Annotated in this window: 43 protein-coding genes and 2 tRNA genes (1 of these 45 running past the window's edge); 23 read left to right on the forward strand and 22 right to left on the reverse strand. The window is 42.1% G+C overall.

Annotated features, from left to right (window positions below; genetic code table 11):
- Positions 1–179: 179 nt before the first annotated feature.
- From EO98_RS09685 to EO98_RS09720, 9 genes are all read right to left on the reverse strand, one after another.
- Positions 180–1,499, reverse strand: coding sequence for an ATP-binding protein (locus tag EO98_RS09685; protein WP_048139691.1), 1,320 nt, complete (start codon positions 1,497–1,499; stop codon positions 180–182).
- A gap of 197 nt (positions 1,500–1,696) precedes the next feature.
- Positions 1,697–1,885, reverse strand: coding sequence for a hypothetical protein (locus tag EO98_RS17890; RefSeq protein ID WP_082098558.1), 189 nt, complete (start codon positions 1,883–1,885; stop codon positions 1,697–1,699).
- Positions 1,886–2,875: 990 nt separating this feature from the next.
- Positions 2,876–3,076, reverse strand: coding sequence for a hypothetical protein (locus EO98_RS09690; RefSeq protein WP_048139693.1), 201 nt, complete (start codon positions 3,074–3,076; stop codon positions 2,876–2,878).
- 3,478 nt (positions 3,077–6,554) lie between these two features.
- Positions 6,555–7,196, reverse strand: a complete 642-nt coding sequence (locus EO98_RS09695) for a 6-hydroxymethylpterin diphosphokinase MptE-like protein (RefSeq protein WP_048139694.1) — start codon at positions 7,194–7,196, stop codon at positions 6,555–6,557.
- Positions 7,197–7,275: 79 nt separating this feature from the next.
- Positions 7,276–10,455, reverse strand: coding sequence for an isoleucine--tRNA ligase (gene ileS, locus EO98_RS09700; protein ID WP_048139696.1), 3,180 nt, complete (start codon positions 10,453–10,455; stop codon positions 7,276–7,278).
- Between the two features lie 877 nt (positions 10,456–11,332).
- Positions 11,333–11,533, reverse strand: coding sequence for an MM0924 family protein (locus EO98_RS09705; protein WP_048139698.1), 201 nt, complete (start codon positions 11,531–11,533; stop codon positions 11,333–11,335).
- A gap of 252 nt (positions 11,534–11,785) precedes the next feature.
- Positions 11,786–12,874 carry a hypothetical protein gene (locus EO98_RS09710; RefSeq protein ID WP_048139699.1) on the reverse strand — a complete coding sequence of 363 codons (1,089 nt, stop codon included), beginning with the start codon at positions 12,872–12,874 and terminating at the stop codon, positions 11,786–11,788.
- A gap of 137 nt (positions 12,875–13,011) precedes the next feature.
- On the reverse strand, positions 13,012–13,464 hold the full coding sequence (locus EO98_RS09715; protein ID WP_048139702.1) for a GNAT family N-acetyltransferase: 453 nt from the start codon (positions 13,462–13,464) through the stop codon (positions 13,012–13,014).
- Between the two features lie 246 nt (positions 13,465–13,710).
- Positions 13,711–13,804 (reverse strand) — tRNA-Arg (locus tag EO98_RS09720).
- 553 nt (positions 13,805–14,357) lie between these two features.
- Here EO98_RS09720 and EO98_RS09725 point away from each other — a divergent pair.
- Entirely contained in the window at positions 14,358–15,080 is a 723-nt protein-coding gene (locus EO98_RS09725; protein WP_048139704.1) for an ATPase domain-containing protein, read from the forward strand.
- Complete coding sequence (locus EO98_RS09730) at positions 15,073–15,927, forward strand: response regulator (protein WP_235283558.1); 855 nt, start codon at positions 15,073–15,075, stop codon at positions 15,925–15,927. Before EO98_RS09725 ends, EO98_RS09730 begins: the two co-directional genes overlap by 8 nt.
- Before the next feature lie 125 nt (positions 15,928–16,052).
- On the opposite strand, the gene EO98_RS09735 is transcribed toward EO98_RS09730, so the two are convergent.
- From EO98_RS09735 to EO98_RS09750, 4 genes are all read right to left on the reverse strand, one after another.
- Positions 16,053–16,775, reverse strand: coding sequence for an RAD55 family ATPase (locus EO98_RS09735; protein WP_048139708.1), 723 nt, complete (start codon positions 16,773–16,775; stop codon positions 16,053–16,055).
- Positions 16,776–17,150: 375 nt separating this feature from the next.
- Positions 17,151–17,894, reverse strand: coding sequence for a TrkA family potassium uptake protein (locus tag EO98_RS09740; RefSeq protein ID WP_235283559.1), 744 nt, complete (start codon positions 17,892–17,894; stop codon positions 17,151–17,153).
- Positions 17,891–18,880: a TrkA family potassium uptake protein gene (locus EO98_RS09745; protein ID WP_235283560.1), complete on the reverse strand. Its 990-nt coding sequence runs from the start codon at positions 18,878–18,880 to the stop codon at positions 17,891–17,893. The genes EO98_RS09740 and EO98_RS09745 overlap by 4 nt, the downstream gene beginning before the upstream one ends.
- A gap of 1,027 nt (positions 18,881–19,907) precedes the next feature.
- Positions 19,908–21,746 carry a site-2 protease family protein gene (locus tag EO98_RS09750; protein WP_048139712.1) on the reverse strand — a complete coding sequence of 613 codons (1,839 nt, stop codon included), beginning with the start codon at positions 21,744–21,746 and terminating at the stop codon, positions 19,908–19,910.
- A gap of 609 nt (positions 21,747–22,355) precedes the next feature.
- Between EO98_RS09750 and cutA the strand changes: the two genes are divergently transcribed.
- The 5 genes from cutA to EO98_RS09770 all read left to right on the forward strand — a co-directional run bounded on the left by cutA (position 22,356) and on the right by EO98_RS09770 (position 27,068).
- Complete coding sequence (gene cutA, locus EO98_RS09755; protein WP_048139714.1) at positions 22,356–22,661, forward strand: divalent-cation tolerance protein CutA; 306 nt, start codon at positions 22,356–22,358, stop codon at positions 22,659–22,661.
- Positions 22,662–22,835: 174 nt separating this feature from the next.
- Positions 22,836–22,921 (forward strand) — tRNA-Leu (locus EO98_RS09760).
- A 632-nt stretch (positions 22,922–23,553) separates the two neighbouring features.
- A complete protein-coding gene (locus tag EO98_RS09765) occupies positions 23,554–26,307 on the forward strand; it encodes a DEAD/DEAH box helicase family protein (RefSeq protein WP_048139716.1) in 2,754 nt (917 codons plus the stop codon).
- A gap of 19 nt (positions 26,308–26,326) precedes the next feature.
- The gene (locus tag EO98_RS18440) at positions 26,327–26,482 is read left to right on the forward strand and encodes a hypothetical protein (protein WP_156161098.1); all 156 of its coding nucleotides are present in this window, start codon (positions 26,327–26,329) and stop codon (positions 26,480–26,482) included.
- A 214-nt stretch (positions 26,483–26,696) separates the two neighbouring features.
- Positions 26,697–27,068, forward strand: a complete 372-nt coding sequence (locus EO98_RS09770; protein ID WP_048139719.1) for a PRC-barrel domain-containing protein — start codon at positions 26,697–26,699, stop codon at positions 27,066–27,068.
- A gap of 826 nt (positions 27,069–27,894) precedes the next feature.
- Here EO98_RS09770 and EO98_RS09775 read toward each other — a convergent pair.
- Entirely contained in the window at positions 27,895–29,319 is a 1,425-nt protein-coding gene (locus tag EO98_RS09775; RefSeq protein WP_156161099.1) for a hypothetical protein, read from the reverse strand.
- A gap of 193 nt (positions 29,320–29,512) precedes the next feature.
- Here EO98_RS09775 and EO98_RS09780 point away from each other — a divergent pair, with 193 nt between their 5' ends.
- Genes EO98_RS09780 through EO98_RS09790 form a run of 3 tightly spaced genes read left to right on the forward strand, consistent with a single transcriptional unit; the run spans position 29,513 to position 34,334 of the window.
- Positions 29,513–30,979 (forward strand): restriction endonuclease subunit S, encoded by a 1,467-nt coding sequence (locus EO98_RS09780; protein WP_156161100.1) that lies wholly within the window; start codon positions 29,513–29,515, stop codon positions 30,977–30,979.
- Entirely contained in the window at positions 30,980–32,830 is a 1,851-nt protein-coding gene (locus EO98_RS09785) for a DUF262 domain-containing protein (RefSeq protein WP_048139722.1), read from the forward strand.
- A 1-nt stretch (position 32,831) separates the two neighbouring features.
- A complete protein-coding gene (locus EO98_RS09790) occupies positions 32,832–34,334 on the forward strand; it encodes a class I SAM-dependent DNA methyltransferase (protein ID WP_048139724.1) in 1,503 nt (500 codons plus the stop codon).
- A gap of 176 nt (positions 34,335–34,510) precedes the next feature.
- Here EO98_RS09790 and EO98_RS09795 read toward each other — a convergent pair whose 3' ends face one another.
- Together EO98_RS09795 and EO98_RS09800 are read right to left on the reverse strand one after the other, a co-directional pair.
- Positions 34,511–35,500 carry a hypothetical protein gene (locus tag EO98_RS09795; RefSeq protein ID WP_048139726.1) on the reverse strand — a complete coding sequence of 330 codons (990 nt, stop codon included), beginning with the start codon at positions 35,498–35,500 and terminating at the stop codon, positions 34,511–34,513.
- Positions 35,501–36,052: 552 nt separating this feature from the next.
- Positions 36,053–37,084 (reverse strand): class I SAM-dependent methyltransferase family protein, encoded by a 1,032-nt coding sequence (locus EO98_RS09800; RefSeq protein ID WP_048139728.1) that lies wholly within the window; start codon positions 37,082–37,084, stop codon positions 36,053–36,055.
- A gap of 190 nt (positions 37,085–37,274) precedes the next feature.
- Between EO98_RS09800 and EO98_RS09805 the strand changes: the two genes are divergently transcribed.
- Positions 37,275–38,858, forward strand: coding sequence for a lamin tail domain-containing protein (locus EO98_RS09805; RefSeq protein ID WP_048139731.1), 1,584 nt, complete (start codon positions 37,275–37,277; stop codon positions 38,856–38,858).
- Positions 38,859–38,860: 2 nt separating this feature from the next.
- Entirely contained in the window at positions 38,861–39,103 is a 243-nt protein-coding gene (locus EO98_RS09810; RefSeq protein ID WP_048139733.1) for a DUF3006 domain-containing protein, read from the forward strand.
- On the opposite strand, the gene EO98_RS09815 is transcribed toward EO98_RS09810, so the two are convergent.
- Complete coding sequence (locus tag EO98_RS09815) at positions 39,069–39,362, reverse strand: hypothetical protein (protein WP_156161101.1); 294 nt, start codon at positions 39,360–39,362, stop codon at positions 39,069–39,071. The genes EO98_RS09810 and EO98_RS09815 overlap by 35 nt on opposite strands.
- Before the next feature lie 63 nt (positions 39,363–39,425).
- Here EO98_RS09815 and EO98_RS09820 point away from each other — a divergent pair, with 63 nt between their 5' ends.
- Together EO98_RS09820 and EO98_RS09825 are read left to right on the forward strand one after the other, a co-directional pair.
- Positions 39,426–40,004, forward strand: a complete 579-nt coding sequence (locus EO98_RS09820) for a TetR/AcrR family transcriptional regulator (RefSeq protein WP_048139736.1) — start codon at positions 39,426–39,428, stop codon at positions 40,002–40,004.
- Positions 40,001–41,491, forward strand: a complete 1,491-nt coding sequence (locus tag EO98_RS09825) for an NAD(P)/FAD-dependent oxidoreductase (RefSeq protein WP_048139738.1) — start codon at positions 40,001–40,003, stop codon at positions 41,489–41,491. The genes EO98_RS09820 and EO98_RS09825 overlap by 4 nt, the downstream gene beginning before the upstream one ends.
- A gap of 1,115 nt (positions 41,492–42,606) precedes the next feature.
- Here the strand turns inward: EO98_RS09825 and EO98_RS19405 are convergent.
- The 5 genes from EO98_RS19405 to EO98_RS09845 all read right to left on the reverse strand — a co-directional run bounded on the left by EO98_RS19405 (position 42,607) and on the right by EO98_RS09845 (position 48,596).
- On the reverse strand, positions 42,607–42,735 hold the full coding sequence (locus EO98_RS19405) for a hypothetical protein (protein ID WP_255350271.1): 129 nt from the start codon (positions 42,733–42,735) through the stop codon (positions 42,607–42,609).
- Between the two features lie 362 nt (positions 42,736–43,097).
- Complete coding sequence (locus tag EO98_RS09830; protein WP_048139740.1) at positions 43,098–44,459, reverse strand: phage tail sheath subtilisin-like domain-containing protein; 1,362 nt, start codon at positions 44,457–44,459, stop codon at positions 43,098–43,100.
- A gap of 26 nt (positions 44,460–44,485) precedes the next feature.
- Positions 44,486–45,106 (reverse strand): phage baseplate assembly protein V, encoded by a 621-nt coding sequence (locus EO98_RS09835; protein WP_200895196.1) that lies wholly within the window; start codon positions 45,104–45,106, stop codon positions 44,486–44,488.
- Positions 45,107–45,357: 251 nt separating this feature from the next.
- On the reverse strand, positions 45,358–46,989 hold the full coding sequence (locus tag EO98_RS09840) for a VWA domain-containing protein (RefSeq protein ID WP_048139742.1): 1,632 nt from the start codon (positions 46,987–46,989) through the stop codon (positions 45,358–45,360).
- A 38-nt stretch (positions 46,990–47,027) separates the two neighbouring features.
- Positions 47,028–48,596 carry an AAA family ATPase gene (locus EO98_RS09845; protein ID WP_369799039.1) on the reverse strand — a complete coding sequence of 523 codons (1,569 nt, stop codon included), beginning with the start codon at positions 48,594–48,596 and terminating at the stop codon, positions 47,028–47,030.
- Between the two features lie 307 nt (positions 48,597–48,903).
- Here EO98_RS09845 and EO98_RS09850 point away from each other — a divergent pair, with 307 nt between their 5' ends.
- From EO98_RS09850 to EO98_RS09890, 9 genes are all read left to right on the forward strand, one after another.
- Positions 48,904–50,415 (forward strand): TrkH family potassium uptake protein, encoded by a 1,512-nt coding sequence (locus tag EO98_RS09850; RefSeq protein ID WP_048139746.1) that lies wholly within the window; start codon positions 48,904–48,906, stop codon positions 50,413–50,415.
- A 135-nt stretch (positions 50,416–50,550) separates the two neighbouring features.
- The gene (locus tag EO98_RS09855) at positions 50,551–51,201 is read left to right on the forward strand and encodes a TrkA family potassium uptake protein (RefSeq protein WP_048139748.1); all 651 of its coding nucleotides are present in this window, start codon (positions 50,551–50,553) and stop codon (positions 51,199–51,201) included.
- Between the two features lie 503 nt (positions 51,202–51,704).
- Entirely contained in the window at positions 51,705–52,172 is a 468-nt protein-coding gene (locus tag EO98_RS09860) for a MarR family winged helix-turn-helix transcriptional regulator (RefSeq protein ID WP_048133684.1), read from the forward strand.
- Between the two features lie 139 nt (positions 52,173–52,311).
- Positions 52,312–52,671, forward strand: a complete 360-nt coding sequence (locus EO98_RS09865; protein WP_048139751.1) for a TrmB family transcriptional regulator — start codon at positions 52,312–52,314, stop codon at positions 52,669–52,671.
- A 188-nt stretch (positions 52,672–52,859) separates the two neighbouring features.
- On the forward strand, positions 52,860–53,912 hold the full coding sequence (locus tag EO98_RS09870) for an AI-2E family transporter (RefSeq protein ID WP_048139753.1): 1,053 nt from the start codon (positions 52,860–52,862) through the stop codon (positions 53,910–53,912).
- Between the two features lie 223 nt (positions 53,913–54,135).
- A complete protein-coding gene (locus EO98_RS09875) occupies positions 54,136–54,900 on the forward strand; it encodes an ABC transporter ATP-binding protein (RefSeq protein ID WP_048139755.1) in 765 nt (254 codons plus the stop codon).
- A 331-nt stretch (positions 54,901–55,231) separates the two neighbouring features.
- A complete protein-coding gene (locus tag EO98_RS09880) occupies positions 55,232–56,605 on the forward strand; it encodes a hypothetical protein (protein ID WP_235284785.1) in 1,374 nt (457 codons plus the stop codon).
- A gap of 287 nt (positions 56,606–56,892) precedes the next feature.
- The gene (locus tag EO98_RS09885) at positions 56,893–57,267 is read left to right on the forward strand and encodes a potassium channel family protein (protein ID WP_235283563.1); all 375 of its coding nucleotides are present in this window, start codon (positions 56,893–56,895) and stop codon (positions 57,265–57,267) included.
- A 184-nt stretch (positions 57,268–57,451) separates the two neighbouring features.
- Positions 57,452–57,671, forward strand: the beginning of a protein-coding gene (locus EO98_RS09890; protein WP_052734491.1) for a hypothetical protein. Its footprint extends 626 nt past the window's final position; 220 of the gene's 846 nt are visible here — the first part of the coding sequence; it begins with the start codon at positions 57,452–57,454; the stop codon falls past the right edge of the window.

The following is a 57,671-nucleotide window of genomic DNA, read 5'->3' on the forward strand; positions in this document are numbered from 1 at the left end:
GGTGGGGGACGAGGAGACATAGATGCACTAATATTTAGATTATTATTATAAAAACACATGCGAGAGTGATTCCCTAACGCTTAACCGATGACCAATGGATTTATATGAGATTTATATGAGAGTAAGGAATGATACCGGAGTAAGGAGTGATAAAATAAGGATGAAAGGAAATTGAATATTTATTCCAGCATCCATTTCCATACAGAATTAATGATTATTGTTTTCTTTTCCCCGTCTTCGCCCGGGATCTCAAGGACTCCTTCATCGTCCATGGTAAGAATAAGTCCCTCTTTGAGCCCGTATGCTTCCATTGCTGTCATAAGCCCGAGAACCTCCCTTTCTCTTACTGCCGGGCTTCCGAAGTAGACTGAGACCTGAACCGCAGCCTTAACAGCCTTTGTATCTTTTTCGGTTATAAGGAAATCACATTCTCTCCTGTCACGGAAGTATGAGACTTGTTTTCCCTGCCTAAGCAGCTCAAGAAAAACAAGGTTTTCAAATCTTAATCCCAGGCTGTCCGGATAATTAGGGTATACCGTCTTGAAGAAACCTGTATCTCCGGCATAAACTTTACATGGGAAATCTTTTTCATTTTCATTTCCGCTTTCTTTTCCGTTTTCAGATGAGTGATTAAACATAGGGGTTCGGTACAGCAAAAAAGCCTCTTCCAGATAGTCAAAGTAGTAGCGGATAATATCCTCACTATCGATACCACTCACTTTTTTCAGGGTTTCGAGTGAGTACTCGGATGCCATGTTCGAGATAAGGAAAACTGCAAGTCTTTTTAGTCCTTCTGCATCCTGAATATTATGCTTTTCAATAACCTCTGCCTGCAGAGTCTCCTCAAAATACTTTCGGGAAAGTGTGGAATTTCCATCTTTTATTACGCCGGGGAAGCCGCCGTTTTCAAAATAATGCAGGAAAAGGCACAGCATTTCATCGCATCTGGAAGGGGTGAGAAAGTTCGGCTTTGGGATCCTGAGGCCTCTCAGAGTAAGGTATTCTTTAAAGGAAAAGGGCAAAAGTGTGAGGACTCTTGTCCTGTCTGCAAAGCGTGACGAAACCTCCGGACTCATGATATTTGCGGAAGAAGATGTTACAAAGACTCCTGCCCCTTCTTTGTTAAGCCTGTCAACCCAGCTTTCCCAGCCGGGGACATTGTGAACGTCATCAAGGAAATAGTAGATCTGCCCTTCATCATTTTCATTCTCTTTTATGTAAACTTCAGCCGCAATTTTTTCAATTTCCTGAAAACTTTCAGGTTCTAATTCTTTAAACCTGCTGTCTTCAAAATTAATATAAACTTTCACACCCTGCAGAAGGCTTGCGACCTGCTTCAGAAAAGACGTCTTGCCTACATGGAGTGGACCATAGATCAAATTGATCTCATGTCCATCCAGGTAGGGGGAAACTGGAATATTGCGCTTGACTATATCAGAGGAGCTTTGGAAAAAGGTTTTATGGTCAAGAACCAGGGGAAGAAGTTCAGGTCTTTGCATATGATCAGGATAATTTGTAAGGTAAGACTATATAGTTTTTCTGGCACAGACCTTCTCCCTGAAAAAAATGAATACACACTGATTCTTAAAAAGAAGAAAATACTGTAGTATTTCTAATTGGACGGATGAAATCATGTGATTTTATTGTAAATATGCCAGAAAATGCGTTTTTGGCTTCAAACCGGTTTACTGAACTTTCAATCCTTTTTAGGTTCATATATCGTTTTCTTTTTCCCACATCTTGTACACACAAAATACTTTTCTTTTACATTTGAAGCATAGATGTTCAAACCTCCACTTCTTTTCCATTTATGAAACCCTATAAAGCACAAAATACTCCTCTGTAGAGGTTTTCCGGAAACTCTGGATGGAGCCCTGTAAGCCAAGTAATCAACCTCCTATTAATGAATTTTTATTACTTGATACTTCAACCCTCTGTATTTGGAATACGTAGTATTCGAAAGTATTTGGTAGTATTTCAGGCTATCAGACAGCATTTGTAATGAATACAATATTGATTTAGGCAACTAAATCGAATTATAGAGGGAATTACATTATATTAGAAGGTTTGATGCACATCGAAGCCACATAATATTATTATTGAAATGTTAATATTATATTAGGAGAATTGTATTTATAGATATATCAATAATATTATTTAGCTGTTAACTTCTACCTTTCCTCTTTCCTGCCCATTTTTCAAGCTACTCAAAACTATGAGAACCATGAATGCATTTTGATTTTTAGATCTGTGTCACCCGGAAGAGTCTGTGAAAACAAGAAATATTTACGTAATAATCCTTTGTTTTTGCTTTAATGTTTTCCTCATATTAAAAATAGTTGAGTTTATATAAATCGATCTGGAAAATTATTTATAACAATAAAAGCCAATCATAATTCGTATTTCTGCGCCGCAGAAATACGTGAAAAGTTCTTCGCTGCCATTACGATCATCACTCCACCCTGGCGTTATATGAGTGAATCGTTTCATAGATGAGCGAAGGACTGCAAGAAAAAAGGGCAATAGATGATTAGAAAGTGGTAGACTAAGGCTAAAAGCCTTATATTAGATGCGGTGGAAAGGCAAGACCGGTTTGATGAAGTCGTATCCAGATTGATGCCTCATCATGTATCGTATGATACGCCTCAACATTATGCGATACCCGGATACATACATCTTGACAGCTGTTTTTAGCCTTTCCACCATTTCTACTGAATTCTGGACTGTTTTTCAGCTTAACAAAAAGAGGATATCGCCTTTTTTATTCCATGCATAAGCACTGTATGGATCAATTTCCAATACTTTTCTCTAAAATATAATGCTTCGCTATCTCTGTCACTTGTGCGGACCCATAACACATATTTACACTTTAGATTCAACTTTCAACTTTTATTCGATTAACTACATCCACATAAAATTCAGCATATCCACAATCTAAACAAACATGCACTTTAAATTCGCGTATGGGACCGGTAAAATAGCATTCGCTATCAGACTCATAACCTATACGTTCTCCAATTATATGGCCTATATCGAGATTTTCGCTCCCGCATTTTGGACATTTTCCCTTTTTCATTTTGCATTACCCCACGTCATCAATGAGATCTGGTTTTGTAGAAATCCTCAAAAGTACTTTTTTACGAAAAAGTAAAAAATCTGATTGTAAAATTTTCCCTCATTTTTTGCCCCCACAAAAAAGAATGAGCATTTCATATTCACATTGAATAATTATATCTGTCACAGAATAATTATATTTGTCTTAAAATAAATATATTCAATTTGTTGAGGTCCCATTCTATTAGCATCTCCATAAGAGTCTAAAAGCTGAAATGCAGCTTTTCTCAACCCTTTTTGTCATTGTTCATTTCTCAAGTCATCTTCTCGACCCTTGAAGAGCTGTTCTTTCCTTTAATGGTTCAGATAGGACAATAAAAGGTTCAAATGAATCTGCAGATTAAAAAAAGCAGAAATAAGATATAAATTGGACTTGAAAACCGCTTTTCAATTCACTCAAAAATACCAACCATGTAAAAGCTCACAATTACCTGCCGTTATATCAAAAAGAAAAAAAGTTTCTGTTCCGGCTTAGTAGAGATAATCCTCTACAATGACCATTTAAAATGTAGCCATTACGATCGTTTCAAAACATGGTCATAATGGCCATTAATGGTTAATTGACATCTCCGGAAGAGATATACTTCATATGAGATCAATGGTAGACCCCAAATTTAGAAGAAACAAGGACGACAGAATCTAGGCATCCAGAACTTAATTTTTATGATTATAAAGTGGGCAAAAAACCAACACATTATAATTCCCCCGTCTTTTAGTTTGTCTTTGTTTATCTTTCCGTTATACATTAGTCATCTGCAGTCAAAGTTATAAACCCCATATTAGCAGCAAAAACTCCACAGAGACTACATAAAGCTGAAAGTATTCCACACTTCCAAACTGAAAAAACCCTTATCAACCCCCAGATAGGTATTTATACTCACGGCAATTATTTTTTTGAAACTATTCTTGATACTGATTTTCATTTGGAGAGGAGTATATTTAATTTTAATTGCCAGTGAATATAAAATAATAATGATAATAATAAGAATAACAACAACGAATTATATAAAAGTAGTGGAATAAATATTTCTAATCATTTAATAGTCTTCGAAAATCTGGGCAAACATACGGCTGAGACTGAAGGGTTTTTTCTATTCTTAATTTAGAAAATATAATTCGGCTAAGGAATGATTCAAATATAATATCAAGGGTTTTTGTTGCCAATAATGATTATTTGGGGAAATGGAACTATAGATCAATTCCCAAACTGAAAATTTGAAGTTATATTTTTATCATTCCTAAACATCAAAACTTCAGCTTTTTTTCTATAAAATCAGAATTTTTTAGAAAAGACAAAACACGGAAAATACGTAAATAAGGGTTCAAATCGCAGTAACTACTCAGATAATCACACTGGAAGCCCCGAAAAGGAACATGTAACTGCCAACTCACAAAAAAGTAAGAACCAATAGCCATCAATTCAAGATAAAATGAATCTAGAGAATTTATCCATTATATTTCAAAAAGATGGCTATCGAGGTTAGTTCTTCTCAAGCTATTTAGGCTAAGAAGAAGAAGAACTGGCTGAAGTTGGAACTAAATAAATTCATTATTATATATATATTGATTACTGGCATTATATTTCCCCCTCATTAATAGTGTATTTTTGTTCATCTTTACTATTCTTTAAAATGGATATCTGTACAACATCACTTAAAGGCCCTCTATCAACCCTCCAATTTATTTGACACTCACGGCAACCAGTTTACAAAATTAATTCAGTTAATGGATATTATATAATATAGATATATCCAAGTTTCAGTTGCGATGAGTATTATAAGATATATCTTTAATTTATATAAATCAAGTAGAATAAATTTTACTTACTTCTTAGTCAAAGACGCAATATTTGCAAGTAATCCTTTGAAGATATTTAAGGAAAGGGAATGTTTTGGTTTGGAGATAGTCAAGATAGTTCGGTTCATTAGTAAATGGGGAAGAGTTTTTTTAAGTGGAACTCATTCGAGCCATTCCACGGATCAGGATTTGGAGATTTATCAATGTCTGTAACCCCCCATTTTTTAATTATGTTTACACTTTAACCTCTAATTATAGTCAAGGACCAAAATACCTTTACCAATCTCAAGTGAAAGATTAACGAAAAACACGGAAAGAAGGAAATTGGAGCACAATCATTCCGTGCTTTCCGGGTCTTCTGTGGACATAAAGTAAATGTAATTATTTACGTTTGGGACATAAATACAGTAATTTTAAGAAGTAAATAATTTCATTGTCTCTTTATTGATTGTCAAAACAATTAGCACGACACCTTAGGATTTTCTTTAGTAAAACTACTAAATAGACTCTCCCAGGACCTACCAGAACAGAAAAGCTTCAAAAGAACGGGACTTAATGATTCAAGTCAGCCTTACAGGAATCTATTGAATCTGTTATTTCTTAACTTTTGTAGATGCAGCTATTACTTAATAGAAAAATTACTTAATAGAAAATAAAGATAACAGTCACCAGTTCAAAACAAAATGAATCCGCGGAATTATTCATCATATCTTGAAAAGGTGACTATTATTTCTCGCTACAATTCAAGTTACAAAACCTTCTTAATAAGTTGTCCTTTAGAAGTTGAAGTACTGATTGAAGTACTGGCAAAGGAAGTTTATGAAGAACTGATCGAACATATTGTTTCCTCCATTTGTTAGTATCTTTGTTATTCGTTTAGTTGTTTGATTATCGTCTTTACCAGAAGTTGAAGTACTGATCGAAGTACTGGCAAAGGAAGTTTATGAAAAATTGATCGAACATATTGTTTCCTCCGTTTGTTAGTATCTTTGTTGTTCGTTTAGTTGTTTGGTTATCGTCTTTACCTATTCTCCAGAGAATAAAATTTTTAACATTGTATGTACACAATCTCTTTACATTCTCTTCCAAGAGCCAATGTGTACCCATTGTTTGATGCTCACTAGCAATTGCTTTTCTAAGTTATTTTAGGAGTAAATCTTAATCTAAAGATTAACATGTCTAAATTTTAATTGTTAGTGAGCATATAAGAATAGACCACGAATTATATAAAAAGGGGGGAATAATTCTTCCTTATCATTAAATAGTTCTCGAAAATCTGGAGAAACCCCTCTGGGACTAAATGGATCGACTTTTTTATTCAATTTATAATTTAATAGTCTCTTAATCTGATCGTAAAAGAAGGTTTTATTATCCTTTTTTCACTAACCAGATGGAAAAAAAGTTATTAAAAAAAAAGTAGGCTCTATTTTCAAAATAAATCCAATTTCAATCCTTAAAAACCCTTAATTTGTTGAAAAAAAACACTATTCCAGTCTAAACAAAAACTGTAAAACTGTCTTATTTTTATTCAAATTAACAGAATCTTTTCTAAAAGGAGAGGGTTTGATTCATTACAAGGATTAGTTTTTGGGTATTTCCTGATCTTATGCACCCCAATCATCCTGAAGAAGAGCCTTCCATATTCAAATCCCTAACATTTCAATTAATTCTTTCGCCCAATTCAGCTTCTTTTTCTTTATCGGATTCACTAAGGGATCTTCAAAATCAAATCCAGCCAGCCTGATGCTTTTAGCCCCGAACTCCCTGGCTACAAAAACGCAGCGGTCCCCATCACTGAACCCACCAAAGCTGTAAACGTTATCCAAAGGCCGGGCCTGGGTAGTTGCAATAAAGCGCCTGAACCGCGGAACGTATTTTTCCAGCTTATCCATGTTATCCCCATGGGCATGGATAAGGACTATTGAGCCCCGTGTGCAGGCGAGAATCTCTTTTTCAATGTCAGCTTCGGAATTACCGTCAAGGTCGGTACAGATGACTTCAGGCACGCGGCCCATATCCATAAGGACAGCGGCGGCTCCGTCGGCTGCAATTATCACAAAAGCAGAAAGGTCGATTTTCGAAAGCTCGTTTCTGAGTCCTGGAGCATTTCCGCAGACCAGGACAGGCTTTCCTGAAACCGTGTCTTTGAGTTCGAAAAGGCTGGCAGTGTTTTTCTCAGTCAGCTTTTGGGAAAGGAATCGGGCTGCCTCTTCATCACCTTTGCGGTCGAACCCGAAGTCTTCAAGAATTCGTTCGTAGATAGGCTCCCAGGCAGCAAAATCCATCTTAATCACTCCTTTCCTGTTTTTCGTTTCTGAACTTAGATTTTTTTATAGAGTTTTGTTCTTAAACTTAATTGCAGAGTTATTTCTTTGCAATTTCCATCTTCATGGCAATGCCTTCGACATCCCAGTCCTTTACAAGGGCTCCGGAAACCTCAATACCGCTGCCTATGTCAAAGAAATCGGCTCTAACCTCTTCTGCAATCAGATCCTTCAGGGTTTCAACAAGCGTTAAGACCCTTTCGTCTTCGATCCGGACAGAGACACGGATGTTTTCGTCTACAACAAGATCGAGTTCCTTCCGCATGTCCTGCAGCCTGCGGATGACTTCCCTTGAGTATCCTTCAGCTTCGAGTTCAGGAGTAAGGTTTGCATCCACATAAACAAGGCCTGCATCAGATTCAGCACTGGCTGTACCTTCGGGCAGGGTTTCTTTGAAGTTTGCCATACCCGGGGTAACTGTTACAGTGGTCCCGTCGGCCAATGGGAGCTCGAATTCCCCGGTTTCGGCAAAGGCTTTCTTTAAAGCAACACCGTCGACTTTTTGCAGGGCAGGAATAACTTTTCCGGCATCTTTCTTGAAGACAGGCCCGATCTTACCCGGGTCAGGGATAACCTCAAGCCCGAGTTCGTCCCAGCTCTTGCCTACACCGGTAAGCACAATGGCTTTGGAATTGGTCTGGTCCATAAGGACTGAACGCAGCCTGTCAACTGCCTTTGCTGCATCCTCGCTTTCAGGGGAGACAACAATTCTGGAGATGGGCCACCTGAGTTTTCTTCCTGCCTTCTGGCGGGCGTTTGAGGCAGCCTCCACAATGGAGCGGGCAGTGCTCATGGCTGCTTCAAGCTCGGGGTCAAGATAGGCTTCGTTAACCTTCGGCCAGTCGCACATGTGCACGGATTCGTGAGCTTTCGGATCCACATTCCGGATCAGGTTCTGGTACATCTCCTCAGCCAGGTAGGGCATGAAGGGGGAGATCAGTTTTGTGATGGTTACATAGACTTCGTAAAGCACACAATAAGCTGCAAGCTTGTCCGGGTCGTCAGCTTCGGTCCAGGTCCTCGGGCGGATAAGCTGGATATACCAGCGCGAGAGGTCTTCCAGAGCAAACTCCAGAATCTCACGAACTGCTTTATGCAGCAGGTACCCGCTCATGGCTTCATCTACAGCTTTTACCACGGACTGGGCTCTTGAGAGAATCCACCTGTCTTCTTCCCGCAGGGCATCTTTTACAGAGTCCAGGCTGACCTGCATCGGGTCAAAGTTGTCAAGCGCCATATACGGAAGCGGGAACCTGAAAACGTTCCAGAGGATGTTAATTGAGCGGTGGACAGTTTCTATCTCCTCCAGGTTGAACTTCAGGTCATCCCAGGGTGCGCTTGAGGAAAGCACGTAGGCACGCAGGGTATCTGCCCCGAACCTGTCGATGATGTCCAGTGGGGAAATTACATTTCCAAGGCTCTTTGACATCTTCTTTCCGCCGGCATCAAGAGTAAAGCCGTGCATGAGCACACTCTTATAAGGCGCCCGTCCAAAGCCGACCATGCTTGCTCCAAGCTGGGAATAGAACCAGCCTCGGGTCTGGTCATGCCCTTCGGTAATAAAGTCAGCAGGCCACCATTCATCAAACTGATCCTGCGTCTGCGGGAACTTCAGGGTTGCCCACGAAGCAACAGCCGAGTCGAACCAGACATCAAAAACGTCTTCAACACGCTTTTTGTCCCCACCGCACTCACAGGGAATGAGCACTTCATCCACGTAGGGGCGGTGCAGTTCGATTTCCCCTCCAGCGTTGCTGGACTTTTCAATGAGTTCTGCCTTTGTCCCTATGACTTCAAGCTTGCCGCATTGCCGGCATTTCCAGACCGGGATCGGAATTCCCCAGTAGCGCTGCCTGGAGACGCACCAGTCCCTTGCGCCTTCCACCCAGGTCCTGAAGCGGGCCGAGCCTGCCCAGTCGGGGTACCAGTCGACTGCATCGATTTCCTCGAGCATTTTTTCCTTTAGATCGGTAATTTTGAGGAACCACTGTTCGGTCGCCAGGTAGATGATCGGGGTCTTGCAGCGCCAGCAGTGCCCGTAACGGTGGGTCACGGTCCCCTCTGCAAGGAGCCTGTCACGCTCCAGGAGGTCCTCGATGATAACAGCGTTTGCTTCCCTTATGTTCATGCCTGCATACTTGCCGGCTTCCCCGGTGTAGGAACCGTTCGGGCCTACGGGACAGAAAATCGGCAGGCCGTTTTTGACTCCGACGTTAAAGTCGTCCATCCCGTGCCCCGGGGCAATGTGCACACAGCCTGTGTTTTCTGCGGTTACGTATTCGGCCTCGTAGACATTGTGCTTGAATTCAGCCTGGCGCGGGATCAGGTCTGCAAGGGGGCTCTCGTATTCCAGGCCTGCAACGTCTTCCCCGAGCATGGTTTCAAGAATTTCGTAGTCCGTGTACCTGCCCTTCCGGAGCACGTTCTCAATAAGGGTTGTGGCTGCGATCAGGATTTCTTCCTTTCCGTCCTGGCGGACTGCCCTGAACTTCGCGTATTCGAAGGACGGATGGACTGCAACGGCGATGTTTGAGGGGATGGTCCAGGGGGTTGTGGTCCAGATTACTATGAAGGTGTTTTCCTCTCCCCTTACCTTGAACTTGACATAGATGGACGGATCGGTCCGGTCCGCATATTCGACTTCGGAGTCGGCAATGGCGGTTTCGCAACGGGGACACCAGTTGACCACACGCTTGCCCACATCAAGCAGGTTCTTTTCCTCGGCCTGTTTGAGGGTCCACCAGGCTGCTTCGATGTACTCATCTTTCAGGGTCATGTAGGGGTCTTCCCACTGCAGCCAGACCCCGAGCTTCTCAAACTGCTCGGTCATTGCCTGCTTCTGGTTTATGGCAAACTCCTTACATTTCTCAATGAAATTCCCTACCCCGAAACTCTCAATGTCCTTCTTGGACTTGAAACCGAGTAAACCTTCGACCTTAACCTCAATAGGCAGACCGTGCATATCCCAGCCGGGGCGCTCCATGATATTGCGGTTGTTCATGGAATAATAGCGGAGAATAGAATCTTTAATGATCTTATTCCAGGCAGTCCCCAGGTGGATATGTCCTGTAGTGTACGGGGGGCCGTCAACAAAAAAAAGCCTTTTTCCGGTTTTACGGTGCTCCCGGGTTTTCCGGTAGGCATCGCTGTCTTCCCAGAACTGCGTTACTTTATTTTCAATTTGTTCTGCATTGTATTTGGCAGTGATTTCTTTTATCATATGGGAGTCTCCCTGATGAAAAATAAACTGAAGTAAAAGTCGTCGATTCAAGCCCTATCCTGCGGCTGACTGACAACTCTTGATAAATTGCTAATCAGTAAGTGGTGACAATACTAATACTGACAAACCGCTGCTGGCACTGATAACCAGTAAGCGCTGATTTCAGGGTAAATTACTGGTCAGCATACTATAACAAACCTCTGACCGGTAAGGTACCGAATCTACAGTAAAGTATATAATGTCCTTTACCAACCGCTTATATACTTTACTTCAGACAAATATCTTACGTACAAAATATCCTTACCCGGGAAAGCAAATCTACACCTTTCCGACGGATAAAAGGATTCACTGCACGCCAATCAGTTTATTCAGTAATTACTGTACTTAATTTAAGCTTTATTGTAACAGCAGAAAAGACAGTCCATTGTTTTCTATTCATATACTTATTCACAGTACTTACCACGATATTTTATCACGATATTTTATCACGATATTTTTACAGAACTATCCGGGTTAGAAAGTAGAGAATAAAAACTCAAAATCTACAGCAGGATTCCGGTTTTCCGGAAGAAAGAGTTTGAAACAGAAAAAATTGGGATAAAATAGTAGAGGCTTCTTTCCCCTCCTCAAAAGCTTGAATGTAAAAGTGAACTACTCCTCTCTGCTGCTTCACATCGAGGAAGGAAACTTCCCGCCTTAAAGTTAAAACTTAGCCGTAGAGGAACTGAAAAGACTTCAGCTACCTCTACTACTGAGTTTAATTCGTATAGTATAAGCAAATTTTGAAGTGTATTATTTTACTGCGCCTGTTGCAATACCATTTTACGATATTGTTTTTAAATATCATTTTACGATATTGTTTTACTTTGACATCTTCTTACCTTTGCTTCAGGGTTCTCCACATTGCAGCAATTTTATCGATATCGATATGGGTATAGCCTTCTTCTTTTATAGTCCATTTAAGGCTAAGGACCCCATCTTTGCATTCGGCAGCAACTCCTCTATATGTAGTGTTCCCTCCAATGTCAATTTCTACTTCTTTACCCAGATAATATTTCTCGATGAACTCCTGCTTCATTATTTTCAACTCCCAAACTTTGATTTCCGAATTAGATCCGGAAAGAATATTCGCAGAATATAGTTAGTTTCAGGAAGTATATTATTATTAAAAAAGCAGAGTTTCTAAACACAGGTTCTTTGTCCTGACATAAAAAAGAGGTCGGCTGTTAAAATGCTGACCTGAATATCCAGAAAACTCAGGGAGACCGACTCTAAAGTCGGTTCAAAACCCTGAATTTTCTTATATTTAACTCAAACATCAAAATTCAACTCAAAAATTAACCTCAGCTTCGCTCAAACCCTTTTCAGGCTCCTGGACAGGAGCATCAAAAAAGGGAATTTCTGCACCGACAAACCAGGTTTCAAGGAAACTCAAGAGATGGTACTTCATGAAAACGGCAAGGGGTACGTTAAGGAAAAGAAGGGCTCCAAAGATCAATGCCAGCTCTATAAGTACAAAGGGAATAAGGAGTATCCAGACAAGGAAATCCGATACAAGGGCTGAAAAAAGGAAGTACAGAATCCCATCGGTAATAAGGAAAATCAGCCCTAAAAACAGCATAGTAATCCCGAAAAGAAGAATTGCAAAAATAGCTATTCCTATGCTGAGTAAGAATCTGACAAACCAGTAAACAATAACTTCCTTCCAGCTTTTCCTGAAGTTTGCAAAGACAAGCCCGAAAGCTGAAAGAATCCCGGTGTTCCGGTAAATTGAAAGAGGAATTGCAAGGCTTAAAAAGGAATTTATTACCACCCCGATCAGAGCCAATATCAGGAGCACAACAATAAACCAGAAAATCCCGCCTATAAGAACAGGCACGGAAACGTCAGAAGGCTCCTCAAGGATGGTGGGAATAAGAGGTAGAAAAGCTATTGCAAAAAACACGAGAAAAACCAGCCCGAGAGCCAGACGCACCAGCAGGAGGTAGAACCCCTTTCCCATAAACTCCCCTAAATAAGCCCAGAACTTAACCTCGTTTTTTACCAGTGACTCCACAAAAACAAACTCCATGATGCTGGAGATGTAGGATATGAGTAGAGCCAGGAGCAGAAGAAAGACTATTACTGCAATAATAACTCCCGCTGGTTCCGGAAAGTACATATGGTAAGGGTCAATTCCATTCATCCCGGAAGGAAATCCGGGGATCTGACCCGGTTCGACATAAGGTAAATTGTTTCCGAAATCTTCGGAGTCCATCCGGTAATTGGTACCCGAGCCTCCATAGTTAGAGGCTGCACCACCCAGTAAAAAGATAATGACTGCGAGTTTTATCCATTTCCAGAAATCAAAAGGTTCAAAGAGAGCTTTTTTTGCCCTTAAAAAAGCCCTGTCTACCGCATCTATTGCATACAAGCTCATAAATATAGGATTTTGCTCAGATAATATATAAGTATCCCGAAAATAAGAATTGAAGCATTATAAGGACTGAGATTTCCTGGATTAACTTCGAACCTCAATTAACTTCGAACCTTAATAGACTTCTATCTGCCTTGAAATCAGATCTTTTTTATCATTGAGATATGCTCTATGCCAGCTTCAAGGAAAGTATCTCCAAAAGCAACAAACCCAAACTTTTCGTAAAAACTTACTGCATGGGTCTGTGCATGAATATTAACCTCTGCTGCTCCAAGTTCAATAGCTTGTTCCAGAAGTTTATCTACAACGAGTTTGCCTACATGTTTTCCCCTGCATTCTTTCAGGACGGAAATCCTGCCTATAAGCCACATTTCCCTCTCTTTTAAAAGTCTGCCTGTAGCCACGGGTCTTGAATTTGCATACACAATAACATGATGGGACCTTAAGTCTGCTTCGTCAAATTCCTCGTCCTCGGGTATGTTTTGTTCTTTTATGAAGACCTCTCTGCGGACATCAAAGGCGTCTTCCAGAGCTTCAGAGTTTTTTGCATTAATCCATTCGATTCTGAATAAAGGTTCATGTTTCTTTTCCATCCGGGGCCTCTTTGTTCAATTTCGGTTGTTTCTTTTCCTGCAGGAAAAAGTCCAGATTATAAATATTTTTTGGCGCACAATGAAAGGATTCTGGTAGGATTTTGGTAGAATTCTGGTATGCCGTGAAAAGAAAATCTTAAAACACAGAGTGAAAAAACATATCAGGAATAAGATTCAGCTGAAGAAAAGACTGTACAGAAGAACACTTATAGCAAAATTGAAGATGCCAGGTAAAGGAATAATTAACGGGCCCGCCGCGATTCGAACACGAGTCAATGGGTATCTTCGTAATAATATTACTTCGAAGCCCATTAGGATATCCTGGCTACCCTACGAGCCCATGGTGCAAGTGTAGTGATAGTAACTACCCATATTAAAGGTTTCTCTCAGAATTAAGAAAAGAGGACAGAAAAAGAGAGCAAATTCAAAAGTTTCCTCAGATGAAAATGTTTGTCAAGTGATACAGTGCAAATAAAATGTAACACATTGAATGAAAAAGGAAATTTATGGCTCAATGTCAGGTCGAAATTAATAGAAACTTTACTGAAATAAAAGAAACACATAGCAAACATAACTTTTATATTACAAAAGTTCTTTTAATATGTAGAAGTAATTTTCGACTTCATACTATTATACACAATTGAAATATAGAAACCAAACATGACCTTATCATAATCAATAAAATTAAATAGAAAGTTCTTTTATTTCAAGCTATTAAGGAATAGTGAATATGTGTTTTAAGTTAGAAAACTACTAAGATTATTTGAATATTTTCTAAAGATTATTTGAATATTTTCTATAACTTACAATACATTGTACAACTAATTCAATGTCACCTGATAGTGCGGGAAGTAAAAGGGGCAAAGTACACAAGAGAATGAGGGTTTACAAAAATGGAGAGGGTTTCAACAGGCATAGAGGAGCTGGACAGGAAATTGATCGGGGGCTATCCTGTGAACAAAGCAACCCTGATTACAGGAGTGGCAGGGAGTGGAAAAACTATCTTTGGAATCCATTTCATTCACAGGAACTGCGTTGAAGGAAGAAAATGCCTGATGATCGCAACTGAAGAAACTCCTGAAGATATCCTCTACCAGGCAGAAATACTGGGGCATGATATTAAGCCTTACTATGAGAGCGGGCAACTTAGCATAGAAAACATATTTGAGAGCCGTTCAGAAAGCATAGGGCAGACAAGGTACGGTTTTAAACCTGAAAGCCTTGATATTGAACTTCCGAACCTTATAGAATTAATACGCGACGGAACAGAATGCCTTGTCATAGACAATCTGGGCACTTTTGCCCTGAGAGTTTCCCAAAAAAGGCTCAGGGACCAGTTTGACGGACTGAACTATCTCGTGAGAAAAAAAGGCTGCACTACTCTTTTAATCATGGACGAGTCAGCACACAATTTAACTCACCAGCTTGCCGAATACTCGGTCTACGGTTCTATTCGCCTGCTGGTAAAAGAGAACGCATATCTCGGAAAAATGGAGCGCTATCTGTGCATACCCAAGATGCGCAGTACTCCTATTTCTCCCGATATGTCAATCTTTGAAATCACATCTAAAGGGATCAAGATTCATGAACCAAAGGGAGGAAGCCTTGTTGAATGAGAAAAACAAACCAAAAGTCCTGATTGTAGATGACATGAAGGAAAATATAGAACTGATGGAAGCCTACCTTGCAGTTGAACCTTATGAAGTTATCTCTGCCTATGGCGGAAATGAAGCACTTCAGAAAGTTAAGGACGAAAAACCGGATATTGTGCTTCTGGATGTTATGATGCCTGAGATCAACGGCTATGAGGTCTGCAAAATTCTCAAGGAAAATCCCGAAACCCAGTTCATTCCTGTCCTGATGCTTACAGCCCTTTCGGAACTTGAAGACCGGATCAGAGGGATTGAGGTCGGAGCTGATGATTTCCTTACAAAACCTATAAACAGGCTTGAACTCAAGACCCGAGTAAAATCTCTGCTAAGAGTCAAGTGCCTTCACGATAGATTGGTTGCCGACCGCGACAGTCTCGAAATAAAAAACAGGGTACAGAGTATCCTTACATCCGTAATTCCGACCCTTCTCCAGTCTGTCTCAAATGAGGAAAAAAAGGTTATAATAAATCAGATGACAGGCATGGTCGAAAAGACACTTTTTGATCTGTACCATTTTGAAGACAGAGAAATGGACCTGGCTTACGCAGGGAATGTCTGCGCCGAGATAATGAACCAGATGGGTGGAACCTTTTCATCGACCATGGGTGAAAATGAAAACCTCTGGGTAGTCAGGGGAACAAAATGCCCCTGGAAAGGAGAAGAAGCCCGCAAAAACCCCATCCTTTGCACACTGACCAGGAAGATTTTTTCAAACATAACTTTGAAAGTAGATTCGGCCTGCAGTCTCGAGGCTCTAAAAACCATCGGAAATAGGAATGATTGCTGTGAATTTATCATAAGAGCAGCATAACCTTTTTTCACATTTTTACCCAGTTTAATTGGTCCTCCTGGGGACAGCGTACTGTTGCACTTGCAGTGCAACTTCCCAAAAAGCTCCGATTTCCTGAGATCCCAAGGCGCAATTCGAGTAGCTGATCATTTGAGGGGTGGTTTCATGCCTGAGATTACTCTAATTCCCTGCGGAGTAACGTCAAACAGGGAATACTTGACTGGAACTGGAGTATTTCTCATTTTTTCAATGTAGAGATACTGCTTCGTTTTTCCAGAACTGAAATTTTCCTGTGTTATGAGTCTCATCAACCCGAAAACCATGTAACCTGTAAGCTTGTGAGTCAGCTCGTAAGAGTCCTCATCCATTACAAAAAGGCCTGTACATCCGTTTTTCAGGAGAATAATGCAGATCGAACTGAACTCATCTGCAAACTCCCTTATCTCGTGATGAATAGCCATTACTCCGATGTTGTCAATGACCACAACATCAACTTCCGAAGACATGGAGCTCAGATATTCGATTATATCCGTATCCACGGCACAGAGCCCTTTTCCGAATTTTGAAACGCTTTTGAGCTTGTTAATCTTGTCTTCGAATATATTCCTGATACTGAGCTGGCCGTTCTCAAGGAAAGGCTCCAGATTAAGATTGAGGCCGCGGGCCTGAGTGAGTATATCTTCAGTAAGTTCTCTGGTAAGAATAAGTATGCATTTTTTGCCTTCCTGGCAACTCCTGTGAAGGAAATGAATTCCGAGGATGGTTTTTCCCGAACCCGGAGGGCCCGTGACCAGAATACTCTTTCCTTTAGGATACCCCCCATCCATCAGCAAATCAAGCCCTTCTACTCCGGTAGACAAATTCTCCATACTATCACATACTCTCCATATTATCACATATTTAAGCGCGATAAGTTTCTATTAAATGCGAATAGTTTCTCATTAATTATAATAAGTTAATCTATCACTTACTATAAAAAGTAAGTTTCAATTTTATTATATTCTGTTTCAACCAATATATTTATTCCTGAAAAAAAGTAAAAAGTTATCCGAAAAGCAGGTATCTGTAAAGATTGCAGGAACAGGTAGTTACAGAAACAAATAGAGTTACAGAAACATGGAATTAGAGGAACATGGAATTAGAGGAACATGGAATTAGAGGAACATGGAATTAGAGGAACATGGAATTAGAGGAACGGATAGAATAGGAACTGAAAGTACAGGAATAGATAAAAAAGAGACTTTTTAGTCAAGATATTTCTCCTTAAACTCCGAGATCTGCTTGCTGCTTCCTACAAATGCAACTATGTCTCCTGCCCGGAGTACCGTCTGTTTATTAATAGTAACAGTAACAAGGCCTCCACGCTCAATGCCTATTACAGTGCACCCGATCTTTTTTTCGAGGTCCAGGTCTTCTATTGATTTTCTGTCAAAAAAAGAGCCTTTCTCAATATGGTACTTTTCAATTTCTATGCCCTCGTAAAGCATTATATCTTCATCGATCCTGCAGACTTTTCCAATACAATTTGCGCTCATTTTGGCCAGCATCTGTCCTGCAACTATGGAAAGAGACCCGACATAGTCCGCTCCTGCCTTATAGATCTTATCGATTGATTTTACGGAGTTCGCTCTTGCCACAATTGTAGCTTCGGGGTTGAGTCCCCTGGAAATAAGGGTTGCGAAAATAACATTGGTATCATCATTCAGGGCTACAAACACAAAAGATGCAGTTTTTACTCCGGCTGCGATCAGGACCTCCTCATCCGCCCCGTTGCCCACAAGATGTTCAAACTCCACATTCTCAAAAACTTTTTCATTGGAGTCCACAACTACAAAACGGAACAGTCCTCCGGAGAGTTCACTCACAATGCTCTTTCCAACGTCTCCATATCCGAGTACTACCAGATGCCCTTTTGACTCCACTATTAATCCCTCATCTATTGAATTTATGATGCCTATTAAAGCTGCATACTTCAGGCTGGCAATCAATGAGTAAGTTTCTTCAGTTTTGAGAGCTCCTCAGGCGTTCCCACAGCCAGCAGGACAGAATTGCCCCGGATGATATCGTCTTCTTTAAGGTTAAAAGAGAGGGCCCCGCTTTTCCAGATTCCAACGATTCTTGCATCAGTCAGCCGCTGGCTGGAAACTTCTTTAAGGGTCTTGCCTATAAGAGGGCTCTTGAGGTAGATCGGGAATTCCGTAACGTGTACTCCTTTGAAAATTTCAGTTGTCCCGGTCACCCTGCTTACAAGCCTGTCCATTGCTTTTCTTCCGATAAACTGCCCGAATATCGATTTAGGAGAAACAACCGTGTCTGCACCTGCGTATTTCAGGTATTTTGAATTGGACCTATCCTCAACGATGGCAATAATATTGAGGTGCTGGAACTCCCGAGCGGTTAGCACGATGTTTGCATTTCTTTCATCGGACTTGTTGGCGATAAGGATCCTGGCTTTTTCAATACCTGCATTCGTAAGTGCCTGCCTGTCACTTGGAGTCCCGAAAATGCAGGGGATATCCCTGTAAACAAGTTCTTTGATTATTTCTTCCTCATCCTCAATTATTATGAACGTTATCTCCTGCTCTTCCAATTCATCAATAAGGGTTTCTACCAGCTGGTTGTACCCACAGATGATGATATGCCCTTTCATGCTGGAAGGAACTTTCCTGGGCATCCTGAACTTGATCACCCTGTCCATCCAGGGAGCGATAACATAAGTTGCAAGAAAACCTGAAATCAGAATAATTCCCATGACCTGTACGACTATGGAAAAGATTCTTCCCGAAAGCGAGGCGAAGACCACATCGCCGTATCCCACCGTTGCAATGGTAGTTGTAGCCCAGTAGATAGCTGTGATAGCGTTTGCATTTTCGGGCTGGTTCTCAAGAATCATAAGATATTTGAAAAGCAGAATATAGATGGAAAGCAGGAGCAAAGCTGCAAGTTTGTATGCCAGCTTGGGCCTTTTGCGCATGATTTTTCGAAATTTTGATCTGCGACTCGTCTTTTTTCTACCCGAATAAAACATTTTTAGCGCCCTGCCTTAGTTCTTCTGCTGAACTAGGTCAAAATACCTTATAATCTTTATTAATATCTCTATGTGTTCATAGAATTTAGCTTGAAGGTTCCTTGAGAACTTATTCTCGCCCGAGTTTCGCTTCCCGAGTTTCGCTTCCCGAGTTTCGCTTCGGGATCACAGGAAATCGGAGATTTTCTGGGAGTTGCACTGTAAGTGCAACAGCACGAGGTCCTTTTCGCTGCGCTCAAGAGGACTAAGCTACAAAATTACAGGCTGTATTTCTCTAATTGCGCCTCGGGATCACAGTAAATTGAAGATTTACGCAGTCCTTTTCGGCAGAGTTGCGGCTCTGCAGTACGCAGTCCTTTTCGCTGCGCTCAAGAGGACTAATTTTTATGGGTTTTAGCGGTTATTTTTGGTCAAGAGGACTAAAGGAGATTAAATAAAAAATTTTAACCCATAAAACATCATTATATGTATTAAGTCGTTCTTTTCACGCTCGAAGCAAGAGAGCAGTATTTCAAAGAAAAAAAGAGAAGTAGGCCCAAAAGTAAAAACAGTGTCCGAAAAAGGAATCATCATCGACTTTTTTTGAAAGTTTTCCCTTCAAACTGGCGGAGGTGCTTATGTTTACCTGTAAATTAAAGAGCTGCTTCCTGTGTCAAGGAAAGTATTCTTTCAGCCAGGGGGTATTTCTCAATGTATTTTTTCTCTAATTGCGGTGTCGTTTTGTCGGGCGTTTTTTATCTGGCTGACGGGTGGGCAAGATCCCTTGCCGCGCAGGGAGAGAAAAACAAAAGATCCAATCTGAGTCTGGATATTCTGAATAATAGCAACTGATTAATCAGGGACAACCAGAATTATCAGGGACCACCAGAATTAAAAAAAGCCAAAAAACGGGAAGAAATTTTAACTTCCCGGCTTTCCAGCAGATTTCCGAATTGATGGAATTAATTTCGATGCTGTTCTCTGTTTTAGCTGTTCAGATCCACTGGCCTATGAAAGGCCCGAATATCATGAAGAGGAATGATAACAGGATCAACATCGAAAGACTTGCTGTGATCGAATTTGAGACCCTTTCCGAGACTTCTTCGTTCCGTGTAAACCTGTATACGAGAGAGTAGCTATAGTCTCTGAATACATGCCCACCATCAAGAGGCACCGCAGGCAGGCAGTTGAACAGGCCTACGTAAAAGTTCAGCCAGCCAATCCAGAGCAGGGAATTTGCAATCCAGAAAATTCCGATTCCCAGGGGCTCTGCCCAGCCAACCGGATGGTAGAACTGAGCGATTGTGCCTGAAAAGCCGCGGAATCCCTCACCTGCAAATCCGTATATCGGAAGCCCGAAAAGGATAATCCAGCCTACTGGTTCGTCCAGAAGGGAGGGGATCTGCTTTAGCGCTTCGAGATAGAATTTTGCCTGGGGCATCCAGATGGAAATCCCGAGCATCTGGCATTCCAGGTTTCCTTCATTCCCGTACATCACTCCAAGGAAGCCACTTTCACCATTCGAGGGGTGAGGAGCCAGCTGGACCTCAAAGATGGCTGTGCCGTTTTCGGTAAGGGTACCAGTATAATTTGCAGAGGGCAGCGTCTCTACCTCTACAGTCTGGTTTGCCCTTGTACCTTCCATAAAGTCAACGAAACTTGCAATGCTTCGCATTCTTGTATCGTTAATCCGAAGCATTGTCATTCCGGTCTCGATTCCCGCAGCCTCTGCAGGACTTCCTTCTACAATCCCTCCTATAGGCACTCCACTGAAACATTTCTCCGGAGAAGAAGGAACTTTTAATTCATAGACTGAAACGACACTGTCTTTTGCGGCATGGATGCGCAAAGAGTCTCCGGGTTCAACTGTCTCGAGGTAAGAGAGAAGGTCCATACCTGTAGTTATGTTTGTGTCATTAACCTGCGTGATTACCATGTCTTTCTGAAGCCCTGCAAGCTGAGCTGGAGAATTTTCGTTTACGCCTACGATCATTGCATCACTGAGAGGAGCAATTGCCCCCAGCACAGGCCCGAAAAAGAGCAGTAGAGCTACAAAAGCAACGCAGAAATTAGCCATAACTCCGGCAGCAAGGATACGAGCTCTCTGGTTTCTTGTGGCAATTACTTCTGGTGCAGGATTTGTTTCTTTGTGCCGGGAAACATCTATTTCCCCGTTTTGTTCCTCTTTTAGCTTTTGTTCTTCTTTTAGCTTTTGTTCTTCTTTTTCTCTCTGCTCCCACTCTTTGATTTCCTCAATCGTCGCCGTTAGCGGAAGCTCTTTTTTTACTTCCTCTTTCTTGCCAAAGAGCTGTTCATCATCAGGTTCTGCAAACCCCCCTATCGGGACAAGGGCAAACAGGATTCCCATGGATTTGACTCTGATCCCTTCAACCCTGCACAGAATTGCATGGGAAAACTCGTGCACTACAAGAGTAACTACGAGGGCAATCACTCCCCAGGTAAAGGGAATAAACTCATTTACACCCGGAATCAGCAGGATATTCCTGGGGGCATTGTACTTTCCCGGCTCCGGAACTGTATTGTTCAGAAACGAGGTATAAAGCGCAAGGTCCGAAATAGCAATGACCAGGAACATGGCAATCATGCCTGCAAACATCATCAGGATTCCAATGTTTGCGAAAACCCTCCAGTAACGTCTCGGGCGGGCAAGAATATCCAGTAGTTTAAGACCCTTTGTTGTCCTGATCATGAGGATCGGAAGAGGCCCGAAAGTGCTTATGTTATACTTCTCCAGAATACCCTTTCTATCAAGAAAGGAAATAAGGAACCAGTACATTAAAAAAATACCAAGTGCAATGCTTGTGCCACTCAAGGAAATTCTCCAAAATAATTAAGCTGAACCATTTATAAGCTTTGAATTGTGAATGTTAATCGTTTAATATTGACTATTACCTGTCGATCGACTAACTATTGATAGATTAACTGTTGATAAATTAACTGTTGATAAATTAACTGTTGATAAATTAACTGTTGATAAATTAACTGTTGATAAATTAACTGTATATAGAACATACCTTCAATAAAGAAGTTCGCGCCAGCAACCTTTGGATGCAGTATATAAACCCCAAGCTATCTCATTTTAAGCAATAGTCAGGGGAAATGCATACATTCAATTAATTAATGCTGTTAAACCCGGTTGTCTATCTTATTATAAAAACGTTTTAGTTCGTCTTTACATATCATGAGATCCAATTTCTTAATAACACTTTTTTTGAAAATGCCTGTCTCGAAAAATGCACAAAATAATACATCCTAATTATATAAGAACCCATATGGAATTACAGCTTTCGGTTTGCCGGAAAGGTAATTTTAAAGGCTATTTTTATGGTCAAAGGCAATAGATAATAATTGCACAAATAATAATATTCAGTATATCCAGTATATTTGTGGTTATAATAACTTTGTATGAGGTGCCTGTTACATGCTTGGGATCGTATACATCACTGCCGGAGATATGACGAATGCAGCAGAAATCGCAAGAGAGCTGGTTTCAAGGAGGCTTGCAGCCTGCGTAAACATGTTTCCTGTATCTTCAATCTACAGATGGAACGAAAATATAGAGGAGCAGAACGAGATAGCCCTGCTTGTTAAAACTGACTCGTCACGCCTTGATGAAATTATCAAAGTCGTGAAAATTCTTCATACGTACGACCTGCCTGCCATCGAATTCTGGGAAATTGAAGGAGAACAGGAGTACCTCGACTGGGTCCGTGTAAACAGTTCGTGAGGGAAACCTGAAGGTCTCAAAACTTGAAGCCTGAAGCCGGAAAATCTGAAACAGGAAATGAGATGAAAATATCTGCAAAACATCCCCCAGACTCAAAAATTAGCAGGATTAGCCCATTTACAGGATTAGCTTTATATGTTAGTTGTAACTTTACCTATTTGGATTCCGAAAAGAGCGGGAGTAACCAAGCGGTCAACGGTGGCAGACTCAAGATCTGTTCGTGCAGACGTTCAGGGGTTCGAATCCCTTCTCCCGCACCAAACTCATTATGATTTTCTCATTTTCTATAAGTTCCCATTTTCTATTAAGTTCTCATTTTCTATTAAGTTCTCATTTTCTATTAAGTTCTCATTTTCTATTAAGTTCTATTTTGCTTAATTTCTCTAATCCGATCTCATTGGTCATCGGTTAAGGAATTTTCTTGCCCGAAAGCTATCGATTTTGCACCAGAAGCCTGCCTTAAGTTTTGGCCTATTTACATGAAATCGATACCCTATTCCAGCCCATAAATTGATACAATTTTGGAAAACTGTTGAGGAAGTGGAGACCATTTATCAAGATTCTTCACTTAACCGAAAACGCATGAATCCTATTTACATTTCGTCTGAGTTGCGGCAAGAAGCCAGGCCAAAGGTAAGGGGTTTGGGGCCTATTTTCACAGGATTTCTTGTATTCGAATCATACCTCTTACATCCGCTTTTTTGGTTCTTCACTGTTTCTAGTGGATAATTTACACAATTTCCAAAATATAGAAGGAACATACATAAATTTAGAAACATTTATTGGTATAAATCACATTCAAAGAAGAAGCCAGCCTCGGCATTCCAATCCAGGAAAAAAAGGATAAAAATGAATTTCAATGGGTAAAAAAACATTCAACGGGTAAAGACATATGAATAATAACCAGACCCCGGAGCAGCAAGCCAGAGATGCCATCGATAGAAAATTATATGATTCTGGCTGGGTAGTGCAGGAAAAGAGCAGGATCGACTGGAGTGCCTCCAGGGGCATTGCAGTTAAGGAATATCTGACCGATGTGGGGCCGGCTGATTATGTACTCTTTGTTGACAAAAGGCCCGTTGGAATCATTGAAGCGAAAAGGGACGAAGAAGGCCATAGGTTAACCGTTGTTGAGGAACAATCAGCCGAGTATGCTGCAAGCAAGCTAAAGTACCTGAACAATGACCCGCTTCCTTTTGTATACGAGAGCACAGGGGCACTTACACGCTTCACAGACTTCCGTGACCCGAAGCCAAGGTCAAAACCTGTTTTTTCTTTTCTGCGGCCTGAGACTTTTGAGGAATGGCTCAGAAAGAAGCCTTTGAGGGAAAGGTTACTTGAGATACCTGAATTGCCAACCGAAAGGTTACGGGGCTGCCAGATAACAGCGATTTCAAATCTTGAAAAATCCTTTAAGGACAACCGTCCGAGGGCTCTGGTCCAGATGGCAACCGGTTCCGGAAAGACCTATACTGCCATAACCTTCATCTACAGATTACTAAAATTTGCAGATGCCAGAAAAGTGCTTTTCCTTGTTGATACCAGGAACCTTGGCGAACAGGCAGAGCAGGAATTCATGGCTTATGTGCCCAATGATGATAACCGTAAATTTACCGAGCTGTACAATGTTCAGCGCTTACGTTCCAGTTATATCTCCTCGGACAGCCAGGTGTGCATTTCCACAATCCAGCGGCTTTACTCTATTCTGAAGGGCGAGGAGCTGGACGAAAAAATAGAGGAAGAAAACCCTGCCGAGAGAGGCTGGCAGCCAAAGGAACCGCTTCCTGTAGTTTATAATGAGAAGATTCCCATTGAAGAGTTTGATTTTGTAGTCATAGATGAGTGCCACCGCTCCATTTACAACCTGTGGCAGCAGGTGCTGGACTATTTCGATGCTTTTTTGATAGGCCTGACAGCAACACCTGATAAACGCACCTTCGGGTTTTTCAATGAGAATGTGGTGAGCGAGTACAGCCATGAGGAAGCTGTTGCAGACGGCGTGAATGTCGGTTATGATGTGTACACCATCGAGACCGAAATCAGCAAAAACGGGGCAAAGATAGCTGCGCGGGAGTTTGTGGACAAGCGGGAGAAACTTACCCGCAAAAAACGCTGGGAACAGCTGGACGAAGATTTCACCTATACTTCCAAAAAGCTGGACAGGGACGTGGTCAATCCCAGCCAGATCCGAAATGTGATACGGACATTTAAGGAAAAGCTGCCTGAGATCTTCCCTGGCAGAGAGGAAGTTCCAAAAACCCTGATCTTTGCCAAGAACGACAGCCATGCCGATGATATTATCAATATACTGCGGGAAGAATTCAACGAAGGGAATGCCTTTTGCAAAAAAGTGACCTACAAAGCGGAAGAAGACCCAAAGTCGGTGCTGGCAGATTTCCGCAATGCATACAATCCCAGAATAGCAGTTACAGTGGACATGATTGCCACGGGTACGGATGTTAAGCCGCTGGAATGCCTGCTGTTCATGCGGGATGTTAAGAGCCTGAATTATTTTGAGCAGATGAAGGGCCGGGGTACACGCACCCTGGGCTTCGATGACCTGCAAAAGGTGACAAAATCGGCTGTTTCGGCCAAGACACATTTTGTAATTGTGGATGCCGTGGGGGTCACAAAGACCCTGAAAACTGACAGCCGGCCTCTGGAACGCAAGAGGAATACGTCACTGAAAGACCTGCTGGCAGCAGTAACTTTTGGCGCTCAGGACGAAGACCTGTATGTTTCCCTGGCTAATCGGCTTGCAAGGCTGAACAGGCAGATAAATGAGGACGAAAGAGCTACTTTTGCCGAGAAAGCGAATGGAAAAACTATCAATCAGACTGTGAAGGACCTGCTCAGTGCATATAACCCTGATATCATTGATTCAGGAGCTTCTGAGATTAAACAACGCCAGCCGGAAATTCAGGAAGCCGATGCAAAGAAAAAGGCACAGGAGAAACTGATTGATGTTGCCAGGTCCACTTTTTCCGGCGAGCTGAACGAATACATTGAAAATGTCCGCAGAGTCCATGAGCAGATAATTGATACCTTGAACCCCGACACCCTTCTAAGAGCCGAGTGGGACAAAGACGCTGTTATACAGGCTGATGAGCTGGTCAATGATTTTAAGGCATATATGGAAGCTAACAAAGACGAGATCACAGCCCTGAGAATTTTCTACAACCAGCCCTACCAGCGCAGGGAAGTCACCTTTACGATGATAAAAGAAGTGCTGGACAAACTGAAACTGGAAAAGCCCTATTTTGCTCCTTTCAGAATATGGCAGGCTTATGAGCAGCTGGAAAGGGTAAACGGAAATTCCCCGAAAAACGAACTCACAGCCCTTGTCTCCCTTATCCGCAGGATAACCGAAACCGACCCTGTGCTGACCTCCTATGACCAGACCGTAAACCGGAACTTCCAGAACTGGGTATTCAAAAAACAGGCGGGAACCCTGAAATTCAATGATGACCAGATGAACTGGCTCCGCATGATAAAGGATTACGTTGCCACGAGCTTCCATCTGGAAATAGACGACCTTGATTACACTCCTTTTGATGCTCTGGGCGGGCGCGGCAGAATGTACCAGCTTTTCGGGGATGATATGAATATGGTGATTAGTGAATTGAATGAGGCTCTTGCGGCGTGAAGATAAGAGAATGAGTAGGATGGAGGAAAAGTTCGGAGAAAACTGTGGGGAAAATGTGGGGAAACTGTGGGGAAACTGTGGGGAAAAGTGGGGTGAAAGGTTGGGAGATAAGTTGGGAGATAAGTTGGGAGATAAGTTGGGTGAAAACTGTGGGGAAAAGTTGGATGAAAACTAGCATCCTGAGGAAGTTCATAGACGTTCTTTTGCTCACCGTTTTCAGTTACTGGTGGACACGACCTCAAGTACGTAAGGAATGTATATTATTAATGAATTGTTATTATTAATGGGGCGGTTTATGATGGGCAGGCGGAGAGCATGGAACGCTTCTCTGTACTTTTGGAAGAGATAAATAAGACGGTAAGTGAATAATATATTGGGAGTTGAGGTGTATGGGAATAGTTGAAGAAACGGAAGTTCCAAGGCACATGACTTTTGTGCCGGCAAACGAAATAAAAGGATCTAAGATCCTCACCGTTAAAGATGAAGAACTCGGAAAGATTAAAGAAGTCATGATTGACTCTGAACGGGGAAGAATCGCATACGTAGTATTTGCTTGTGATTGTTTTCTTGGTATGAAGTGTAAATTCTTTGCCATTCCCTGGGGAGCTCTTCAAGCAAGTCGAGGAGATTATATCCTTAAAGTTGAGAAGGAAGCATTCAAAACGGCAGAAGGCCTGGATAAAGATGTGTGGACTTTAAATCATAACGATCTGGCTAAAGTGTATGAACAGTATAATCTTCATCCTTACTGGGAAATTTAAAAGCTCATTTTCGGGTGATGATATGAAAATTGTTGTTTCCGACCCGATTTTCTTACCGAAGAATACAGGAAAGACTTGAGGTTCCCGGAAACCTTACTATTTTTGAGAATATGCCCTTTTCCATTGAATAATTTATTTCAGCCAAATAAGACGTCGTTTAAAGAATGTAAAAAATAGTGAAGCATTTAATGTACAGCCTGATCGAAAGAGTACATTACTGATGATTTACAGGCAGCCCTGGCAAAAAAAGAACTGCATATATTACTCTGGGTTATACAACCGCCAGTAATTTATACGATAACTTACATATTATATATTGTTCACAAGGAACTAAGCTGTAAAATGAAGCAAATTCAGGACAGAGTAAAACCTGACCCGCAATGAACTTCATTGACGTACAAGCTTAAAATGAAGCAAATTCAGGACGGCTTGAAAACCGATCTCGAAATCTACTTCATTGACGCGTAAGCTTAAAATGAAGCAAATTCAGGACAGTCTGAAATCTGATCCCGTAATAAACTTCATTGACGCGTAAGCTGTAAAATGAGGCAAATTCAGGACAGATTAAAACCTGATCCAGAAATCTACTTCATTGTTGCAGACAAAACCTTGTGAACCCTTAATCCACCCTTTTAATCAAAGTTAAAGCGGTATATACCTCATTTATCTTCCTTTACTACTTTTCTTAACTTTTCGTTTCAGATGTTTGACAAACGACATCATGAAACTGTTTTGAGGCAAAAAGAACAGAAATACTGGTTACTAAAAGAACAGAAATACTGGTTACTGATAGACTGACTTATTCATCCAGTATAACATCTTCATATTATACGAAATGGTAACCTCCATCACTATGTCTTACTACAATTGCACTTCGATTGTCGTTCAGTATAAGATTCTGGTTATTAATCGAAACGTAAACATTCATAGGAGTTCCATAAGTACGTTCAAATGAAGTTCTGACGAATATGTGGTTAGTTAAATTCATCTGTGGGACGTCTTGAGATTTTCTGGAATAGTGCTGATAGGTTCCATTTCTTAGAAATGCTATTTTTTCAATCTCGTGGGTGTTAATTAGTTCCTCTCCGGCATCATCAACAACAAGAAGACTGTATGTATGTGAGTCCCTATTTTTTACTGGAAGCGTTGTTATGTTTCTTTCAGGTTTGACTTCCAATGCATAGACAATTTTGGTCCAGCTTATTTCATCGGGAGAGTAGGGAGAAGGTTTCATCACGTTCTCCGGATCTGCCTTATTGAAAAATTCAAATACACTTCTGTTTACCCAGCTGCAAAATAACGGAGTCCCTTCACTATAAAATTCAGAAGGATCTTCAGAATAAGGCGGTATGCCAAACACCGTTGAGTAATTGAAGCGTTCGGCAACTTTTAAAGCTTCAATATTTTTTTCGAAAGAGGCTGAGGAAATAGGAGTTTCGTTATACATCAGTAAAAATGATTCATTGTACAGCGAATTAACCTGAAAAACCACAGATCCGTTTATAGTTTGTCCGGGAGACAGAGTTGTATTTTCGATTTTATTTTCTTCTTTGAGGCTTGAAAGCACCTCCAGATGTGATCTCTCATAAAAACCGTAAGGGTCCAGATTTGTAGTATTAAATGTACGATTTCCATCACGTACATGAAGTTCGTTTAATTTGAAATCGAGGTCATTTGAACCGTTATTCTTTATTGAAAGGTCATATGCCGCGTAATACCTTTCATTGAGATTATATCCGAGCTTGATTTCTGCGGGATCACTTGAACCACGGTATTCTTTAACTCTGTATATGCAAAGCTTACCATCTTCCTCTTTTACTTTTAATCGAATGTCGTTGGGAGTTATTAATACCGTATTTTTATCATCTGCAAGCTGTAAATCCAGGGAATTGTCGGGCATAAAAACACGGATAGTATTATTGTCATTGGTTTTAATGATCTGCGCATCACTTACCCAGTCAATTTCCAGATCATTCTTGAGGTATTTGCTGAGATTTTTACTTTCGTTACCCGGGACATTATCCCAGCTAAACAGGTATTTTAATACATTTTCCGAATTATCATGCATATAAATGCTTGAAAAGGACTTTACTTCGATTTCAGGGATATTTTCCTCTTCGGAGGACAGGGTTGTTGATGATAGGTTTTCTGAATCTTGATATGCTGACTCATTTGATTGAGTAGCATTGTTTTCTTCAACGCATCCACTAAAAATAATAAAGATTGTCAGAATCAAAATTAACGTTCTCAATCCCAATCATCCCCGGTTGACTTCAATGTTACAGTATTTTCGAGACTCTTTTTCTTCGTTTGTGACTCTAATACAGGCATATATGCCTTTATACGGTTTAAATTTCTTCTTAAATTGCTGAAAGACACAAGTAGACAATTATTTAATCAACTGACATCTTAAAAGTACTCCAAAATCAAAAAATGGTGCTATTGTGAAAGAAAAAGTTGGATGGATCAAAGGTATCCTAAGTGATTTTGGAGAAATTGTTTCTGGTGGTACACCAAAAACAAAAGTTGCAGAGTATTGGGGTGAAGATATTTCTTGGATAACTCCAGCCGATTTATCAGGATATTCAGAAAAGTACATCCACAAAGGGAGAAAAAGTATCACTCATCTTGGTTTAAAAAACTCTTCTGCCAAACTAATGCCTAAAGGAAGTGTATTGTTTTCTTCAAGAGCGCCTATTGGTTATGTAACAATTGCTGGAAATGAATTGTGCACAAACCAAGGATTTAAAAGTCTTGTTCCAAAAGAAGTTGTAAATAGCGATTTTCTATATTACTACTTCAAATCCATAAAGCAGCTTGCTGAAAAAAGAGCAAGCGGCACTACTTTTAAAGAATTATCGAGCAAGGCTTTTGCTGACTTGCCATTATGCCTACCTCCTCTCCCCGAACAACGCGCCATAGTCTCCAAAATCGAGCAACTTTTCAGCGAACTGGACAACGGCATTGCCAATCTCAAACTGGCACAGGAACAGCTCAAGGTTTACAGGCAGGCGGTGCTGAAGAAAGCTTTTGAAGGAGAGCTTACGAAAAAATGGCGGAAGCAGCAGAAGGATTTACCGAATACACAAAATTTGATGGAGCAAATTCGAAGGGAATGGGAAGAAGCTACGAAAGTTTCTGGAAAAAAGATGAAAGCAGTAAAAAATCTCACAGAAGCGGAATTGGAAGAATTATCCCTACTACCTGAGGGGTGGGGGTGGGTGAAATTAGGTCAAGTAGTGTGGTCAGTTAAAGATGGACCTCACTACAGCCCTAAATATGAAGAAAAAGGAGTTCCATTCATTTCTGGCGGGAATGTTAGACCTTCAGGCATTGATTTTTCCAATGCAAAGTATATTTCAAAGGAACTTCATGAAGAATTATCTAAAAGATGCAAACCCGAGTTAAATGATATCTTGTATACTAAAGGAGGAACAACCGGTATTGCAAGAGTTAATACTTATGATTTTGATTTTAATGTTTGGGTTCATGTAGCCGTTCTTAAAACTATAAAATCTATCTATCCTTTTTACTTACAACATGTGCTGAATTCCTCTCACTGTTATCGACAATCCCAAAAATATACCCATGGAGTAGGCAATCAAGATTTGGGATTAACAAGGATGATATTAATTACTTTACCAATTTGTTCCCTTGCCGAACAACAAGCCATCGTTCAGGAAATCGAAACCCGCCTTTCAGTCTGCGATAAGATAGAGCTGGATATCGAAGAAAATCTGGAAAAAGCCGAAGCACTGCGGCAGAGTATTTTGAAAAAAGCGTTTGAGGGGAAGTTGCTTAATGAAAGGGAGCTGGCAGAGGTTCGAGGGGCAGAGGATTGGGAGCCGGCTGAGGTTTTGCTGGAAAGAATAAGAAAGGAAAGAGCGAAAACGAAAACGGGGGGCGATTAAATGGACATTGTACCAGAGAAACAGAACATTGACAGTGTGTTCTCAAATACTACATACTACATAGATTTTTACCAGCGTGAGTACAAATGGACAAAGGAGCCTGTAGAACGGCTGCTGGAGGATATTTTCTACAAATTCAGTCAGGAGTATGAAAACAATAAGTCGCTTGATCCAACAAAGGAAATGATTTCGTCTAAATATCCATGGTATTATTTGAATACCTATGTTACTAACACTATCGAGGGAAAAGTGTATGTTGTAGACGGACAACAGAGGCTTACTACTCTTACTTTAATTCTCATTAAGCTTTTCCACTTATCCAATAAGTTTGAATCTAAAACTGAGAAGTGGCTCGAAAGTAAAATAGCAGGTTACTCAGGTATGGAGTACTCTTTTTGGATGAATCATGAAAAACATAAACAAGTTCTTAAAGATCTGTTTGAATCGGCAGATGATATAAAAGAAATTAATGTGTCTACCGGTATTACAGCAGTGAACATGCGTGATAACTACCAGATAATCAGCAAGTGTTTAGATGAACAATTATCTGAAAAACACAAATTTGAAACTTTTTCGATGTATTTCCTTTATAGGCTTGTATTAATCAATCTATCCGTTGAACAAACCAATGTCCCAATGATATTTGAGGTAATTAATGATAGAGGTATCAGGCTGAAACCCTACGAAATACTAAAAGGGAAGCTTTTAGGACAGATAGACAAGTTTGAACTGGATATGAAAGACTACAACAGTCTGTGGGAAAAACAAGTTCAGGCAATTAATAACTTCAAAGAAGATGAGATCGATACATTTTTTAGATATTTTTTAAAAGCCAAATTTGCCAATACACAAGCTGAAGGAAAACGTTTTGATGGAGACTACCATCGGGAAATGTTCACCAATGAAATAAATGAATATTTAAAACTCAAACACAATCCATCAGAAGTCAAACATTTTCTTGAGCAGACTTTCACTTATTATACCCAGCTTTATTTGAAGATATGGAAAGCTTATTCCCACTATAACAGCTCATATGAATATGTTTTTTTCAATAAACTGAATGAGATGGATGGGCAGTTCTTACTTATCCTTTCCTCCTGCAAGTTGAACGATACTCAAAAGGAAGAAAAAATAGCAACTATAGCTTATGAGCTTGACCGTTTTTTCTCTCTACTTCAACTTCAAAACGCTTATGAGAGTAATACATTCAACCAAACCCTATACAAAATATCAAGTGAGATAAGAGATAAACCTCTTGATATTATCAGGAACGTTTTTGACAAGTATTTGCTTCAAGAACTATCAACTAGAAGAAGTTCAGAAGCCACACAACCTGTTCAATACGCTTTTTTCAAAAATACAGGAACTTCTCTCAATATGCGTTTTAAGAGATATTTCTTTGCTCGTATAGACAAATTCCTTGCAAATAATATGAATTTGAGTACAAAACATCCTATTGAAAATCTGGTCACAAAAACTGGTCCAAAAAATGGTTTCCATATAGAACATATCCTTGCAAGAAACGAAGAAAATCTTGAACTTTTCCACAATGACGAAGATATATTTGAACAAGAAAGAAACAGATTGGGTGGAATTCTCTTAATGAAGGGGAGAGACAATATCTCAAGCAACAATGAATCCTATCCAAATAAGTTAAGGTCATATGATAATACACTTTATTGGAATGAAACATTGAGAGAAGATTTCTATAAATCAAAACTAGATGTAGAGGAATTGAAGAAAAAGTATAGCCTCACTGAGCTTGTTCCAATAAACGATAAATTTGGTCCGGACGAGCTTGAAAATAGGCAAAAACTTCTTTTTGAAATAACAAAAATCATCTGGAATTAATATGTCTGAAAACACCTCATCCATCGTTTCCAAAGTCTGGAGCTTCTGCAACGTCCTGAGGGACGGGGGCGTGAGCTATGGCGATTATCTGGAACAGTTGACCTATCTCATATTCCTGAAAATGGCTGAAGAGTACCGGAAGCCGCCGTACAACAGGGATATTGGCATCCCGGAGGAATATACCTGGGATAATTTGAAACAGCAGCGTGGAGCAGAACTCGATATTCACTACAAGAAGCTGTTAGAAGAGCTTGGGAAAAAGCCGGGGATGCTCGGACAGATCTTCCTCAAAGCCCAGAATAAGGTCAGCGACCCTGCCATGCTGTACAAGGTCATTGATATGATCGACAAGGAAAGCTGGGTCATGATGGGTGTGGATACGAAAGGAGAGATCTACGAAGGGCTCCTGCAGAAGAATGCAGAAGATACAAAAAGCGGAGCCGGCCAGTACTTCACCCCCAGGCCGCTCATCAGGGCAATGGTCCGGTGCCTCCAGCCCGGACCCATGAAGACAATCGGCGATCCCTGCTGCGGCACAGGCGGGTTCTTTTTAGCAGCTTACGACTTCCTTACCTCAAACCACCGGCTGGACCGGGAGCAGAGTCGTTTCCTGAAAAACAAAACCTTTGGCGGGAACGAAATCGTCGCAGGGACAAGGCGGCTTGCCCTGATGAACATGTTCCTGCACAACATCGGGGAAATCGACGGGGAGCCCATGATCTCCAATTCCGATGCTCTCATAGCTGATCCTGGTTACCGTTACGATTACATCCTCACAAACCCGCCTTTTGGAAAAAAGAGCAGCATGACCTTCACCAACGAAGAAGGGGAGCAGGAAAAAGAAGACCTCACTTACAACCGGCAGGACTTCTGGACAACCACAAGCAACAAGCAGCTAAACTTTGTGCAGCACATCCATACCATCCTCAAAACCGGCGGGCAGGCAGCAGTGGTATTGCCCGACAATGTCCTGTTTGAAGGCGGAGCCGGAGAGACCATCCGTAAAAAACTTCTTGAAACCACCGACCTGCACACAATCCTGCGCCTGCCGACAGGCATCTTCTATGCAAATGGCGTAAAGGCAAACGTGCTTTTCTTTGAAGCAAAATCTGCTGCGAAAGAGCCCTGGACAAAAGAAGTGTGGATCTACGATTACCGCACAAATGTACACCACACATTAAAGAAAAATCCACTGAAGTTTTCAGATCTGGAAGATTTCATCAAATGCTACAACCCCGAAAACCGCCACAGCCGCAAAGAGACCTGGAGTGAGGAAGCTCCCGAAGGCAGGTTCAGAAAATTCAGCTATGATGAAATTGTAGCAAGGGATAAAACGAATCTGGACATCTTCTGGCTCAAAGACAAAAGCCTCGCTGATCTGGACAACCTTCCGGACCCCGATATTCTTGCAAATGAGATTATAGAGAATATGGAGGCTTCGCTGGCAAGTTTCAAGGAAATTATGCTCACAATTAATGGAAACGGTGAAAGTGAAAAGAATTAAAAAAGAAATTCCACATATGTCTGAAGATTAAAGAATATTCTTGATATTCTTTTTATCAGTTCTTGATATTCTTTTTATAATCGCCAAATCCAAAAATTCAGGTTTTTCAATAAAATGTTGTGGTGGATATCCACCACTTATATATCCACCACTTACTTTACTGTAAGATTTTCAGGTCAGGCTGCAAGGTCGCATAAGTAGATATCATTGCCAGCCGTACTATCAACATAGTTCTTGTCCATTCCCCACACAAGAGTGTTATTGTATACTTCCGGTGTCGTATAAACTTCTTCAGGATACTCATATACCAGTGTGCTTTGTCCCGTAGATATGTTATATACATATACTCCAGGCTTGCCTTCATAATCATCAACACATTTATTGTATACAATTTTATCATTTTGTATGGCAATGTGTGTCCCTGTACTGGCGCCGTATTCATTTCCATCTGGATCGGTGTCAAGTTGATGTGTGACGTCCAGGGTTTTCTTTGTTGAGGTATTATACATCGCAATATATCCCTGATGATTATATACATCAGACCAGATGACGTTAGTACCCCATATATGCGGTATGTTCGGGTCTCCATATGAATTGACAGTTATTCTTTCCGTCGTATTGATGTCATACATTCTGATAGTTATATCCACTTCCGGATCTTCTGAATATGAGTAATACACCACTTTTGTGTCATATATGTCGGGATTACTACCGTTTCCTATTTTTGTCTGTGTGGATGTAGATATGTCCCTCAGATATACACTATCATTTTCACTCCAGACGATTCTGTTGCCGTAAATAGCAGGTTTGCTATATTGGTCTACGTTCTTCGTGATGTAACTTTTTGTGGCTGTTGGTATATCGTACACAGCAAGCCTTGGTGTTCCACTGCTTTCATCATGCCACACTAACTTGTTGTCGTAAATATCCGGACTGGAGGCCCCAGAAGAGCTAAACGTGGTGTCTGTTCTGTTGGTCAGGTCGTATAGATGAATAACAACCCCATTTGTCCATACTACCCTGTTACCATAAACAGCAGGATCGTATCCGGTGCCAATTTTCGTAACTTGAGCCTCTGAAGCTGCGGCTGAGATTAAAATCAAAATAACAAAAATCAGGAATGCTGAAGCTAAAGCTATTGAACATAGCTTTCCCTTATTTTTCATTTATTTTCCCCCAGGTAGCTTTATTTTTCAAAGTTAATGTAAAGTTTATAGTTCGGATATTTTTCAGATTCTGTAATAGGTTCTGTAATAATATCTGAATCATCTATTACTGAAGTCACATTAATCCAAACCTGGACTATTTGCCCAACTAATTATGTGATAAATTAATAGAGACTAGGTAATTATATAATTTTACGAATAAAATATTTTCTAACCTTTGTTACATATCGATTTTTGTTATGAACTAAAATTACAGACTTCAATTCGATATCAAAAATTGCTTTAAGACCGGAGCTATTTTCACAAACAAGCCCGTTGATTTAAGTACAAGATAATTCTGTGTTGCCCGGGTTATTTCGTAACATACCCTAACTCAAAACCGGACAAAACAGAGGTTCATCGAACCTTCCTTTTTTTTGTAGGCTCATTATCTGATTCCCCATATGGGGTAAAAAGGTCAGAAACCGTTTTTCCCGGAGAAAAGCTAACCGCAAGCTAATAAAATGGAGAAGATGAGAATCTGCCCTCAATAAAAAATTTGAGTTAAAACCTTCATTCAAAGATCCGCACGTCCACGACCACATGCAGGACGCCCGGAGAATATTTCTTAATCCTCCGGATTGCCAGGACCTCAACTTTTTTCCCCAGGCATCCGGCAGCTTTTTTTATCCTTTCTTCAGGCCTGGTTCTGGCGAGGTTTTCAGGTACCGTTTCATGGTAATGCAGGATCCCTCCGCTTTTTTTCAAAGCTTTCATAGCCGGTTCCAGATAGTGGTGTGTTGTTCCCACATAACCCATAATCACCCTGTCCGCCTCCCCTTCGGGAGCGGCATGTGAGCAGTCTCCCGGAACCGGGGTAATAATGTCCTCCACATGGTTCAGCCTGACATTTTCCTTAAGGTAGGCAAAGGACTCCGGGTTAATTTCTATCGAGATGATTTTTTCCGGCCGCGCATGGACAGCCATGGGAATTGAAAAGTAGCCTATCCCTGCGAACATGTCCACAACAATTTCCCCGCTTCCGAGTTTGCTCATCCTTTTCCTTTCTTCAAGGTTGCCTTTGGAGTACATCACTTTCGTTACATCCTGCTTGAAGAGGCATCCGTGTTCTTTGTGGATAGTTTCGGTGGAGGTTCCGAGGAGAAGTTCCCTTTTTGGCTGGCGGAACTGCCCTTCGATTCCGAAATCTCTGACAACGCTCCTGCACTTTGGATACATGGAAAGCAGGGCTTCAGCTATCCTTATTTTTTTGCTTTCGAGGCTTTCAGGGATACTGACGATAATGATGTCTCCTAAAATATGCCAGCCTGATGGAACGCATGCAAGTTCGGCTTCGGTAAGGGAATCTTTAAGATATTCTTTCAGGGACCCGGTTTTTTCCAGAAATTCGGGATTTTCCTGTTCAATTACTGGAAAATCTCCTATTTTTTCTCCTGCAGCCTCAGTGACAGGGATTTCAAGGAAAGTGCCTTCTTCGGTCTGGAGCTTTCGGATTTTTCGGGTATCGTCAAAGAGATCCGCAATTATAACTTCCAGCCGGGCTTCTTCACCCTTTTCGAGTGGAACACGGATAGTTCTGTACATTGGAATTGAAGGATATCCGGCATGGGATTAATGTTTTTTGTTCATGAATCTAATTCTGTAGATAATATATTTCTGATGATTTATATAATTATGATGCCATAGATGTTAGGATGAATTCCAGAATATTTTTTTCAGCAGCTTAATATAAATGCCATTTATATTATTGGGTTAAAAATGTGGTGTGATTAAATTGACGAAGTCAGGAAAAGCGTCCGGAAGCAGCTTATTGCGTGGGATTGTTGGTTTAATATTTGTTTTAATAGTTATTGCTGGAATAAACGCGGGAATGAAAGACGTTCCGCTTGCTGAAGAGCCCCAACAGCCCGCACAGCAGGCAGGAGAAACAGACCTTGAGGCCCAGGTTCGGGCTGAAGGAACAGCGTCAGGTCAGGACAGCGGGCTTGCAGAAAATAACCCTGAGGATACGAATCTTGCAGATAATAATCTTGCAGACAATAGTCCTGAGGACAATAATCTTGCAGACAATAATCCTGAGGACAATAACCCTGCTAACGGTGGAAACCCGGCAGATGAAAACTTAACAGTTCATTTTCTTGACGTCGGCCAGGGAGATTCAATTCTCCTGGAATATAATGGAAAAGCTATGCTGGTAGACGCAGGGGAACGAAACCAGGGGTCAGGAGTTTCGGCATACCTTCGCGAGCATGATATCTCCGGCATTGATTATGTTGTTGCAACCCATCCTCACGCGGACCATATAGGCGGCATGGATGAGGTACTCAACAGCTTCCAGGTTGAACATTTCATTGACAGCGGCTTTCCGCATACCTCAAAAACCTATGAGAATATGCTGACCAGTATTGATGAGAAAAATATTCCTTTTGAGGTAGCTAAAAAAGGAGAAGAAATCGAATTTGACCCTGCTGTTGATGTGGAAGTTCTGAACCCCGGACCTGAATACTCCGATGAGCTGAACGAAAACTCCGTGGTCCTTAAAGTAAGCTACGGGGAAGTTTCATTCCTGCTTATGGGCGATGCAGGGCTTGAAACTGAAGAAAATCTCATGAAAGCCGGGTATGCCCTGGATTCTGATATTCTCAAAGTCGGGCACCATGCCAGCCGGTCAGGCAGCGGAGGAGCCTTTATTTCAGCTGTAAGCCCCGAAATAAGCGTGATCGAAGTTGGAGCAAGCAATGACTATGGGCATCCCCATCCTGAAATTCTTGAAAGGTTACAGAAGGTTTCCAGGGTCTACAGGACCGATCTCTATGGCTCAATTACAGTGACAACAGATGGCTCTGCTTATACAGTCACTACTCAGAAAACCGGGTCTGGAGAAGGAGTGGTCAAAACAGGGTCTGCTGAAAGTGGAGCTGAAAGTTCTTCGACTTCGATGATAACTAAAGAAAACGAACCGAAAGACTCTGAAGCCGAAGAAAACGAAGCAGAAGAAGCCGAAACCGAAGCCAAAGAAGTTGAAGTCGAAGCGAGTGTGACCTCCGGCTCTGCAGAATCAACTGTCTATGTTAGCGACCTGAGCCTGAAAGATGAATGGGTAAAGATTACAAACAGAGGGTCCTCTCCTGTTTCATTGACAGGCTGGAAAATCGAGGATGACGGCAGTAAGCACACTTACACCTTTCCTTCCTGTACACTGGATTCCCAGACTACTGCAACTCTATATACAGGAGAGGGCGCAGATACAGCTACCGAACTATACTGGGGGTCAGGCAGCCCTATCTGGAACAACGATGGTGATACGGCATACCTCTTTGATGACAGCGGAAATATGGTCGCTTCGCTGGAGGGGTGAAGATGGAAAGCTTCAAAGTTACACTTGACAGAATAGAGGGCAGTACTGCAGTACTGCTTTTAAGGGATAATGAGTCAATAAAAATTGACTTCCCTCTTTTTTTACTTCCACCGGAGAGCAAAGAGGGTGATATACTGACTCTCAGCATTGTCAAAGACTCTCAAGAGACAGAAGCCGCTAAAGAAAGAGTGTCAACTTTACTTGATAAACTTAAAAATAAAAATAAAAATAAAGAGACAGACTGAATGAAACTATTTTATCGGTCTCCTTCTTACAGATTTGAGAGAGCTCGCACATTTCTTTAACAGGCTGGAGAAAAAACATATCATCTCCTGTGCCTGTTAAATGTGTCCCTGGCCGTGGGGGGCCGGGCGGCCTTTCCCTCGTCCCGGGAACATCTCCGTAGTGGATTTCTTTCAGGTAAACTGCATACCCGGTCTGTTTTTCTCTTCCCCTTCCGGAATTCGCATCATTTGTTAACATTATTATTTTTTCGCCTGGCAAATCTCTTTATACAAGATAAGATAACATATGTTATATAACAAATGTTATTCAAAGGGGATCTGTATGCCGCCCAAAACAAAATTTGACAAAGAAGCCATTGTAGAAGCCGCTTTTGCAATCGCAAAAGAAGAAGGCTTTGCCGGCATCACCGCGCGCAGCGTGGCGAAACGTCTTCGTAGTTCGGTTGCGCCGATCTATCTCAATTTCGCAACAATTGATGATTTGATTAAAGCTGTGGTCGAGCGTGTTTTTGCCCTTTCGGATGAACTGCTGGCAAAACAAAAAGGACCGGACCTTTTTGAAAACATCGGGAAAGCCAGTTTAGTGTTTGCACGGGAGTACCCCGTCTTTTTTCGTGAACTGGTAATGCAGAAAAATCCATACGTGGCTTCGTATGAAACCTTTCAGGACTCCATGATTGAAGCACTGGCTGAAGATGAAACCATGCGTGGTTTGACGTACGATGAACGCAAGCGCCTGCTTTTAAAAATGAGGATATTTCAAACGGGGCTTTCGGTCATGGTCGCCAACGATCATCTGCCGTCCTGGCTTGACGAACAGGCTGCTGAAGCGCTGCTTCTGGAAATGGGGGAGGATCTCCTGCGTATACAGCAAATAAAACAAAAGGAGACAGAGCAATGAAGAAAATAATTATTATAGGTGGAGGTATCGCCGGCTTGAGCGCCGGCATCTTTGCCCAAAAAAATGGCTTTGAAAGCGTAATCCTCGAGAAAAATCACAATTTAGGCGGGGAATGCACTGGCTGGGACCGGCAGGGCTATCACATCGACGGATGCATCCACTGGCTGATTGGAACAAAAGCAGGAACACCGATTCATGACCTCTGGGTCACCGTTGGCGCTCTCGGTGGGGTTGAAATTTACCATCCCGAGAGTTTTTTAGTTTTTGAACACGACGGCGTTACCGTACATTTTTATCGCGACCTTGACCGGCTCAGGTCCAGCTGGCTGGAACTATCCCCGGAAGATAAAGCCGCTATTGAAGATTTTTGTCAGGTGATAAGGCGGCTGCAATCATATGAAACGCCCGTTGAAAAACCTGAGGACTTGATGACGCTTATGGAAAGAATCCGGTTGATGATCTCGTTAAAAGATGCGGGAACTGTTATGCAAAAATACGGCAAGGTCAGCTTAAAGGACTACTCCAATACCTTTAAGCACCCGGCGCTGCAGGCTGCTCTTGCTTCATTTTTACCGGAAGGTTATAGTGCCTCATTCATTTTCTTTGCGCTTGCGGCCTTTACCAGAGGCCAGGCCTCCATCCCCTATGGTGGCTCTAAGGCGCTGGCAACGCGCATGGTTGAACGTTACCTCTTCCTGGGTGGAGCCATCGAAGCTCCGTGTGAAGCCGTTGAGCTGACCATAGCCCACAACAAAGTCAATCGCGTCATCTGTCACAACGGCAAAACCTTTGAAGCCGATTATGTCATTGCAGCATGCGATGCGCACGTACTTTATGAGCGGTTACTGAAAGGCGAGTACCCGGATCGAGCCTTCCAAAAACGATATAGTAACCCAACAGATTATCCGCTGGCCTCACAAATTCTGGTGGCTTTAGGCTATGAAGGCACAATCGGCACCCTTCCGCGGAGCCTGTCCTTTCCGGCGGTCCCATTTGAGATCCATCAATCACCTATCAATCGTTTAACAATGACGCACTACCGGCATGAGCCGGCATTTGCTCCAGAAGGCCACACCCTGATCACCTGCAGCATCAACCAATTCCATGAGGATTACGAAGCCTGGGATACACTTGCCCGGGATCCCGAGGCCTATCAGCAGGAAAAAGAGAAGATAGGCAAAGCGGTTCTACGAGCAATTGAAGCACGTTTTCCTCGGATGAAAGGAAAACTCAAAGTGCTTGACGTCGCCACGCCAAAAACATACGAACGGTATTGCAACGCCTACCGGGGCGCTTTCATGCCGTTTTTACCGACCATTCGCGGAAAAATGATGGCTCATACAGGGCGAATCAAAGGCCTGGACAATCTCTTTTTAACCGGCCAATGGTTACAGCCGCCAGGGGGACTGCCCGTGGCAGTGATTACCGGAAAAGACACAATCATGCGGCTTTGTAAACAGGAAAAAAAGCCGTTTGTAAGCTGTTAAACAGCCTGGAAAAATTGACCTTGCTGTCTTTACCCGGAATTATGGGCACAGCAGACCGCACGAGTACGAGGTTTCCATCACCCGTCCCGCCAAAGAAGACCCGATTGGTCGACAAGCAGCTTTCCGGTCTTTCAGAAGGCAACGGAAGTTCTTCCACGCTGCTGGAGTGCCAGAAAAGTGCTCCGATTATAGTAACTTGCATGATTTTCTTTTGGGGTTGGGACGCTGGAGGTGGATTATTTCCATCATTTGCTTATAGTGATACAGTCTCGTTTTTAATTGGAGGTATGTTTTGGTATGTTATTTCATGTGGGATAGTTTTTTGTGGGATGGTCTCATAGAATCTGAATCTTTTGGTAAAAACAGAAAGAGATAAGAGAAAACCATAATAATTAATCTTATTATAATATTCGCAATCTTAGTAACAATATTCGTAGGTTTAGTGTTAATAACGCTGAATGTTTAATTTGAAGTTTCGGATCTGATTATTCTATTTTGAGCTTGTAGGGCTTGTAAAGAGGGGCTTCCGGTCGGGGGGGTTATAAGTGGTTTTGAATGAATTTTGACCCTTACAACAATATTCACTATCCGGTGTCGCTCTTGCCACGCTCGACGCAGGAGAGCGGCTTTCAAAGGAAAAAGAAAAGACAGAAGCAAGGCCAAAAAGTGAATAAGCAAAGCTAAAAAGTGAAAAAGCCAAATACCCTGTCAGGATATGAATAGAATTAAAACTCTCTGAAAAACACTTATTTTCAAGTTTCTTCTTTAGTCTGATTGTCTCTTTTTTCGCAGGGCCGCCAGACAAGCTGGCGGAGGCGCTGATTTTTACCTTGTGAATTAAAAATCGGTTTTCGGGTTTAAGGAAAGTGTTATCTCAGCCCGTGGACGTTTCTTTAGCTTATTGTCCCTCACTAATGAGATGTCGTTTGTTGGTCGCTTTTTATCTGGCTGACGGCAGGCTCAGGCCCAGTGCGGTGCAGGGAGAGAAAACTGAGATATTCTCTATCCAGATCCCCGAAGAGGTATGCCAATAATCAGGGACCGGCTATTTATGAGAAATTGAAAAATCCAGATAATTACCTCAAATAAGGCAACAAAAGGTTTACTGTTAAATTTTAGCCTTTACAGGACTTTACAGTAAACTCCTCATTGAAGGCTTTAACAATTGAGAGGCGGAGGAATTTTGCAGTTGAAAGGATTTCTTCGATTTGCTGTAGATCATTGATGAATTTCTGGCTTCCCATTGTTTTCACCTTGAAGAGATTATTTGCTGAGGAATGCTCTAAACCGATAAAAGGCGTTTTAAACAGGGTATTTTTAATTGATAAGAAGGCTATAAATTGATAGTTTTTTATTTTTATTCAAATAATCACATACAAAATGATCTGAGATTGAATGAAACGGTTTTTATAGTTAACAGCTCTTAAATCTAAATTGGAGCAGTAAAATGAACGCAAAACAACTTATCTATGCAATTATATCCATTGTTATCGTTTTATTGATCGCAATCGGCATGTTCCTGTATTTGCCCAACCCCTTCATGTGAGCTGCTTTTTGAGGAAGAAAAAGCTTTCTCAACTCACATTTACTCTATCTCTTATCATTTTCATTCCGGATCTTTTCTAGTTTGCTGCCGAATCCTGAGAATTATGAATTCTGAGGGTTTCACCGGTGCAAAACCTACAAGAATGTTGATAAATCCCTGATTGAGATCATTTTGAGTGGTTGTTTCCCGATCGCATTTTACGAAATAGGTTTCCCGGGGAGTTTCTCCGGCAAACGCACCCTGTGTGAACAGGTTGTGCATGAATTCCGCTATGTTCAGGCGCAGTTGTGCCCACAGAGGCTCAGAGTTTGGTTCTAAGGCAGCCCACTTTGTGCCCCTTAAGAGACTCTCTTCAATGTATAATGCGAGGCGGCGGACCGGAATATATTTCCACTCACTGGCATTGGTATCTGCTCCATCAAGGGTGCGGGCTCCCCAGATCACACTACCTCTGGCAGGAAATGTCCGCAGGCAATTTATCCCATACCTGTTAAGCTCTCCATTTTCGGCATCTGTAAGGGTGCAGCTTAATCCACGGACCCCCATGAGGACCGCATCCATGCCTGCAGGAGCCTTCCATACACCCCGTTCTTTATCAGTACGGGCAAAAATTCCCGCAGCGGCACCGGAGGGTGCGAATTCTTCGACCTGGTTATTTTTTAAGGGATTTGCCATTTTTATGCGCGGGAAAAAAAGGGCTGCATTCTTTTTACCGGACGCCTGGGATGATACCTGCATTGACATTTGCAGTTTGTCCCGTAAAAAAGCCGTTATTGATCCGGGATCTCTGGCTTCCGCAGGAGGATCTATCAACAGCAGGGCCCTGCGTTTTTCACAATAACTGGCTGCCTTCGCAAGTGTGTCCGGAGCCAGGTCTCTGCCGAAATCCAGAGGAGGTAAACAAAGAAGGTTGAAAAGATCGGCTTTTTCAAGTGCATAGATCCCTTTCCCGGTTTCCGGGCTGGCTGGCATGAGGTCTTCGTCACGAATATCGCAGTCGCTACTACTGTAGCTACTATTATCAGAGCCGCTGCTCCCTGGAATTTCAGATCCGGAGCCAGTTTTGGAGGTCCTGTCCAAGTAAAGTTTGGAGGTCCTGCCCGAGTGAAATTTGGAGGTCCTGTCCGGGTAAAGGATAGAAGTCTTCTCAGGCGAAGTTCCCTTAACACGCACTATAACAGCGTCTCCGCCGCCATTGAGGAAATACTGATGTACGGCAAAACTCATGGTGCTCTTTTCCCAGAGTCCCCCGAAAATCAGGTCAAATTCTCCGGAGTTATGCACCGGAACAGGCTCATCTACCGGTCCTTTCAGGGCTCTTCCCACAAAAGCAGTAATTGAGGTGCTTATTCCCTTTATCGGACGGGCACACTCGGGAACCTCTTCAACATATACCCCTGGCTGCTTGATCGCAAATGGCATTATATATCTCCTGTTAAAAACCGAAATCAAACTAAATTAAGCACCCTGCCGTTAACGGAAATATTCTTTCCTTCCAGCGAGATGCTTCCTCCCTGCCCGTTGCTGAGTTCTATTCCTTCGGAACCGATCACTATTCTTACACCATCCGAAGTTTCCAGAATAATTTCCCCTTTTTCTGGAGTATCATTCAGCGTAATTGCAGCCCTGGATGTCTTGAAGACCTTCTTCTCAGGCTGGAGTTCCGGAATTTCCCCATTTTCCCAGAAACAGCCGCTCCAGATAGGATGATCAGGATTTCCTTCCTCAAACTCAACCCAGACATTTGAGCCTGCGGGCGGAAGGGCAAATAGCCCGACATCCATTCCTGCATAAGGCACAGAGGGCATTGCCCAGCCAGTATCTACTCCTGCCAGTGCAGGGACCAGAACCCTTAGTCTGCCCCTCCCCTGCGGGTCAGTATTTTCCACAACTTTACCCCGGTATTTCCCGAAATAACTTCCGGATGCAGGAGACGTTGTACTGGTTGTAACCGCAGGATTTCCTGTTGTAACGCCGCACTTCAGTTCAGGCACGTCCGATGAAAAAGGTTTTTGTGCTTTTTTTCCGACTGCTGCAGGAAATACCTTCGAAACAATAAAAGCAATCATAACTACTTCTTGTATTTCTAAGTTTAACAACGTTTTCAAAGTGTATACTGTTTGATTTCACCTCGTCAGTCCTGTATAGTTATCCAGCCCCATGATTTTGTCGATTTTAATCTACTCTTCGATTTTAATCTACTCTTTGATTTTAATCTACTCTTTGATTTTAATCTACTCTTCGATTTTAATCTACTCTTCGATTTTAATCTACTCTTCGATTTTAATCTACTCTTCAATTTTAATTTGCACTACATTTTTTACTCAGCTTCCCGATTCTCACATTTAATCAGTTTCACTCTGCCGCCCGTACCCTCCGAATCCTGTTCCATCTCCACAATATATGTGTAATCCGAGATTTCCGAAAGCCCTCCTGCCCCGCCGCCTCCAATAATCAGTGTGTAGACCTTTGCGTTATACTTCTTCTTTGCCTCTTCCCAGCGAGCCAGAACCAGCTCGTCAGAGATTTCGGATCTGCCGTCGGTGATAAAAAGCAGGTCTGCACCCTGAAAATCCTTTTCCTTAAGGGATTTAAGGCCTGAAGCAAGCGCGGTATTGAAATCCGTCCCGCCGCCAAATGTGTACAGCAGGAAGTTCAGGAATTTCTCGGACATCCTTTTCTTGCTGCTGAGCTCTATTTCCAGGTGCTGGCTGGTGGAAGCAAAAAGAATAACCTTCATATCCCGCTGCTGGGAGAGCATCAGCTTTGCCATGGCAAGCACTGCAGACTTGGCAAGGGTCTGTGGGGTCCCGTGCATGGAACCGGAGGTATCGACGAGCACAATCATAGGCCCTCTGGGCTTTATGCGGGGAGGACCTGTATAGTGTTTGCCAAGCAGCTGGTAGCTCAGGAGTTTTCCTTCAAGCATATCAGCATAGAATTTCCGCTTCAGAGCCGGGTTAAGGAGTTTTGCGGCTTCCATTGGCAGGAGGTTATTTATCGAGTCTGAAAACCGCACAGTCTGGATCCTGTTTTTTCCAAAAGGAGAGTAGCGTATGCGGTCAGCGGGGGGGTCAAATTCCCGCCTGCCGATAAAATTCACGATTCTTCTGAGGTCAGGGTTTTTTTCAAAAAAAGCCGAATAATTTTTCAGCATCTTAAGCTGGACATAAAAAGGCTCTTTTTTAAGCTCTTTTACGGAATAACTCCAGTTCCTGCCAGGGAAGAGAAGGGCAAGAGTATCAAAAAGGTCCAGGTTTTCTTCCATTTCAGAGATAAATTCCTGCATCCTGCAGTACAGCCCTTCCAGCATCCCGTCAAGAAAACTCTGGCAGCAGTCTTTCTGCATGAAACTGAGGACGGATTCATAAATGTCGGATTTTCCGGAAACCGGGGAAGGGAGCTGAGAATTCCGGACTGACAAATCCTCTGAATTCCTGCTTTCCCAGAGAAGGAGGGTTTGTTTAAGGATTTTTTCAAATTCCCTGAGAATGGCTTCTGTTTCGGCATCAAACCCCTTAAATAATCCTGTTTTCGAACCTCCGTCCCGGGCCGCTGAAAAGCGTTCCATAAGGTCGTAGATTAGAGGAAGAAGAAGCTTCAGGCAGGCAATTCCTGCTCCTCTGCTCCGTTTTGCAATCTTTTGAAGCCCGGGCCACGGCCTTGAGTTTCTCAGGGTAAGAAAAATAGGGTAAAATGCCCCGAAAAGTCCTATGAACCTTTCAGCATCTTTTATTTCATACGGCTGCTCGAAGAGGATTTCAAGGGCGATCACTTCGGCGATTTTCTCGCGTAGAGAACGGGGAATCGTGCGGGGGTAAGCAACAGTGCTTCTCAGCTCTCCTTCAAGCAGGGAAGCTGTCTGTTTCCGGACAGAAAGAGCCTCGTGCCAGAGCCAGTTTCTGGAAAAAAACGAGTAAGATTCGGGAGAGGCTTTATCCAGATTACTCAAAAAACCGGCTGAATCTTCCGTATCAACACCTCATTTGCTCATCTAAGCTTGAATCTGGACCCGAGCCCTTTCATAAAACCGCTGGCATTGCTGCCTGAATCAGGGACCTGGACTTTTGCTTCCAATTTTGCGGCGTGGGGGTCGGAATATCCTGATTTTGCAGACCTGAACTCTCCGGACCTGAACTCTCCGGACCTGAATTCTCCGGACCTGAATTCTTTATTCTGCAAGCCCAGCAGCTCTGCGATTTCGCCTATCAGGACTTCAGTTCCGGACAGCTGTGCACTTCCGGTGTCATGCAGGAGCAAGGCTTCGTTTCGGTCCGAAATTGAAAGCCAGATATTTGCATCCATCAGGTTTCCGAGCAGCTCCTTTTCTTCTTCAAGCCGTTGTTTTACTCTGTTTACTCTGGCAGCCAGGGTTTCGAATTCCTTTTCAAAAACCTCTCTCTGAATTTGAGACAGGGTGTTTTTCTTTCCCGCACTCTCATGGAGATAATCAATTTCCCTTACCAGGTTATCATAAGGATAAATCCTCGAATTTCCTTCCTGCCTTAGAGTATAGCTGTGGTTCGGGCAGGCTGTATGGTGGACCTCCAGGTTCTCCCTAAGCTGAAATTCCTCCCCGCAGCTGTCGCAGATAACTCCAACGGAAAGTTCGTTTTTCAGGGCAATATTAAGAGCTGTTTTCAGGTCTTCAGCATCAAGGCGAAGTTTTTCCGTATTTGTTCCGCCGGAAACAACGAGTTTAAAGACCGTTTTCCTGATGGTTTCTCGCTCTTCGGGCAGGTTCCAGAGCATGTGCTGGAGCAAAAGTGCCATTGTCCTGTCAACAGCCGGACACCCGCTGCTGCAGGCTGCAACTTTCAGGACCTGGACAATTCTTTTCCAGCGCCGGTCCGAAATTTCAATTTCCTGCAGCCGGAGGTTTCTCCGGAGTTCCGTGATTATTACTTCAACATCAGGATCAACAGGCAGGGAGTTTGCGCTTTTGCGGAGCTTCTCGATTTCCGAAACCGGAAGGCTTGCAGTGGGCTTGAAATCTTCAGGTTCCCTGAAAAGAAGGCTTTTGAAGTTTTCATCGTCCTGGATATATGAGAGCCTGTACCTGAACAGGAAACGGTCATAAAGAGCTTCCAGGCTTTCATCCTCTTCCGGAAGTTCGTTTGAAGCCCCGAAGACTGAGAGGAGCGGTACATCCACAATTTCTCTTCCGTTATGGTATTTTCTTTCGTTCAGAATTGTCAGGAGGCTGTTGAGGATAGCGCTGCTTGCCTTAAAAATCTCATCCAGCAAGGCAATATGAGCGGTCGGGAGGCAGCCTTCGATATTTCTCCTGAACTCGTCTTCTTCAAGGGCTTTTAAGGAAAGCGGCCCGAAGAGCTCTTCAGGAGTTGAAAAGCTTGTTAAAAGGTAATTATAGAAGTTTCCGCCTTCAATTATCTGGCAGATGCTCCTGGCAAGCTGGGTCTTGGCTGTACCGGGCGGTCCCAGAAAGAGCAGATTTTCGCCTGAAAGGACGGCGAGAAGAGAGCCGTTGATCTCAGCTTCGCGTTCTTTAAAATAGTCTGTAAATTCGGATTTTATCTCGAGAAGAGTTTCTTTCAGGTTCAAGCCTCCCGGTTTTGTAATAGTTATGAGATAGTTCCGGGATAAAAGAGTTTTCGAGGGCTGTTTTCGAGGGCTGTTTTCTGTCTGTTTTTGGTCTGTTTTCTAGTTTTTAGCTTGATTCTATTTTAAATCTTGCAATTCTGTTAAAAGAAAAAGAACTGAAGAATCTGCCTTTCGCAGATTACCAGTGAAAAAAACAATAAAAATATGAGTCCGTTTCAAAAAATAAGCATTTTCACAGAATTACTATGTTGGATTTTCAGAGTGAAACAGGCTTAAATAAAAAAAATATAATTAGGTCCTTATGTATGAGCTTGTCTCTCCGGTAAACCCCCTTGCTGTCCTGAGGTACACGGGACATCTTCTGCTGGTCTTTTCAGCAGTCCTGCTTGTCCCTATGCTTGCAGCATTTGTTCTCGGGGAAACAGCTGCAGCTGTTATTTATGGAAGCAGTGCCCTTATAACTGCGGGAACTGGTGTTATACTCCAGAAAGTGCTTCCGGATTTTGAACTTGAAATAAAAGAAGCCTTGATCCTTGCAGCTATTACTTTTCCACTTTGCTCTTTAGTTAGTGCAGTGCCAATGGCGCTTTTCACCGGAATGCCTTTTCTGGATGCTTTTTTCGAGTGTGTGTCGGGTCTGACAACAACAGGCTTGAGCCTTGCCCCTCTTTCTCCTACAAGGCTCTTTTTCTTTACCCGCTCCTGGCTGCAGTGGATAGGAGGAATAGGCATAATCGTGCTCGTGCTTGGAATCCTTATCCGACCGGGGACTACGGCATTCAGGCTTTATAGAGTGAACTTCGGGGAAAGCCGGGTCCGCCCCAGTGTAATTGCAACTGCCAGGACCCTTGGCACGGTTTATTTTGTCCTGACCCTGCTCTCACTGACACTCCTGCTCCTCAGCGGATTGCCTTTTTATGAAGCTGTCTGCCATGCCCTGAGTTCGATCTCTACAGGCGGATTTTCAACGCAGACTGCAAGCATCGGAGAATATGAGGGTTTTTTGATCCCGTTTTTGATAACAGTTTCCTGTATAATGGGCTCAATCAGCTTCTCACTTTATCCGGAAGTCCTGAAGGATCCGGGGGCACTTATAAGAGACCCGCAGGTAAGGTACTTGCTCGGGCTTTCCGTGCTGGGGACAGTTCTTTTTGCTTTAACACTTTCTGGAGGAACAGGAGGGATTGAACTGCTGCATACGTTGCCTGATGCTGCTTTTCAGGTAGTCTCAGCCCTTACCGGAACCGGTTTTTCCACTATAGACATGGCTCCCCTTTCAGATGCTTCAAAAGGTTTTCTCAGTGCAATTATGTGTATAGGAGGCAGCATAGGCTCAACCACAGGTGGGATCAAGCTTTTCCGGTTAATTGTAATCGTGCAGCTCATAAGACTGGTTTTCTACCGCTTTTTTCTCCCCAGGGAAGCAATTACCCCTCTCAAGGTAAAGTCACAAGTAGTCGATTCCGACGAAGTCTACCACATCATGACCTATGTGCTGCTTTATTCAGCCGTGCTTGTGTTCTCAGCTTTCATTTTCATGCTTTACGGCATAAACTCAGCAGATGCTATTTTCGAGACTTCAAGTGCTCTGGCTACGGCAGGGCTTTCAACAGGCGTGACAGCTCCCGGCATGCCGTCCCTCCTGAAGCTTGTGCTTTGTGCTGATATGCTGCTTGGGAGAGTAGAGATAATTCCGCTCTTCATCCTGCTCCTGCCCGGGACATGGCTTGAGAGAAGGAGTAAAACCGAAGAAAAAAGAGTAAAACCGAAGAAAAAAGAGTCCAAGAAGATACAGCCTGATAGAAATTTATAAGATAGAGGGTGTCGAAAGTGTAGGAGGGAGTAGTAGAGAGTAGCAGAGGGAATAAAAATTAAAAGATTAAGAATAATCACAAAGGCTACGAAAAAGAAAAAAGCCATAATAAAGGAAAGTAAAGGAAATAAAAAAATGAGAGTAATCATTATTGGAGCGAGTTCCCTGGGGATGCACCTGACCCGCACGTTGATCCAGCAGGGAAATGAGGTTGTCCTTATAGAAAAGGACGAGGAAATTGCCAGGGAGCTTGCTGAAGAACTTGACTGCACCGTGATCAATGCCGAGGGCACCCACCCGGACATCCTTGAAAAAGCAGGAATGGATTCAACGGATGCAGTTGTAGCCTGCACCAACCATGACCAGGACAATATTCTGATAGGTCTGATTGCACAGGAAGCAGGAGTTAAAAGGGTCATTGTCAAGACCGACGATACAAAGTTTATGGAAATTGCAAAAAAGCTGGGGATTAGCTCTGCGATTAACCCGCCTCATATCTCCTCAACCATTATTTCTGATACCCTGCGCGGAATTGATACAATCGAGCTTAGCAACCTTATCCGGGCTGACGTCCGCGTAATCAGCTTCATTACAGGGGAACAGCATGCCGGCAAAAAGATTTCTGAAATTCAGTTTCCAGAAAATACCGACTGTATCGGGCTTTACAGGAAAACTGACTTTATCCTTGCACGAGAAAACCCGAAGCTTGAAGAAGGGGACGAGCTTCTCATAATCACACGTTCGGGGAATATAGACAGCATTTACGAGAAACTTCGAGAAACATAAGCCTGCAAATATGCTTGCAAATAAACCTTCAATTACTTCTTTCCTGGATTTTCCACCCGTCGGAGTTTTTCTGATTGCTTTCTTGATTTCGGGCAGAAAGGGAAACAAATGAAAACATGACCTGGAAATGACAATAAGACCTGAAGACAATTAGTAATTTTTTTGTATCTAAAGGCATATTGAATTTTTAATTAACTTTGTTCCTTTTTCTTCTTTTTTTTATTTCCATTGATTGATAAACCAATTCAGGTATGTTCGGTTTTGTAATAATCCCAAAATTAAGTCATGTCTGAGTTTATTGCCTGCAGTTTGAAAATGTGAAGGAATGTTTATATAGTAAAATGTATTAGTTGAATTATCAACTGTTGAGATATCAATTATACGATTTTGTATAATTGAAAATTCAACATATTTCATGATAATTCATTACAATTCTAAAAATTATAGGTCAGTTTTTCGGGTCAGGATCCGGCAGATTCCGGTAAAAAGGGACGATAAAAAAAATGGACGAGACTAGATTGAGTAAGATCATTCTCCTGTCAATGGAAAGAGAGGCTCTTGATAACCTGGTTTTTGAGCAGACTTTTCAGAAAAAAATTGCAGGTAAGTTCAGGGAACTGAGCAAGAACCAGCCAATGGTGATTAAAATTATAGGAATAGAAGGAGAAATTATGCCTTCTACGCTTGGAAAATACACAGGGATGGAGAAGAGCAGCCTGACGAGGATGGTTGATGACCTGGAAAAGAAAGGGATTGTGTACAGGAAAACCGATCCTGATGACAGGAGAAAGGTGCTTGTTTCCCTTACTGAAAAGGGACTTGATTATTATAATTGCTTAAAACAGATTACCAGCGAAATGGCTGATGAAATCCTTCAGTTTGTTGACGATAAGGATGTTGAGGATTATTTGCACAGCCTTGAAACTATGGTAAAGCTCCTGCGGAAAATAGATGCAAATAGGACTGCCTGAATAAGGTGGCTGCAATTTGGTTATGGGGAATTTTAGTTATATGAAATTCTTGAGGGACTGAACGAGGAAATGGAACTGTTAGATAATGAAAACTTAAGATAGATCATATCTCAGCGCGTGAAAGATGGAGGAAACCTGAATGCCTCTTAAGCTTATTGAGAACCTTCAGAAACTGGGTTTTACCGGCAACGAAGCCAAGGTTTATGCATCCCTTGTATGCCTGAAGCAGGCAAAAGCGAGTGATATTGCCGAAAATGCGGGAGTTCCGAGGCCTAAAATATATGGAACCCTCAGAGGGATGGAGAAAAAAGGCTACGTCAGGATAATTGAAGGCGAACCAACCCTTTTTTGCTGCGTCCAGCCAGAAGAGCTCATTTTAAGGATGAGGGCAGATTTTATGCTTTCTTTAAGTGAAACCGCCAGTGAACTGAGTTCCCTGACTCCCGGAAGCAATAACTTTACTTCAGAAAGGTTCTATGAAAAAAGGATCAGGGTCTGAAGAAAAAAGGAGAAAACTTTTTGGTCCTCAATCAACGCAGAAATACGTTTCAATTTTTTATATTTATCAAGTTCTTATTTTTGACTTCAACAGACTGAAATGAACTATTATTTATACTTATAGGGAACTATCTGGACAAAAACTTTATATTGATAATAACCAGATAAGATTTTCAAAGGTAGAAGTGCATGCCCCTCAGTACTAACCGTAACATCTGGCAGTTTCTGGCATTAACAACCATACTTTTCATATTGTTTTTTGCGATACTCTTCTATTTTGAGGACATTTTCATAGTCCTTATTGCAGGTGCAATCCTGATCTTGATTGCAGAAAAAGTGATAAAGGTATTCAACAGGTGCATGGACCGGTTTCCGAACTGCAATCGAAAAGTGGTGGGTTTATTCCTTCTCACCGGTGCAGGGCTTGCTGTCCTCTTCCTTGTGGGTAGCCAGGTACAGGGCCTTGGAGTCCTGATAGGGGATTTCAGTAACATACAGCAGGACTACGCAAGCGGAGCTTCTGCCCTTTTTGCCGAACATGAATCCGAACTTTCAAAGCTTGCGGATTCCGGCGTTATTAAACCCCAGGACCTGCAAAAAATAGGAAACACCATCTTTTCCGGAATTGCAGATACGGTTTCGAAGGTATCTTATTATTTTTTTACCGGAGTATTGATAATCCCCCTCATGTTTGGTGTATATTTCAAGCACCATAACAAAATAGGAAATTACATTCAGGCTTACGCTCCTCCTGAACATGCAGACGGGATCATCAGGGCCTTAAAAAGTATAGGCCGTGAGCTTGAGGATTTCTTCAGTGCGAAAATGATTGAGTCTGCTATTGTAGGTCTTATTTGCTGTATAGGATTTTATCTGGCAGGCCTTGAAGGGTGGCTTTTCCTTGGCATTCTGGCAGGCTTTCTAAATATCATTCCTTATATCGGCCCTCTTCTAGGGGCAATCCCTCCGGTTATTGTAGGTTACATTGATAGTCCTATGACAGCTCTCTTCGCAGTGATAACGGTTATTATTGCCCAGCTTATTGACAACCTTTACCTCATTCCATTCATGATTTCGGAAAAAGTGAATATTAACCCGCTCTTAAGTGTGGTTCTAACTCTTGCCGCCTCCAAGTTGTTAGGCCCTCTCGGCATGGTACTCGCAATCCCGATATACATCATCTACAAAATAATTATCAAAGAGTCCTATAGAGAACTGGTCAATATATGTCACGAAGATTAATGCTCTTATATCATGAAGATTAATGCTTTTTTATGACTCCAGGGATCAACAGCCCTTATGAAATAAGGGCTTGTTGAATACATTATCAGATATGCAGAGATATTTTTTTAAATATTCTCGAACAGCGAAAGGCTTAAAAATATATCAAGAGTATTTAAAAAGAGTTATTTGACTGTTGGAGCATTTACTTTTGGAGCATTACAACTTTGAAGGAGCCTGAAATATGATTGAGGTAAAGGGTCTTTCTAAATCTTACGGACAGACAAAAGCAGTAGATGACGTGGACCTTTCTATCGAGAAAGGTGAACTTTTTGGTCTCCTGGGCCCAAACGGCTCCGGAAAAACAACTATAATCAAAATGCTTACAGGGCAGATAAAGCCAACCTCCGGTACTCTTAAGGTACACGGGATAAATGTGCTCGAAGATCCCCTGCGGGTCAGGGAACTTGTAGGCATTATTCCGGAACAGGAGACTCCCCCAAGTTTCCTGACTGCGGAAGAGTACCTGCACTTCGTTGCAAAGGTAAGAAAAATGGAACACTATGAGAAAGTCTGCGATAAATGGTTTGAGTTCTTCGATTTTGAGGACCAGAAAACCTCACTATGCAAAGACCTTTCAAGAGGTACAAGGCAGAAACTCATGTTTGCCCAGGCTTTTCTGCATGAACCTGAACTTGCCATTATCGATGAGCCACTTATTAATCTTGATCCTGTGATGCAGAGGAAAGTCAAGGATTTCTTACGGGGTTACGTAGAGGATGGGGGGACAATTTTCATTTCCACGCACATCCTTGAAATCGCAAAAGAGATTTGCACAAATATCGGAATTATTTACAGAGGAAAACTAATCCATACAGGCCGCTTTGACGACCCTGAGCTTCAAGGCAAAAATTTTGAAGATTTCTTCCTGGAACTCGTCAGCAGGTGGAAAGGCGTTTCAAAAGAGATTTTGAAAGAACCTCCTAAAGGGATTTCGGCACTGGTCTGAGGGCACCTTGCAAACTATTTGGAGGTCCTACTCACACCATTTTTGAGGTCCTACTCACTCCATACTACTCACTCCATACTAAGGTCTTTCATGTGCATATCTGCAATTGCTCTGGATATGTGAAATCAGGATGTGTGAGAGGACAGTCTTTTCTGTGCGCAAAAACAGGTGTGGAAAAAGCAAGCATAAAAAAGTAAGTGTGAAAAATAGCAAGCATAAAAAAGTAAGTGTGAAAAATAGCAAGCATGAAGAATTGTGAGTACCAAAAACAACAAGATGCAGGGATTTTATGTTTGACATCTTCAAAAGTATGATTAAAGAAGAGTGGCGAATGCACTCAAGTCTCTTCGGGCACAGCGGTTTTGCCCTCTTTCCAGTCTTTATTTTTCTGTTTACATTTTTTGTAAGCCTGGTCCTGCCTGTGTTCAGGGATATCGTCACCGACGTCCAGATAGCCCTTGGGATGCATTACTTATTCCTGCTTGTGGGAGCTATGGCAGGTGCTTTCGGGCTTATGGGCCGCGAATTAATGAACCGCCGCTTCGGGCAGGCAAGCCTGATTGCATATTCTTCGAGAGTGCTTCCTGTTTCTGAAAGGTTTATCTTTGCCAATTTCCTGGGAAAAGATATCGTATATTATTTTATCTTTTACATCCTGCCCTTCGTCACAGGCTTTGCCCTTGCTGCAGAATTTGTCTCTGCGGGCAATTTCGGTGCTCTTTCAACCCTTATGACTCTTCTTCTGACCCTTTCCCTTTCCTTTATGATCGGGATTTCTGCAATATTCTTCCTGTCTACTGTTTATGCACACTCAGGAAAGATCTCGCTTTTCTGCCTGTTTGCTGCTTCTTTTCTCCTGCTCCATATCTCAGGAAACCTTAACCAGGGAACCCTTTATGACCTTCCAAGCTTTTCCTTTTTCCTTGTTCAGTCCGAAAACCAGCTTCTGCTCTCCGGTGTTCTGATCCTTGTTCCTTCAGCTCTGTCGCTTATTTTCCTGAAAATCGACTTTCCACAGGCTCAAAAGAGCTTTTCCAATTCCTTTTCAAAGCTCTGCAGGTATCTGGGTTCATACAGATACGCAGCCTTTGTTGCAAAAGATTCCATTGACCTTAAAAGAAGTGAAGGAGGGCTCGGAAAAATAATATTCTCTTTCGTGCTGCCTCTTCTACTTGTCTGGACACTGCTGTCAGCTCTCGGAAAGGTTATACCGGCTTTGAGCACACTTACGCTTTTTGCCCTGGTGCTCGGCGTGCTATCATCTTCAATGTACAACTGGCTTACCGAGTACGATATTTTTGCTTCCTATGCCTTTCTCCCCCTGAAAGCCTCTGACATGATAAAGAGCAAACTGAACAGCTACCTTATCCTTAACCTGATTCCCCTGACAATTCTTACAATGCTCGCCCTTAAAAAAGATCCTTCTTCCCTGGTCCCGTCCCTATTGCTCTTCCTTACGATCTCATTTTATATGGTTTCTGTACTCATTTACCTGACAGGGCTTTCCCCCTCTATTAACCTCTACAACGGAAAGACCTTTGCCATTTATACGCTTTCAGTCATGCCGCTCCTGATGCTTAATATAATCCTGTCCATGTTTGGTTCGTACTATGCGCTTGTGGATCTGTTGCTGGTTCCTTTTGCACTGTACCTTCTCGGGAAAGGTTTCAGGAAATGGGATCGCAACGAGTGCCGGTGTTTTTAAGGGAAAGCAGTTATAGTATTGGGATTTGATCAGTGATTTCTAATATTGGGATTAATCGATCAAAAAGACTGAAATCAAGAGTTTACCCGGATAGATGTCTTTTTAACCCTTGATTGGAAATATATAGTTGGGGAGAGGTTACGAACCAATTTTTCACCATTAGAGTTCCAACTTTGAAGAGCTCAGGGTTTTGCTCGCTCAGATGTATCTGGAATTGGATAATATAATTTGTTGGGGGAGAAAAGACTACGATTCCGTTTCTCTTAACTTTACTGGCATTTTTAAGAGTGCTAAGAAAGATGCTTGAGGACGAGAAGTTCCGATCCCTCCTGTATATCGCGGCGCTGACACTTGTAATAGGTACTTTTTTCTACCATTCTGTTGAGGGCTGGAGCTGGCTTGATTCTCTCTATTTTTCGGTTATCACCCTGACGACTGTGGGGTATGGAGATTTTACCCCCGAAACCAACTACGGGAAGATTTTTACAATTATTTATATTTTTATAGGGTTGGGGATACTGATTGGTTTTGTCACTCCTATTGGAGAATACATAGTGGATAGAAGACTGGAAAGGGTACAAAAGAAAGAGCAGGAAAAAGAAACATCTGAAAATGAGTTTGATTTCTCTGGCGTGGTTGGAAAGTTGAGGGGAAAAAGATAAGGTTTATTCTTTTCCAAACTCCTTACATCAGATTGATTAAATATATCATTTATAATATGTATTGTTGCATCATTGGATGGGTGCATCATTGCATAGTTGGGTATTGGGCATATATGCAATAATATTTTAAAATTAAACAACTGGGGTGAGGATTATTAAAAGATTCAGTTTTTTTGTCACTGTAGTGCTTATTGCAGCAATGTTATTTGCTTCCGGCTGTTCTCAAAATGTACCTGAAGAAGATACAATGAATGAAACAGAAGGCGGAGTAACCGAAGGGGTAACTGAAGGAGTAACCGAAGGAGTAACCGAAGGAACAACTGAAGGAACAACTGAAGGAACAACTGAAGGAACAACTGAAGGGGTAACGGAAGGAGCAATGGAAACAGAAGGGGAAAGTGGAT

It is taken from the genome of Methanosarcina sp. 2.H.T.1A.6, assembly GCF_000979455.1.
Lineage (GTDB): Archaea > Halobacteriota > Methanosarcinia > Methanosarcinales > Methanosarcinaceae > Methanosarcina.

Coding starts and splice junctions, on each gene's coding strand:
- cutA (WP_048139714.1), top strand. CDS start 22,356: ATGCTTGGGATCGTATACATCACTGCCGGAGATATGACGAATGCAGCA.
- EO98_RS09875 (WP_048139755.1), top strand. CDS start 54,136: ATGATTGAGGTAAAGGGTCTTTCTAAATCTTACGGACAGACAAAAGCA.
- EO98_RS09695 (WP_048139694.1), bottom strand. CDS start 7,196: ATGGATTTTGCTGCCTGGGAGCCTATCTACGAACGAATTCTTGAAGAC.
- EO98_RS09880 (WP_235284785.1), top strand. CDS start 55,232: ATGCACTCAAGTCTCTTCGGGCACAGCGGTTTTGCCCTCTTTCCAGTC.
- EO98_RS09795 (WP_048139726.1), bottom strand. CDS start 35,500: ATGAAAAATAAGGGAAAGCTATGTTCAATAGCTTTAGCTTCAGCATTC.
- EO98_RS09785 (WP_048139722.1), top strand. CDS start 30,980: ATGGACATTGTACCAGAGAAACAGAACATTGACAGTGTGTTCTCAAAT.
- ileS (WP_048139696.1), bottom strand. CDS start 10,455: ATGATAAAAGAAATCACTGCCAAATACAATGCAGAACAAATTGAAAAT.
- EO98_RS09850 (WP_048139746.1), top strand. CDS start 48,904: ATGTATGAGCTTGTCTCTCCGGTAAACCCCCTTGCTGTCCTGAGGTAC.
- EO98_RS09810 (WP_048139733.1), top strand. CDS start 38,861: ATGGAAAGCTTCAAAGTTACACTTGACAGAATAGAGGGCAGTACTGCA.
- EO98_RS09770 (WP_048139719.1), top strand. CDS start 26,697: ATGGGAATAGTTGAAGAAACGGAAGTTCCAAGGCACATGACTTTTGTG.
- EO98_RS09830 (WP_048139740.1), bottom strand. CDS start 44,459: ATGCCATTTGCGATCAAGCAGCCAGGGGTATATGTTGAAGAGGTTCCC.
- EO98_RS09835 (WP_200895196.1), bottom strand. CDS start 45,106: ATGATTGCTTTTATTGTTTCGAAGGTATTTCCTGCAGCAGTCGGAAAA.
- EO98_RS09735 (WP_048139708.1), bottom strand. CDS start 16,775: ATGGAGAATTTGTCTACCGGAGTAGAAGGGCTTGATTTGCTGATGGAT.
- EO98_RS09690 (WP_048139693.1), bottom strand. CDS start 3,076: ATGAAAAAGGGAAAATGTCCAAAATGCGGGAGCGAAAATCTCGATATA.
- EO98_RS09685 (WP_048139691.1), bottom strand. CDS start 1,499: ATGCAAAGACCTGAACTTCTTCCCCTGGTTCTTGACCATAAAACCTTT.
- EO98_RS09870 (WP_048139753.1), top strand. CDS start 52,860: ATGCCCCTCAGTACTAACCGTAACATCTGGCAGTTTCTGGCATTAACA.
- EO98_RS09820 (WP_048139736.1), top strand. CDS start 39,426: ATGCCGCCCAAAACAAAATTTGACAAAGAAGCCATTGTAGAAGCCGCT.
- EO98_RS09705 (WP_048139698.1), bottom strand. CDS start 11,533: ATGAAGCAGGAGTTCATCGAGAAATATTATCTGGGTAAAGAAGTAGAA.
- EO98_RS09855 (WP_048139748.1), top strand. CDS start 50,551: ATGAGAGTAATCATTATTGGAGCGAGTTCCCTGGGGATGCACCTGACC.
- EO98_RS09860 (WP_048133684.1), top strand. CDS start 51,705: ATGGACGAGACTAGATTGAGTAAGATCATTCTCCTGTCAATGGAAAGA.
- EO98_RS19405 (WP_255350271.1), bottom strand. CDS start 42,735: ATGGGAAGCCAGAAATTCATCAATGATCTACAGCAAATCGAAGAAATC.
- EO98_RS09800 (WP_048139728.1), bottom strand. CDS start 37,084: ATGTACAGAACTATCCGTGTTCCACTCGAAAAGGGTGAAGAAGCCCGG.
- EO98_RS09715 (WP_048139702.1), bottom strand. CDS start 13,464: ATGGAAAAGAAACATGAACCTTTATTCAGAATCGAATGGATTAATGCA.
- EO98_RS09710 (WP_048139699.1), bottom strand. CDS start 12,874: ATGAGCTTGTATGCAATAGATGCGGTAGACAGGGCTTTTTTAAGGGCA.
- EO98_RS09790 (WP_048139724.1), top strand. CDS start 32,832: ATGTCTGAAAACACCTCATCCATCGTTTCCAAAGTCTGGAGCTTCTGC.
- EO98_RS18440 (WP_156161098.1), top strand. CDS start 26,327: ATGGAGGAAAAGTTCGGAGAAAACTGTGGGGAAAATGTGGGGAAACTG.
- EO98_RS09865 (WP_048139751.1), top strand. CDS start 52,312: ATGCCTCTTAAGCTTATTGAGAACCTTCAGAAACTGGGTTTTACCGGC.
- EO98_RS09825 (WP_048139738.1), top strand. CDS start 40,001: ATGAAGAAAATAATTATTATAGGTGGAGGTATCGCCGGCTTGAGCGCC.
- EO98_RS09765 (WP_048139716.1), top strand. CDS start 23,554: ATGAATAATAACCAGACCCCGGAGCAGCAAGCCAGAGATGCCATCGAT.
- EO98_RS09745 (WP_235283560.1), bottom strand. CDS start 18,880: ATGCGCAAAAGGCCCAAGCTGGCATACAAACTTGCAGCTTTGCTCCTG.
- EO98_RS09725 (WP_048139704.1), top strand. CDS start 14,358: ATGGAGAGGGTTTCAACAGGCATAGAGGAGCTGGACAGGAAATTGATC.